Genomic DNA, 56,066 nt, shown 5'->3' with positions numbered 1-56,066 from the left:
TCTTGTCCTGGCCACTCTCGCTTTCGGCCATGGCTTAGCGCGCCTGAGCCATATCGCGCAGCAACTGCAAAGCCTCGGTGGCCAACGGTTGATACTGATTGAGAATGTCACCCAGGCTGATCCAGAAGATCACCAGGCCCAGCACCAGGGTCAGCGGAAAGCCGATGGAGAAAATGTTCAGTTGCGGCGCCGCGCGGGTCATGATGCCGAAGGCAATGTTGACCACCAGCAGTGCGGTGATCGCCGGCAGCACCAGCAGCATGGCCGCACCCAGCACCCAGCCGAGCTTGTTGGCGATATCCCAGAAGTGATTGACCAACATGGCGCTGCCCACCGGCAAGGTGGTGAAGCTCTCGGTGAGCACTTCGAACACCACCAGGTGGCCGTTCATCCCGAGAAACAACAGGGTTACCAGCATGGTCAGGAACTGCCCGATCACCGCCGCCGACACACCATTGGTGGGGTCGACCATGGAGGCGAAACCCATGCCCATCTGGATCGAGACAATCTGCCCGGCAATCACAAAGGCCTGGAAAAACAGCTGCAGGGAGAAACCCAACAACCCGCCAATCAGGATCTGCTCGGCAATCAGCAGCAGGCCGCTCAAGTCCAGCGCGTTGACCGTGGGCATCGGCGGCAGGCTGGGGGTGATCACCACGGTGATCGCCAGGGCGAAGTACAGGCGAATGCGCTTGGACACCAGGGTGGTGCCGATGATCGGCATGGTCATCAGCAGTGCCGTCACCCGGAACAGCGGCAGCATGAAGCTGGCCACCCAGGTACTGATCTGCGCGTCGGTCAGCGCCAGCAGCGACATGGCCTAGCCGATCAACTGCGGAATACTGCCGTACAGGCGCAGGATGTATTCCATGAAGGTCTGCACCAGCCACGGGCCGGCAACGATCAGCGTGACCAGCATCACCAAAAGGCGCGGCAGGAAGCTGAGGGTCTGTTCGTTGATCTGGGTCGCCGCCTGGAACATCGCCACCAACAGGCCGACCAACAGGCTCGGCACCACCAGCACCGCGACCATCACGGTGGTCAGCCAGAGCGCTTCACGGAACAGGTCTACCGCTACTTCAGGCGTCATATCGGGCCACTCGCTCGCACCAGGCTAAACACCGCCGAAACTGCCGGCCAGGGTGCCGATGATCAGCGCCCAGCCGTCCACCAGCACAAACAGCATGATCTTGAACGGCAGCGAAATGATCAGCGGCGAGAGCATCATCATGCCCATCGCCATCAGCACACTCGCCACCACCAGGTCGATGATCAGGAACGGGATGAAGATCATGAAACCAATCTGGAACGCAGTCTTGAGCTCCGAGGTGACGAAGGCCGGCACCAGGATGGTCAAAGGGGCCTGATCCGGCGACGCGATGTCAGTGCGCTTGGACAGGCGCATGAACAGCTCCAGATCACTGCTGCGAGTCTGGGCCAGCATGAAGTCCTTGATCGGCACCTGGGCCTTGGCCACCGCATCCTGGGCGGTCATTTTTTCCGCGAGATACGGCTGCAAGGCGTCCTGGTTCACCCGGTCGAACACCGGCGCCATGATGAACAGGGTCAGGAACAGCGCCATGCCGGTGAGGATCTGGTTCGACGGCGTCTGCTGCAGGCCCAGGGCCTGGCGCAGAATCGAGAAGACAATGATGATCCGGGTGAAGCTGGTCATCAGCATGACGAACGCCGGGATGAAACTCAGCGCGGTCATGATCAGCAGGATCTGCAGGCTGACCGAATATTCCTGGGCGCCATCGGCATTGGTGCCCAAGGTGATCGCCGGGATCGACAGCGGGTCGGCGGCCAGCGCCAGGGGCGCCGCCAGCAGCAGGAGCAGCGTCAGGAGGAAACGCAACGGCATTACTTCTTATCCTTGTCTTTACCCAGCAACTCCATCAGGCGCTGGGCAAACTCGGGGGTAGCCTGCTCGGTGCCGGGCACCTGCACCGGCTCTTTGAGGACATGCAGCGCGCTGATGGTGCCCGGCGTCAGGCCCAGCAGAATCTGCTCGTTGCCGACCTGCACCAGGACCAGCCGGTCCCGCGGGCCGAGGGCACGCGAGCCGATCAACTCGATCACCTGGCCTTTGCCCGCAGGCCCTGCCTGCTGCACCCGGCGCAACAGCCAGGCGAGGAAAAAGATCAGGCCCAGCACCAGCAGCAGGCCCAGCACCAGTTGCGTCAACTGCCCGGCCACCCCGCTACCGACCGCCGGCGCAGCGACTGCTGCCACCGGCTCGGCTGCCATCACGCTGCCAGGCAAGGCCAGCAACCCACCGAGGAACCTGTTCACTTAGCGCAGCTTCTTGATGCGTTCGCTTGGGCTGATCACGTCCGTCAGGCGGATGCCGAACTTCTCGTTGACCACAACCACTTCGCCATGGGCGATCAGCGTGCCGTTGACCAGCACGTCGAGGGGCTCACCCGCCAGGCGATCGAGCTCGATCACCGACCCCTGATTGAGCTGCAACAGGTTGCGGATGTTGATGTCGGTACTGCCGACTTCCATCGAGATCGATACCGGGATGTCGAGGATCACGTCCAGGTTCGGACCGTCCAGTGTCACCGGGCCGTTGTTTTTCGGCACGCTGCCGAACTCTTCCATCGGCAGACGGTTGGACGGCGAGCTGGCCGCATCGGCCGCCAGCAGGGCATCGATATCGTCCTGTCCGACATCACCGGATTCTTCCAGCGCGGCAGCCCATTCATCAGCCAGGGCCTGGTCGTCCTGGGCATTCATATCGTTAACCATCATTTGTCCTCGGCGGGCAGCAAGCATTTAAAAACGGGGGGAGAGCAACGCCGCTCAGCGGCGCTCGATGGGTTCGATCACTTGCAACGCCAGGTTGCCCTTGTGGGACCCCATCTTGACCTTGAAAGCCGGCACGCCGTTGGCGCGCATGATCATGTCTTCAGGCATGTCCACCGGGATCACGTCGCCCGGCTGCATGTGCAGGATGTCGCGCAGGCGAAGTTGGCGGCGGGCGACTGTGGCACTCAAGGGCACATCGACGTCCATCACGTCCTGGCGCAGGGCGTTGACCCAACGCTCGTCCTGGTCGTCGAGGTCGGACTGGAAACCGGCATCGAGCATTTCCCGCACCGGCTCGATCATCGAGTACGGCATGGTCACGTGCAGGTCGCCGCCGCCACCGTCGAGTTCGATGTGGAAAGTGGACACCACCACCGCCTCACTGGGGCCAACGATGTTGGCCATGGCCGGGTTCACTTCCGAGTTGATGTACTCGAAATTGACTTCCATGATCGCCTGCCAGGCTTCCTTCAAGTCAGTGAAGGCCTGCTCCAGCACCATGCGCACCACGCGCAATTCGGTAGGGGTGAATTCACGCCCTTCGATCTTGGCGTGACGTCCGTCGCCGCCGAAGAAGTTATCCACCAGCTTGAACACCAGCTTGGCGTCGAGAATGAACAGGGCGGTGCCGCGCAGGGGTTTGATCTTGACCAGATTGAGGCTGGTAGGCACGTACAGCGAATGCACGTACTCGCCGAACTTCATCACCTGCACCCCGCCCACGGCCACATCGGCCGAACGCCTAAGCATGTTGAACATGCTGATGCGGGTGTAGCGGGCGAAACGCTCGTTGATCATTTCCAGGGTCGGCATGCGCCCCCGGACAATCCGGTCCTGACTGGTCAGGTCATAGCTTTTGACGCTGCCCGGTTCGGCAGCGGTGTCGGTCTGTACCAGACCATCGTCGACGCCATGCAGCAGCGCATCGATCTCATCCTGGGACAGCAGGTCCTGCACGGCCATGTCGTGTTCCTACTGCAGTACGAAATTAGTAAAGAGCAACTGCTCGACTACAACTTTGCCGACTTCTTTCTGCGCTACTTCCTGCACGCTGGCAGTGGCTTTCTGGCGCAGCATTTCCTGGCCGACCGGGGTGGCCAGGTTGTCGAAAGTCTGCCCGGAGAACAGCATCACCAAGTTGTTGCGGATCACCGGCATGTGCACTTTCAAAGCGTCCAGATCGGCCTGGTTGCGGGCCTGCAGGGTAATGCTCACCTGCATGTAGCGCTGGCGGCCGTTCTGGTTGTAATTGGCGATAAAGGCCGGGGCCATGGCTTCGTAGATGGCCGCAGGTTTGGCATTGCCAGCCGCATCGGCCGCAGGCTCAGGCTTGCTCTGGGCACTGTGCATGAAGTACCAGGTCGCCCCCACGGACAAGCCGATCGCCAGCAACAAGGCCGCGGCAATCACCAGGATCAGCTTGAGTTTGCCTTTGCCGGCGGGATCTTTTACTGCTGCGTCGCTCTTCGCCATGCCAATAATCCGTCACTATTCGGGTTTTCACAGTCGCACGGCAAGGCAAGAGCAAGTGTTATGCCAGAAGTGTCGGGGCACCCCGGTTTGCATAGATCCCGTGGGAGCGAGCGCCCGCTTGCGGCTTGCTCGCGATGACAGCGCTCCCACAGGGGAAATTCATACACCAGGAAAAAACAGGCAAAGCGTTAGCTCGCCTGCAGTTCGTGATCTTGAGGTGGCGCAGACCGCCATCGCGTTCAATCAGGCGTAATAGTCGACCACGCTCGAACCAATCACGCGGGTAGCGCTGGCGGCAACTTCGGCGATCCCGGCCGGCGATTCATCCGCCATCGGCTCCAGGCGGCTGCCAGTGGCCGAGGTGCGGGCGCCCTGCCCCTGCTGCGCCTGCTCCTGGGAGCCACGGGACTGGTCGGAGACATTGACGTCGACCTGACCCATACCCTGCTGCGCGAACATCTCGCGCAGGCGGTGCATCTGCCCGTCCAGCGCTTCGCGCACACCAACGTGGGCGCTCATGAAGGTGACCTGGGTCTGCTGGTCGGGAATCATGTTGACGCGGATATCCAGGCGCCCCAGCTCAGCCGGCTGCAACTGAATGTCCGCCGCCTTGAGGTTGGCGCTCGACAGGTACATGACCCGGTTGACCACCTCTTCGGTCCAGCCACTCTGGTGCATGGCGATCGGCTGATTGACCGGCAGTGCATTGGCGGTTTTTGCCGTGGCAGCCTGGGTCAGCGCGGCCAGGCGGTCGGCAAAACCTTCAACGCGGGTGTCGCTGCCGGCAGCCTTGAGGTCCTTGAGGCCTTCGTCGATCAAGCCACTGAAGGCCTTCTCGCCGCCCTCACCGGCACCGTCCTGCTCCGCTTGCAGGCCGAGCATGCTGGCCATGCCCGCGGCGAAGGTCTGCGTCGTGTTCGGTTCACCGTCGACCTGGGCGGCCGCTGGCGGGGTCTTGGCTTGAGCCTGACTGGAGGCGGACAGATGGCCACTTTGCTCCATCGCCAGGCGCACCGCCGGCAAGCCATCCAGTGGATCGGCCTCAGGATCGAACGCCGGATCGCTGATCGCCTGCGTGGTGGCCAGCAGCGCCGCCTCAATGGCCGGATCCACGCTAGCGGGCGTCTCGACCACGGTAACCGGCGCCGGCTGGGTCGCTGCCTGAGCCTGCGCCGGATCTACCGTGGCGTCTTCAGCCACTGCGCCAGGCTCGGTGTCGGTTACCTCTTCAGGCGCCACTTTTTCGGCGGGCAAGGTTTTGCCGCTAGCGGCAACCGCTGGAGCCTGGGCGGCAGGTTTGTCCGCACGGACCGGGTGGTCCGGGGTTTTGTCACGCAACGGCTTGGCCCCCATATCGGCCGCTGCCAAGGACTTGCCTGCACCCTGGCCAGCAAACACCCGAGCGAAGCCGGACGCCTTGTCCACAGGCGCCGCCGGGGCATTTGCCGACGCGGACTGAGTCTTGGCCTGCGCGCCAGCCTGAAGCAGGATGTTGGGGGAAAGGGGCATAGCGGTCTCCGCTGCACTGGAATCGTCGATACAGTTGAGCAAGAGACTGCAAGGGTCGAGCCAGATTGCCCGAGAGAATGCTAACAGCTGCGATTGGAAGATTCAGACGCCAGCGAACGCTGCCGTTCGGCTTCGTACAGGGGGCGCACCAAGGCAAATTCGCCATCGATTTCACCCACCAGCTTGGCCAGGCCCTTGGGGGCTTTTTCCTTGGCGCGCTGTTCCAGCTCGTGGCACAGCCTGGCCAGGCGAAACGCACCCATGTTGCTGCTGCTGCCCTTGAAACTATGGGCCGCGCTGATCAGCTGCGCCGCATCGTGCGCCTCGCGCAGGATTTGCAGACGCTCTTCGGAATCCGCCAGGAAGGTGTCCAGCAACACCGGGTAATCCCCTTCCATGACTTCCTGCAACGCACTCAGTACGTCGCGATCCAGATGTGTATCGGTCACTTGTTCGCTCCTTGATCAAGAATGCACGGGATTATGCCAGAGCCTCCCAGGAAAACTCCACGCGCGCCCGTCGGCCATCGTCGGACCAACTGGCATTACGGCTCAATTGACGGATCAGGCTGACACCGCGACCCGATAAACGCCCGATGTCCAGCGGCCGATCCATCACACGCTGCACATCAAAGCCATGCCCACTGTCTTCCACTTCAATCACCAGGCAACCGCCCAAGCCTTGCGGCGCAACCTGCACGTGCACCCGCAGGTAGCCCTCCTCCAATTGCTCCAGGCGGGCGTTGCGCAACTGATAGTAGCGCGCAAATCCGCGGACATCGCGCTTGAGGCTCGAATCCAGGCCCAGCACGCCATGCTCCAGGGCATTGGAGTACAACTCGGCCAGCACACTGTGCAGCGCCGCGCTTTGCGCCCGCAGGCCATGCACCTCCAGCAACAACTGCAGCAGATAGGGCAGCGGGTCGAAGCGCTTGAGCGACTCGGCGCGAAATTCGAAGCTCAACGACCAGTCCAGCGGGCTCGACTGGCCACTGTCGGAATAGACCAGGGCTGGCGGTGTGAGCTGGGCCGGCTCCACCAGACTGATTTCCAGCAGGCTCACGTCATCCCGGGCCTGACCGCCAAAATCGCGCAGCGCTTGTTCAATCTCCTCGAACAACTGCTCGGGCTCAAGGTTATCGGCAAACACCTGCAACAAACGCTCGACTCCAAACAACTGCTCGGCACTGTCGCAGGTATCGATCACCCCATCCGTCAACAGCATTACCCGGTCGCCCAGGGCCATCGGAAACACTTCCGTGCGGTCGTCGAACGCCTGGGCACTCAACACGCCCAACGGTAAATGTCGTGACTTCAGCGGCCGGCGCTCGCCACTGGCGATGTCATGCAGGTAGCCGTCGGGCATCCCGCCGTTCCAGACCTCGGCCGAACGGCGCTGGAAACTCAGGGACAGCAGGGTCGCGCAGCAAAACATGTCCACCGGCAGGATGCGCTTGAGCTTGGCATTCATCTCTCGCAGGATCTGCGCCAGGCCAAACCCCTTGGCCGTCATCCCGTAGAACACCTCGGCCAGGGGCATGGCGCCCACGGCCGCCGGCAAGCCGTGACCGGTGAAGTCACCGAGCAGCACATGCATGTCGCCAGCCGGAGTGAACGCCGCCAGCAGCAGATCGCCGTTGAACAGCGCATAGGGCGATTGCCGGTAGCGGATGTTCGGCGCGCTCAGGCAGCCCGAGTGGGCGACCTTGTCGAACACCGCCTTGGCCACACGCTGCTCGTTAAGCAAGTACTGATGGTGGCGGACGATCTGGTCGCGCTGCTCCAGCACCGTTGCCTGCAAACGCCGCAGGCGATCCATGGCCTTGATCTTGGCCGCCAGCACCACCTGGTTATACGGCTTGGCCAGAAAGTCATCACCGCCCGCCTCCAGGCAGCGGGCCAGGCCTTCGTCCTCGCTCAGGGACGTGAGGAAGATGATCGGTACCAGGGTTTCCCCGGCCAACTGCTTGATCTGTCGCGCCGCGTCAAAGCCGTCCATCACCGGCATCAGAGCGTCCATCAACACCAGGTGCGGGCATGCCTGACGGTACAGCTCCACCGCTTCGGCGCCGTTCGCCGCCAGCAGCACCGCGTGGCCCTGGCGCCGGACGATCCCCGAGAGCAGCAGGCGATCAGCCGCACTGTCTTCGGCGATCAGCACCGTCAGGGGCTCGAACGACGGGATCAGGTCGCTCAACTGATGTCGAACAGCTTGTCGAAATTGGAGATGGCGAGGATTTTTCGCACGTCGGAACTGCTGTTGACCAGCCGCACATCGGACTCGTCGCCGCCGGCATGATCGCGCAGCAACAGCAGCATGCCCAACGCCGAACTGTCGAGGTAGGTGGCCTCCTTGAGATCGACCACCACCGAGTTGGGCCGCTGATTGTCGATCTGCTCGAAGGAATCGCGAAATGCCTGGTGCTTGGCAAAGTCGAAGCGACCCTTGATCGAGATCGTCAGCTTTTGCCCATCCGCTGAGACTTGCGTATTGACTGACATGCTAGAGCTTCCTTGTCTTTGGCAATCGTGTACAAGGTTTAGCACCTGTACAGGGCATCAGCAAGGCAGCCCATCGGCCTAATGCCAGCCGGCTCAGAACGCCAATCCTTGCGAGCTTGCGATGAACGTGAACGATCACGCGTGAATCCGATGAACACGCGGTGCCGTCAAGTTCATCGCGAGCAGTCCGCAAGCGGGCGCTCGCTCCCACAGGGGAGAGAAGAACATCAAAAAAACAGGCCGGCCGGTAGGCCGCCTCGCCCGCTTTTACCACTCAGGCCGACTGTCAGGTCGCCGTGCTCTTGCTCTTGATCTTGATCCACCTGCCCCTTCGGCAGGCTGAGCGAAGGTGTCCATCAGGGGGAAGGCGCGTAGCGCCGTGCGGCGAAGCCGCATGCATCGAGAGGAGGTGCAGCGAAGCAAACCGTAGGCGATGCCCCCTGATGGATACCGTAGCGAAGGGACCCCGAGCCTAAGCGAGGGGCCGAACGCAGGGGCAAAGCGTTTTGCTTCCTTTTGGGCGTCTGCAAAAGGGAGTCGCCGTAAGGGCGAAACCATAAGCCGCCGCTACCGCAGCAACGGATATGCCCACAAAGCCAAGATCAAAAGATCACAGCCTGCGGCAGCTCCCATTCGCCCATCGGCCCGCATCAATCAACGATACGGACTCTCCCGGGGCAGGCGCTGGGACAACTCATCGAGCAGCTTCTGCTCACGCTTGTCTTCCAGTTGCCGGGCCTCGTCAATGTAGCGCTGCACCAGCTTGCGCAAGCCTTCGACCCGGGCGTAGGCCTGTTGCCAGCCGTCGCGCGCCTGGTTGAGGTTGTTCTGATGCCAGGCCAGGCTTTGCCGCTGCTGGTCGATAGCCGTGCCCAGTTGCGCGAGGAAGCCCTGGTAACCCAGCAGCCATTGCCCAGACACCCCTTCGCGGCCGCGCTCGACCCAGCGCTCCAGGTACTCGAGGCGAAATCCGTCGAGGTCAGCCAGCTTGTTTTCGGCGAGCCGCACCTGGCCCTGGAAGTAGCCCAGGCGCTGGGCGGCGGTCTTCTCGGCCTTTTCCGCCATATCGACCACCGGCGCCAGGCGCGCTGCTCGGCTCTGGGCCATGGCCGCTTAGCCTCCGGCTGCCGGAGCGAAGATGGTTTCCAGGTGGGCGTGGCTTTCGCCCAGGCTGATGTTGTCGTTGAGGCCCTGGCGCAGGTAGCTGACCATGGTCGGCTGCAGGGCAATGGCCGTGTCGGTCTCGCGATCGCCCCCGGCCACATAGGCGCCGACGCTGATCAGGTCGCGACTCTGTTGATAACGCGACCAGAGCTGCTTGAAGTATTGGGCGCGGCGCATGTGCTCCGGCGAGACCACCGAGGGCATGACCCGGCTGATGGACGCTTCGATGTCGATGGCCGGGTAGTGCCCCTCCTCGGCCAGGCGCCGGGACAACACGATGTGGCCGTCGAGCACACCCCGCGCCGAATCGGCGATCGGGTCCTGCTGGTCGTCGCCTTCCGACAGTACGGTATAGAACGCAGTGATCGAACCGCCGCCGGCCTCGGCATTGCCCGCGCGCTCCACCAGCTTCGGCAACTTGGCGAATACCGAGGGTGGATAACCCTTGGTCGCTGGCGGCTCGCCGATGGCCAGGGCGATTTCCCGCTGGGCCTGGGCAAAACGGGTCAGCGAGTCCATCAGCAACAGGACATTCTTGCCCTTGTCGCGAAAATATTCGGCGATGCGCGTGCAGTACATTGCCGCACGCATACGCATCAGCGGCGCATCGTCGGCCGGCGACGCCACCACCACCGAGCGCTTGAGGCCCTCTTCTCCGAGGATGTGCTCGATGAACTCCTTGACCTCCCGACCCCGCTCCCCGATCAACCCGACCACGATGATGTCGGCTTCGGTAAAGCGGGTCATCATGCCCAGCAGCACACTCTTGCCCACCCCGGTCCCGGCGAACAGGCCCAGGCGCTGACCGCGGCCGACCGTGAGCAAGCCGTTGATCGAACGAATGCCGACGTCCAGCGGCACGCTGATGGGGTCGCGATTGAGCGGATTGATGGTCGGGCCGTCCATCGGCACCCAGTCTTCGGCCTTCATCCCGCCCTTGCCGTCCAGCGCCCGACCGGCACCGTCGAGCACCCGCCCGAGCATGCTCATGCCCATCGGCAGGCGGCCATTGTCCGCCAGCGGCACGACCCGCGCGCCCGGAGCGATCCCGGCGACGCTGCCCACCGGCATCAGGAATACTTTGTTGCCGGAAAACCCCATGACCTCGGCTTCGACTTCGACCGGATGGTAGCTGTCGTCGTTGATCACCCGACAGCGGCTGCCCATGGCTGCGCGCAAGCCTTCGGCCTCGAGCGTCAGGCCGACCATGCGCAACAGGCGCCCTTCGAGGACCGGCTGGCCCGGCAACTCCACCGCAGCGGCGTAGCTGCCCAGACGCTTGGCAAAGCTAGTGCGATCAAGGCGCATCAGGGCTGACCGGCGGCGCAACGACTGACAGGTCCAACTGCAAATCCGCTGGCGCCGGGTGCAGCGCCTGCTCGTGCAACTGGTCGAGCAACTGGGCCGTGGCCTGGGCGATGCGGGTTTCCACCGTCGCGTCGATCCGGCTGTGTTCGGTCTCGACCCGGCAACCACCGGGCAACAGCGCCTCGTCCTCGACGATGCGCCAGGTTTCCTCGTGGCGTTCGCGCAGGGCTTTGACCTGGGCAAAATCCTGGGGATTGACGTACAGGCGCACGTTTTCGACCCCCAGCGGCAGCAGCTTGATGGCTTCGCGCATGACGTGTTCCAGCTGGCTCGAGTCGATGGCCAGCTCGCGCTGGATCACCTGCCGGGTCACGTGCTGAACCAGCGCCACCAGGCTCTTTTCAATCTGTGTGTCCTGCTCGGCGATGGGCTCGAACAGGTTGACCATCAGCCGTTCCAGGCTGGCCAACTTGCCATTGAGGGCTACTTCGGCTTCCTGGCGAACCTTTAGCGTGGTGCTGTGAAAGCCTTCTTTTTCGCCGGTGGCAAACCCTTCGTTCCAGGCTTCCTGGCGAATGCTCTCGAGTTCTTCCAGGGTCAGTGGCTGGACTTCATCCAGCGGCACTTCTTCCATTTCCGGCGGTTCTGGCTCGGGCTCAGGCTCGGGTTCCGGGACGTACGGGTCAAAACTGGGCAGCGCCCAGATGTCGAGCCCGCTGACATCACGCGCACGAATCAGGTCGCTGGGCGACTCATCACTCTTGGCAGCCATAGGGTCAGATCATTTCTTCGCCGCCCTTCCCGCCGAGAACGATTTCTCCGGCTTCGGCCATACGGCGGGCAATGGTGAGGATTTCCTTTTGTGCCGTCTCGACATCGCTGACGCGCACCGGGCCCTTGGCCTCGAGGTCGTCGCGCAGCAGTTCGGCAGCGCGCTTGGACATGTTCTTGAAGATCTTCTCCTTGACCCCTTCGTCCGAGCCCTTGAGGGCCAGCACCAGCACGTCGGAGGAGACTTCGCGCAGCAACGCCTGGATCCCGCGGTCGTCGACATCGGCCAGGTTGTTGAACACGAACATCAGGTCTTCGATCTGGCCGGACAGGTCTTCGTCGACTTCGCGGATCGAGTCCATGAGCTGGCCTTCGATCGAACTGTCGAGGAAGTTCATGATGTCGGCGGCACGCTTGATCCCACCCAGGGTGGTGCGCGAGGCGTTGGAATTGCCGGAGAACTGTTTCTCGAGAATCTGGTTGAGTTCCTTGAGCGCCGCCGGTTGCACGGTGTTCAACGACGACACGCGCAGGATGATGTCCAGGCGCACCTTGTGGTCGAAGTTGCCCAGCACTTCACCGGCCTGGTCGGGGTCCAGGTACGCCACCACAATGGCCTGGATCTGCGGGTGCTCATAGCGGATCACATCCGCCACCGCGCGCGGCTCCATCCACTTGAGGCTGTCCAGGCCGCTGGTGTTGCCGCCCAGCAGGATCCGGTCGATCAGGCCATTGGCCTTGTCTTCGCCCAGGGCCTGGGTGAGCATTTTGCGGATGTAGCCATCGGAGCCCACGCCCAGGCTGGTCTGGTCGCCGACAATGTCGACGAACTCGCTCATCACCTGCTCGACCTGCTCACGATGCACGTTGCCCATCTGCGCCATGGCCACGCCGACGCGCTGGACCTCTTTGGGCCCCATGTGGCGCAGCACTTGCGCGGCGTCGGTTTCGCCCAGGGACAGCAGCAGGATCGCGGCTTTGTCGACCCGGCTGAGTTTGGCGATCGAGGCTCGGTTATCACTCATCTGCGTTAATCCACTCTTTCACGACCTGAGCCACACGGCCCGGATCTTCGGCCACCAGGCTCTTGATTGCGTTCAACTGGGCGTCATAGCCTTCGCTCGGGCTTGGCAGCAGGATGCTTTGCGGGCCGCCGAGGCTGACCCGGTCATTGCCCAGCTCACCATCCAGCCCACCCATGCCGCCGAGCTCGGCATCGCTGCCGATCCCCGCCAGTTGCCGGCCTTTGCCGCCACCGGTGATGTTGTTGAGTACCGGACGCAGCACGCCGAATACCAGTACGAGGATGAACAGCACGCCGACCACTTGTTTCACCACATCCCAGAACCAGGGCTGGGAATAGAACGGGATCTCGGCAATCACTTCGCCGCGTTCGGCCGAGAACGGCACGTTGATTACGCTGACGCTGTCGCCACGACTGGCGTCGAAGCCGACGGCGTCCTGCACCAGGCGGGTGAAGCGTGCCAATTCATCGGCGGTCCACGGCGCGCGGGAGGTTTCGCCATTGGCGGGATTGACCTTGACCTGGTCATCGACCACCACCGCCACCGACAACCGGTTCAAGCGGCCTTGCTGCTGCTTGGTGTGGCTGATGGAGCGGTCGAGTTCGAAGTTCTTGGTCGATTGCTGGCGCTTGTCCGCCGGGTACGGGGCGAGCATCGGCTGGCCGGTGGCCGGGTCCATGATCTGCTGGCCGTTGGCATCCAGCAGAGGCTGGCCGGGCTGCACCATGCCGCCTGCAGCGGCAGCGCCACCGGTGGCTTGCGGCGCGGAAGCCGGTGCCGGCGGCTGGTTGCTCAGGGCCCCCGGTACGCCTTGCGGGCCATTGCTGGCGGTCCGCTGTTCGGAGGTCGATTGCTCGCTGCGCAGGGCCGGTTGATCGGGGTTGAACTGCTCGGAGGTCGACTCGACCGCACTGAAGTCGACGTCGGCGGACACTTCGGCCTTGTAGCGGTCATTGCCCAGCACCGGCTGCAGGATGTTGTGCACGCGCTGGGTGAGCATGCTTTCCATGCGGCGGCTGTAGTCGAACTGCTTGCCGGCCATGGTCAGTGCGGAGTTCTCCGCCTGATCGGACAACAGGGTGCCCTTCTGGTCGACCACGGTAATCTGCGACTTGCTCAGTTCCGGGACGCTAGTCGCCACCAGGTTGACGATGGCCACCACCTGGCTCGGCTCCAGCGAACGGCCGGAGTACAGTTCCACCAGCACCGAGGCGCTAGGCTTGCGTTCGTCACGCACGAACACCGAGCTTTTCGGAATCGCCAGGTGCACGCGGGCACCCTTGACGTTGTTCAGGCTGGCAATGGTTCGCGCCAGCTCGCCTTCCAGGCCACGACGGTAACGAGTCGCTTCCATGAACTGACTGGTGCCCAGGCCCTGGTCCTTGTCGAGAATTTCAAAACCGATGTTGCCGTCGGTCGGGGTCACCCCGGCGGCGGCCAGCTTGAGCCGCGCACGCGACAGGTCATCGGCCTTGACCAACAAGGCGCCGGAATTGGGCTCGACGGTGTAGGGAATGTCGGCGGTGGCCAGGGTTTCCATCACCTGCTTGGCATCCATCCCGGCCAGGCTGCCGTACAACGGCCGGTAGTCCGGTTGCTGCGACCAGAGAACCACGGCAAAACCAATCGCCACACTCGCAGCCAGGCCAACCAGCAGGCCCACCTGCCGCAGCATGGTCATCTCGGAGAGGTTTTCCAGGAAGGACAGGCCGAACAGCGGCGGCTTGCCATCTGCAGCGGCGGCCTTGGCCGGAACGTTATTGGCGACTGCTTCTGCCATGACTCAATGTGTCCTTAAACCGGCATCTGCATGATGTCTTGGTAAGCCTGAACCAGCTTGTTGCGCACCTGGGTCAGTGCCTGGAAAGAGACGCCGGCTTTTTCCTTGGCGATCATCACGTCGGTCAGGTCGACTCCGCTTTTGCCGATTTCGAACGCGGTGGACAGCTGGGTCGACGCCTGCTGGGTGTCGTTGACCTTGTTCACGGCCTGGCCCAGCATGTCGGCAAAGCTGCTGCCGGCTTCCTGCGGCGCGGCAACGGCCTTGGGTGCGGCCATGGCGTCCATTTGCATGGCGCGCATGTCCAGCATCAACCGGTTAAATTCAATTCCTTGGCTCATGACTGCTCTCTCTGACGACCCGCAATTTTTTGACGCTCATTCGGCGGATAGACTGGTGTTAGCAACAAGGGTGCCAGCTCCGCCCGGGCCCACTGATAAAAGCCCCCCGCAACAATTGCCGAGCAAGCATTGCTCAGGTGGCGAACAGGTGTCCTTCCACGTCCATCCCGGCATCGCGCATTTGCGCCAGTTTGTAACGCAGGGTGCGGGGGCTGATGCCCAGGCGTTCGGCGGCTTCCTTGCGGCGACCGCGTTCGGCGCGCAGGGTGTCGATGATCATCTGGAATTCCCGGCGACGCAGGTCGTCACCCAGGGCGCCGGCCGACTCGCCGGGCGCAGTCTCGACCTCCACCGCGCGTGGCGTCGGGGCCTTTGGCGCCAGGCTCGGCAGCGGTGCGCAGGCCACTGGTCCCGACAAGCAGAAGTCCTGCGGCTCGATGACCCCACCTTGCTGCAGGATCAGCGCACGCTGGATCGCGTTGTCCAGCTCGCGCACGTTGCCCGGCCACGGATACCCCACCAGACAGGCCTGGGCCTGAGGCGATAACCGCGCAGCCGCGTGGTGCATTTTATTGACGTGCTTGGCCAGCAGGCGCTCGGCCAGCGGCAGAATATCGGCAGTGCGTTCGCGCAGCGGACGCCAGGCCAGGGGGAATACCGACAGCCGATAGTACAAGTCTTCGCGAAACCGCCCCGCTGCCACTTCTGCGGCCAGGTCGCGGTTGGTGGTGGCTACCACCCGGATATCCAGCACGATCGGCTTGCGTGCGCCGACCCGCTCGACTTCACGCTCCTGCAGCACCCGCAGCAGCTTGGCCTGCAGTCCCAGGGGCATTTCGGAAATCTCGTCGAGCAGGATGGTGCCGCCATCCGCTTGCTCGAACTTGCCCGCCTGGGCGGCGATCGCTCCAGTGAAGGCGCCCTTCTCATGACCGAACAGCGTGGCCTCGAGCATGTTGTCCGGGATCGCCGCGCAGTTGATCGCAATGAACGGCTGGCTGGCACGCCGCGAGTGCTGATGGATGTAGCGCGCCAGCACCTCCTTACCGGTGCCCGACTCACCGGAAATCAATACCGTCGAATCACTGCGCGCCACCCGTGCCGCCAGTTCCAGCAACTGGGCACTGGCCGGTTCGAACGCCACCGGTCCTTCACCTTCGCCACCGCCCAGGCACCCCTGGGCATGGCGTGCCACCAGATCCAGCAGCGCCTTGGGTTCGAACGGCTTGACCAGATAGTCCGCCGCCCCCTGGCGCATCGCATCCACCGCGCGCTCCACCGCCCCATGGGCCGTCATCAGCAACACCGGCAACTGGGGATGGCGCACCCGCAACAGACTCAACAACTGATGACCGTCCATGCCGGGCATGTTGACGTCGCTGACCACCAGGTTGAACGGCTCGCGCGCCGCCGCCTCCAGCGCCTCTTCGGCGCTACCGACGGCACGGTAGTCGTGACCGGCCAGCAGCAGCGTATCGGCCAACGCTTCGCGCAACGCACGATCGTCTTCAACCAGCAGTACCTTGATTAACATTGACCTCACTCCGTTTCCTGCGCGCTGCCAAACAACGGCAGCTCAAGCACCGCGCAGGTGCCACGGCCCGGGCGCGAGCGCAGTTGCAAGTGTCCCTGATGGGCCCGTGCCACCGCCTTGACCACGGTCAGGCCCAGGCCAGTGCCGTTGGTCTTGGTGGTGAAAAAAGGTTCGCCCAGGCGCTCCAGCACCGCGGCCTCGATCCCGGCACCGCTGTCACTGACGCACAGGCGCAAGGTGTTCTGCCGGGCATACAGGTGCACTTTCAGGCGCACCGCGCCGGCACTGGCCTGGATCGCGTTTTCAATCAGGTTCAGCAGCGCCCCCACCAGGGTGTCGCGGTTGCACAGCAACTCACCGGCATGGGCATCGCACTGCCAACGGATCGGCACGTCCTGGACATGGGTCTGCGCCGCCGCTTGCAGCGATTGCAGCAGCAGCCTGGGGCTGACCCGATCGGTCAGCGGCAACTCACCACGGGCGAACACCAGCATGTCGCGTACCTGATGCTCAAGTTCGTGCAGGCGCTCCTTCAGGCGTCCGGCAAATCGCTGCTGGGTCGCCACCGGCAACGCCTGCTCAGTCAGGTGACTGGCGTAGAGCAAGGCCGCGGACAAGGGCGTGCGGATCTGATGGGCCAGGGACGCGACCATCCGCCCCAGGGACGACAGGCGCTCGTGGCGCGCCAGTTGATCCTGCAGGTGGCGGGTTTCGGTGAGGTCGTTGAGCAGCACCAGTTGCCCCGGCTCGGCATCCAGCGAACGGGTGGCAATCGACAGGCGCCGACCATCCTTCAGGGAAATTTCATGACCGTCGTCTTCACGGGGAGCAAAGCAGCGACCGATGACCTGGCGCCACAGCTCACCTTGCAGCGGCAGCCCCAGCAGCTCGCACGCCGCCGGGTTGGCTTCGCTGACGATGCCCTGGGCGTCGATGACGATGACACCGCCGGGCAACAGGTCGAGCAGGTTCTGCAGGCGATTGGCCAAGCGTTCTTTTTCCGCCAGCTCTTGCAGGCGCTGGGCACTGACCACTTCCAGCTCACCCTTGAGTTCACAGACCCGGGCTTCGAGACGGCTGTAGGAGTCAGTAAGTTGGCTCGACATCTGATTGAACAGGGCGAACGCCTGCTCAAGACCAGGCCGGTTTGCCGGCTCTACGCCGGGCGCATCGGGGGCTGGAGACATCTGGGCGGCGTGGGGCATCGTGCACTCTCGCTTGGCTGACCGTCAGTTAAACGGAACGTTGCGAGGGATGTAGCAATACCCGTGCCTAAAAAAAACCGCCCATTATTCAAGGGCTTGAAAAACAGGCGTCAATCGTCCGCCTGTTCGTCGCCTTCGCGCCGGCTCATGCCGTACTTGCGCATCTTCTCCACCAGGGTGGTACGGCGAATGCGCAGGCGCTCGGCCGCACGGGCGACGATGCCGTTGGCATCATCCAGGGCCTGCTGGATCAAGCCCTGCTCCAGGCCACCGAGGTAGTCCTTGAGGTCCAGGCCTTCAGGCGGCAGCAAGGCATTGGCGGTGAAGTCCGGGGTATGGCCGTTGATGGCCACCCGCTCTTCGAGGTCACTGCGCAGGCTGTCGACCAGTTGTTCGTCTTCGTCGTCGACGTAGCGGAATTTCTTCGGCAGCTCGACCACGCCGATCACCCCGTACGGGTGCATGATCGCCATGCGCTCCACCAGGTTGGCCAGCTCGCGGACGTTGCCCGGCCAGCCGTGGCGACACAGCGACATGATCGCCGCCGAGTTGAAGCGGATCGAGCCGCGTTTTTCGTGCTCCATGCGCGAGATCAACTCGTTCATCAGCAACGGGATATCTTCGACACGCTCACGCAGCGGTGCCATTTCGATCGGGAAAACGTTCAGGCGGTAGTACAGGTCTTCGCGGAAGCTGCCGACCTCGATCATGCTTTCGAGATTCTTGTGGGTCGCGGCAATGATCCGCACATCAACGCTCTGGGTCTTGTTACTGCCCACGCGTTCGAAGGTGCGCTCCTGCAATACCCGCAGCAGCTTGACCTGCATCGGCAGCGGCATGTCGCCGATCTCGTCGAGGAACAGGGTGCCGCCGTTGGCCAGCTCAAAACGCCCGGCACGGCTGGTGATCGCGCCAGTAAAGGCGCCCTTCTCGTGGCCGAACAATTCGCTTTCCAGCAACTCGGCCGGGATCGCGCCACAGTTGACCGGCACGAACGGCGCGTCACGGCGCTTGGAGTGATAGTGCAGGTTGCGCGCAACCACTTCCTTGCCGGTGCCCGACTCGCCGAGGATCAGTACGCTGGCGTCGGTGTCGGCCACTTGCTGCATCATCTGGCGCACGTGCTGGATCGCCCGGCTGGTGCCGACGAGGCTGCGGAACAGATTGGGTTCACGATGGCGACCGCGCTCGCGGGCCTGGTCGTACATCTCGCGATAGACCTGGGCACGGTGCAGCGAATCGAGCAATTTGCTGTAGCTGGGGGGCATTTCCAGGGTCGACAACACCCGGCGACGCTGGTCGTCGGGCAGATCCTGGGCACAATTATCGCCCATCAGCAAAACGGGAAGGAACTCATCCCAGGTTGCGAGTGTCTTTAACAGAGCCGACAACGAACCAGGTGCATTGACCGTCCCGATCAGGACACAGATGACTTCACGACTAGACGATAAAGAGCCGACAGCCTGCTGCCAGTCATAGCTTGCGCAGGGTAAGTTTTCTTCACCGAGAAAATTTAAAATCACCGCCAGGTCGCGGCGGCGGACGCTATCGTCATCAATCAGCAGAATTTTGGTTTCACGCCACATGCAATAGCAACTTCCCTAGTCAACTCAGTGCCCGAAAGAAAAAGGCAAGCTAGACGCCTGCAGGCACGTTAAGCCTGATAGACGTCTGAAATCTGCAAACAGCCACTAGTTAAGTCAAAAAACCGTGCATAGTCAAATTTATGGCGCATATACCCGGACAAGCTGATTAACCAAAGCGTCAACCGAACAGATGGTAAACCTTTGCCGCGCCCTTCGCTTGCCTGATCTGAGCCATCTCGTTGACTATCGCCTGACGCTCGTCCATCGCCACGTCCAGCAGCCGCTTGTAGACCACCAGCAGGCTCTGCAGGTTCTCGCGCAGCGCCTGCTCATCCACCGGCACCTCACTGAGCACATCGTCGACACAGGTGCGGCAGGCGACGTCGAGCTCGCCGATGGCCTCCCAGTTGCGCTCAGCCAGCGCCTCGACCAGGGCCTCGCGGGTTTGCTCGATGCGTTGCAGGGCTTGGCTCATGACATCATCCTCAGGCCCACGGGCCTATTGCGCTAGCTCTTGTGCCGCGATCGCGTCCCAGCCGCTTTTCAGGGTGATCAGCAGGCGGGCGACTTCGTCGATGATTTCTGGATCATTGCTGATGTTGGCCTGCAACAGCTGGGTATTCATGTAGTCGTAGAGGCTGGCCAGTTGCTGGATCGCCGCCGGGTCCTCGGCCTTCTCTTCATCCAAGCCCTGGCGCAGGCCAGTAATGATGTCGATGGCCTTGGTGAGCATCAGGCACTTCTGCGGGATATCACCACGCGCCAGTGCGCCCTTGGCCTGGGCCAGGCGATCGAGGCCACCCTCGTACAACATCTGGATCAAGCGATGCGGGCTGGCTTCGGAGATCTGCGCGTGGGAATTGACCTTCTGGTACGCACGCAGGGCTTTCATAGGGTTCATGTTGCTACCTCGGTACAGGCCACAGGCGAATAGGTTTATCTAACCAGTTTCTCGACTGCCGCCAGGAAAACTTTAATTGCCGCCACCGTCACGGGGCGCTTGCGCGCCCCTGGCTATCAGTCCGACTTCGGATTGTTCAGCGAGTTGAGGGTGGTCATGATGCTGGCGCTGCTGGCGTTGATCTGGGCGATCATGGTGTCCATGGCCGTGTACTTGGCGCTCAGGGTTTTCTGCAGGCTCTCCATGCGCCGATCCAGGTCCGCCTGCTGGGTGGTGAGGTCGGTCAACTTGGTGTTGAGATCGGTCACCCGGCTCGCCAGCGTCCCGGTGCTGCCCACGTAGGACTCGGTGGCCTTGGTCATGCGCGCCACCAGGCCGGTATCGCCGGTAAACATCTTGGCGATGTCCCCCGCACCCTTGACCACCGCCTTGTCCCAGGTCTTGTCATCCAGGCTCAGCAAACCGGTTTTCTGGTCAGTGGTGATACCCATCTGCGCCAGGCTGCTCATGGAGCCCGAGCCGGAACTGTTGACCAGTTCGTTGCGCAGGTTGTTGACCAGTTGACGCATCGAAGCGTCGCCGGTCAGCGCGCCTGCGGTGGTGGTTGCCGAATCGCCAGTGGCGGTGACCTTGGTCTGGGTGTTGATGCTGGTCATCAGCGCGTTGTAGGCGGTGACGAAGGATTGCACCGAGGTCTTCAGGGTGTCGGTGTTGCTCGCCACATTGACGGTGATCGGCTTGTCCTTGTCCTTGGCCAGCAGCTCCAGGGTCACGCCACTGATGGCAGCAGTCACCTTGTTGCTGGTGGACTCCATCGCAATGCCATCGATGCTGTACTTGGCATTCTGCGCTGGCTGCCCCTTGTCATACCCCTGGACCAGGTCCGAGTCGCCGCTGAGGGTGATATCGGTGTCGACACCGGTGGTGTTCGAGCCGATCACCAGGCGCCCACCATTGGCATCGGTCAAGACGTTGGCACTGATGCCCTGGGCCGAGAGCTGGGTGTTGATCGACTCACGCACCTGTTGCAGGGTCGCGCCGCCCGGCACCAAGACGTCGTAACTCTTCTCTCCCTGGTTGATGGTCAGGGTCTGGACTTCGTCGGTGGCATTGGCCTTGCCCGACGCCCCACCCTCGAACACCTTGCTGGTGACTTTCGAGGCGGTTGCCAATTGGTCGACCACCACCACGTACTTGCCGCTGGAGGCGCCATCACCGAGGGTGACCTTGATGTTCTTGTCTTCGGACGAGGTAGCAGCGAGGCCGTTGAACGCGGCCACGTTGTTCAACTTGGCGATTGCCGCCCGATAGGACTCCAGCGAGCTCTTCACCGTGCCGACGGCCGACAACTTGATGGTCGTGTCTTTTTGCTGATCGGTGATCTGGGCTTGCTTGGGCGCCTTTTCGGCCCCCACCAGCGCCTTGACGATGGCCTGGGTGTCGTAGCCCGAACCCGGGCCGGAAATCGTTGAACTCGCCATTGCTATTCTCCTTGTCCTGTGGCTGCCGCTTTATTGGCGCAAATACCCCTGAGCAGCAGTCAGAAACACATTTCGTGCCAGCTCAAACCTGGGTCTGGAACAGCAGGCTGCCGGCATCGCTCAAATTCTGCGCCAGCTTCAGCGCGGTCTCCGATGGGATCTGTCGAATCACTTCACCACTGTCGGTGGCGATCACCTTGACCACTACCTGACCGGTAGAGTCGTCGATGGAAAAATTCAGGTTGCGCTGGGTTGCCTGTACAAACTCGCGGATATCCGTGACGGCCTTTTCCAGCGCCACGCGCTGTGGCTCCTCGCTGGACTCCGGGGTAGCCGCTACCGCAGGTGCGGCCTGATGGGCAGGCCCACCGCTGGCCTGGGCGAGACCATTGGGATAAGACGCGCTCAGCTTGATGCTCATGTCCATGTCGTCACCTCTAAACTGAAAAAACGGAAGGGCACGAATACGCGCCCTTCCGTTGATCAACCGCTAGCCGAGATTACTGAAGCAGCTTCAGTACAGCGGATGGCAGTTGGTTGGCCTGGGACAGGATCGCAGTGGAAGCCTGTTGCAGGGTTTGTTGCTTGGTCAGTTCAGCGGCTTCGGAAGCGAAGTCCGCGTCTTCTACGCGGCCTTTGGCAGCCGAGGAGTTCTGCGAAATGCTCTGCAGGTTGGCCACGGTGCTGGCGAAACGGTTTTGCACCGCACCCAGTTGCGAACGCTGGCTGTCGATCTGCTGCAGGGCGCCGTCCAGAGCCTGAACTGCTTGCTGCGAATCTTTAGCGCTGAGGATGCTCAGGTTGGAAACGGTGGTTTCCAGGGTCACGGAAGTCGTGGTGCCTTTGGTCAGCCCCAACGCGATCAGACCACCACCAGCGCTGCCGTCAACGATCTCGATGTTTTTGTCAGAGAACAGGCTCAAGGTACCGTCAGTGTTTTTGCTGGCGTTTACACCGGTGCTGGCGCTGTTGATCGAAGCCACGATGGCGTCAGAGGTGTCACCCTTCTTGAACTTGACTTCAACGCCGTTCAAATTGATCGACGTGTCGGAGTTCAGTTTGGCCTGGGAAGTGGCAGCCGGCAGACCCAACTGAGACAGCGAACCGCTAACGGTGTTGGCCAGCTTGACGTCATTACCATCTTCAGAAGTGACTTTGATACGACCGTCAGTGCCGATGCCAGCTGTGGCAATGCCATTTACAGCGCTAATTTTGTCCAGAACATCTTTGATGGTGTCAGTCGCGGCCCAATCCACGGAGTTACCGTTGACAGCGATCTCACCTGCCGCACCCATCAAAGCGGTTTCAGTTTTAGGCACTACTGCACCGGAAACTGGAGTAGTCGCAGGAGTCAGACCGATCTTACCTGCATCAGCACCAGCAATAGTGATTGGGCCTGCCGAAGTCAGGGTCAACTCACCAGTGGTATCGTCAAAGGTCGCAGTAACAGTGGCGTCTGCCGCTTCGATTGCAAGAGCAACAGCCGCACCATCATCGCCATCCGCAAGGGTAAGGGCGTTGCCGTTGACGGAAATAGTGTCAGCAGCCAGAACAGCAGAAGGACCGCCAGCTGTTGTCAGAGTCGCAACACCAGTGCCTTTAAGCGTTGCAGTGCCAGCAGCCAGTACCGAACCGGTAGCGGTTGCGCTCAGGCCTGCCATTGCATTACCACTTACTGTGGCTTCGCTGAAGTCGCCTTTCAGGCCAGTGGCGCTGATATCGGTCATACCGAACGAGATGGTTTCGTTGGCGTTGGCGCCGATCTGGAAGCCGATGTTGTTGAACGAACCGTCCAGCAGGTTACGACCACCGAAAGTGGTGGTGTTGGAAATACGGGTCAGCTCGCCGACTTTCGCGGTGAATTCCTGCTGCAGGGATACACGGTCAGCGTCGCTTTTATCACCGTTCGCAGACTGCAGGGCCAGCTCACGCAGACGTTGCAGCAGGTTGGTGGATTCTTGCATCGCGCCTTCAGCGGTCTGCGCGATCGATACGCCGTTGTTGGCGTTGGCGATGGCTACGTTCAAGCCTTTGACCTGGTTGCCCAGACGGTTGGCGATCTGCATGCCAGCGGCGTCGTCTTTGGCGCTGTTGATTTTCAGGCCGGAAGACAGACGGTTCATCGAGGTGCTCAGAGCGTCGGAAGCCCGGTTCAGGTTTTTCTGAACGCCCAGGGAGGTGATGTTGGTGTTTACAGATAAAGCCATGACGAATTCCTCGTTGGTTGGGTGCTGCGGCTTCCGGCCCTGGCAACCGCCGGGTGTGGCCTAGAGAACCTTCGTAATAGTTATCGTCGTCAATGCAGGTTGCTTGAGGGCTTTTTTCAAATTTTTTACTAGCAACGTGCCACCCCCCAATGTTTCAAGGCCTTAGGCCGCCTGGCGCCCGTCATGACTGGCACTGATCTCGGCCTCGACAGCGGCAAATCCCAGGCAACAAAAAACGCCCATGACCTCTCGGCCATGGGCGTTTTTTATTAGCGGGCGCTATCGAGTCACGGGCGGTGGATAATCGCCGAGCCCCACGACAGGCCTACGCCAAAACCACTGATCGCCACACGCTTCCAGGTGGAGTCGAGCATGTGTTTTTCCAGCAGCAGCGGGATGCTCGAAGACACGGTGTTGCCGGTCTCGACCATGTCCTTGATGAACTTCTCCGGCTCGCCTTCGAAACGCCGCGCCACGGCATCGACAATCGCCGCGCTGCCCTGGTGGATGCAGAAGGCGTCGATGTCTTCGGACTTGAGGCCCGAATCATCCAGCAGCTCGTGCAAGTGCGCCGGGACCTTGAGCAAGGCGAAGTTGAACACCTGGCGCCCGTTCATGTAGAACACGCCGTCGCTGACCTTCAGGTGCGGCGCGCCGGAACCGTCGGTGCCGAACTTGGCCTTGCCCAGTTGCCAGGCAGCGTCTTCACCCATCCAGGTCGCGGTGGCCGCGTCGCCGAACAGCATGGTGGTGTTGCGGTCTTCGGGGTCGACGATCTTCGAGTAGGGATCAGCGGTGATCAGCAGGCCGTTCTTCAAGCCCGCCGCCTCCATGAAGCCCTTGATCGCGTACAGGCCATACACGTAGCCGGAGCAGCCCAGGGAGACGTCGAACGCGGCAACCCGGGTCGACAGGCCCAGCTTGTCCTGGACGATGGCAGAGGTGTGGGGCAAACCTTCTTCGTCGCCGTTCTGCGTGACCACAATCAGCACGTCGATGGCTTGACGGTCCAGTTGCGGGTTGTTGGCGAACAACGCATTGGCAGCCTCCACGCACAGATCGGAGGTTTCCTGGCCGGCATCCATGCGCGGCAGAAAGGCCGAGCCAATCTTGCCCAAAATGAACTCTTCATCCTTGGCGAATTTCGCGCCCTGAGCGTAGTTATCAAGCCCGCTCACTGGCACGTAACTGGCGATGCTTTTTATGCCAATCATTGTGGCTTCCCAAAACAGAATAACTGGAGATCACCGCTCGCAGGATCGAGAGGCACTGATAACAAAGGGGTTTGGCCGACAAAACTGCGCCAGACGCGGGTGCCAAAATCATCAAAATAAACCCAGCGAACAGCGGGCACCCATCCCACCCTTTTCACACGATACAGTGAAGATGCGCTTTATGACTCATAGGTCACTCTATTTTGTGTGCATTGACCAAAACAATCCGCCACGCAAAAAACTGCACGTAGAGCGTTAGCCAGGCGAACGCCGGCAAACAGGTGGGGATGAGGCGGGAAAAAGCGCGGAATTCAAGCAGCACCGGCCCACTCCCGGAATCAGGGTGGGCCGGCATTCAGGCGGGGATCAAAGCTTGTTGAACAGGCTCAACTGGGAGATTTTCACAAAGGCCAGCTGGGAAGCTTCGAGCATGGCTTTCTGGAAGCTCAGCTCAATCGAGGCGCTGGCCATGTCGGTGTTGCCAATGGCGGCCATGGTCGAGTCGTTGGCCAGGCCCATGCTGACGTTTTCGCCGGCCTGGATGTCGATCGCCTTCAGGCGTGCACCGATGGAACCGCGGGCGTTGTCGATCCCGGCACTGGCGTTCTGCAGGTTGCCAATGGCCGAGTTGATCGCATTCTTCTGCTTCTGCTGGGCAACCAGGTCGCCATCGCTCGGGGTTGCCAGGGCCTGGCGCAACTGGCTGATGGTGTCCAGCGCGCTCTGGGTCTGATGGTTGTTGGCGCCGACCACGAACTGATCGCCGGACTTCACCGCACCACTGAGATCGAACTTGACCCCTACCGCCGTCAGGGAGTCGCCAGCGGCGTTCAGGCTGCCCTTGCCGATGGACTTGCTGTTGGCACTCAACGGCTGGGCATAGACCTCGTACTCGGTATCGCTGGTGAACTTGATCACCGCACCATTGCCCGGAAAGCTGTCGCCATAGGCCTTGGCATCGGTCACGGTGGCGCCAGTGACCTGGGCCGTCGACGGGTTGCCGGGGCTGCGGGAGGCATTGAAGCTGTCCGGCTTGGCTTGCAGGGTGAACACGTGCCCCTTGACCGCCGCATCCAGGTCGGCCGCAGGTACGTCCGCCAGATTCAGGTTGATGTCGAACTTCACCCCGCGCAGGTTGACGCTGTGGGCGCCCTCCTTCGTCGAGTCGAATTGGCCATTGCCCGGCACTTCTGCAGTCACATCCTTGCCGGTCGCGTCCTTGAGGATGTACTGGGTGCTGCTGGTGAACTCCAGCGTGTACGGCTGGCCTTCGGCGAAACTCTTGTTGTAGGTCTGGTTGGAGCTGATCAGGCCATCGGAGACCGCGACCTTACCATCGTTGACCGACGGCGGCTGCAGGACCGCCTGGGTGCGACCGGTATTCACCGACCCTTCCATGATGCTCTTGGCGGTGTTGCTGGCCGCCAGGCTCAGGGTGTCCGAGACCTGCAGGTTGAGCTGGGTATCGTCACCCTGGTAGGTGTAGGTGCCGTCGTTGTTGCGCACATAAGGCGGGACGTCGGTCTTGGAGCCGGAAAACATGTAATTGCCCGACTCGTCCTTGCTGTTGAGCAGGCTGAACACCTGCTCTTCGATATTGCCCAGCTCGTCGGCGATCGACTTGCGGTCCGCGTCGCTGATAACCCCGCCACCCGACTGCAAGGCCAGCTCGCTGACTTTCTGCAAGGCCGTGTTGATGCTGTCGAGCACGCTTTCCTGGTTGGTCAGCGACGACTTGATGCTGTTCATGTTGCCGGCGTACTGCAGCAGCATGTCTTTCTGCTGCTGCAATTGCAGCAAGCGGCCAGCCCCGACAGGATCATCCGCGGCGGTCTGGATGCGCACACCGGAGTCGATCTGCTCCTGGGTCTTGACCACTGAGGTGAAGTTGTTCTGGTACTTGGCCGTGCTGGTCTCAAAGAACTGAGCGGTAGAAATACGCATCGTCAAGGACTCCCTTAAAGACTGTTGATCAGTGTCGAGAACGTGTCCTGCGCGACCTTGATGATCTGCGACGACGCGGTGTAGTACTGCTGGAACTTGATCAGATCACTGGCCTCTTCATCCAGGTTGACCTGCGAAACCGAACTGCGGCTGGACTTGGCGTAGGCCAGCGCGGCGTTGTTGGCCGTGCCGTCGACGCTGGCCTGGCTGGCCTTGCCCCCAACGGTGGAAACCAACTGGCTGTAGGCCTGCCCCATGCTGACGCCGGCATTGCCGCCCCCGACGCCAACGGTGGCCTTGGTCTGCAGGGCGAGCATTTCATTGGCGTTGCGGTTGTCCGCCTTGCCGTCCTGGTTGAACTTGATATCGAAGCTGTCGCCCTTGCCCGGCGAGCCGCTGACCGTGGTATTGAAACCAACGGTCTTGGCCGTGCCATCGGCGTTCTTCACAGGATTGCCGGCCGCATCGAGTACCGGCACGTTGATCGTCAGCTTGTTGTCCTGGCCCGGCACAATACTGCCCTTGCCGATTTCGGCGCCCGCCTCGTTCAGCACGCGATAGGTCTGGGTCCCGTCCTTGGCTTCGTCGAAGGCGATGCGCACCGGCATCGCGCCTTCGATCTGGCTCTGCAACTGGCCCAGTTCGGCGCCGCCGTAGATATCCAGCATCGATGACAGGTTCGGGCTGCTCAAGGCGCCCGTGCCGGAGTTGGAGCTGCCTTTGTCCGCGAGCAACGGCCCGGCGAACGCCAGTTTGTTGGGATCTTTCAACTGCACGCTGAGGTCGCTGGCGCCGGAGCGGGTCGGGCTGACCTTGAAGCTGTCGCCGGCACTCAGCCCACCACCGTTGAGCTTGAGGGTGAAGCCATCAATCATGTCCGGTGGAGTCTTGGTGACGTCGAACGGTCCCAGGGTGGTGCCGTCGGAACGCTTGACGCTGTAGTTCTTGTCGCTGGTGAACGTCACTTGATAGTCATACGCGGTCAACGCGCTGCTGTCGCCGATGGTCACGTCGAGGTTGCCGGAACCGGCGCTGTTACCGGTGGTGGCCAAGCTGCGCTGGCTGATGGCCTGCGGGCTGTTGATATTGTTGAACAACGACGAACCGAACTCGCCATTGGCATCCAGGCCCTGGCCCAGTTGCTTGTTGAACGCATCGGAGACCACCAGCGCGGTGCGCCCCAGGTCGTTGATGGCCGGCGCCAGCACGTCGTTGCGATAGCGGATCAGGCCGCCCATCTTGCCGCCCGTGACGACCGAGGTCACCTCGATGCTCGATTGCGGGTAGTCGATCTGCAGGCTGTACTGGCTTTTGTCGGTCTTGCCCGGGACTGCCGACAAAGTGTTGGAGGTGTTGCCCGTGACCAGCGTCTGGCCGGTGCCCAGCGAGATGTCGTAGACCCCGTCGTGCTCCTGCACCTTGACCCCCACCAGCTCGTTCAACGAGCGAACCGCTTCGTTGCGCGCATCCAGCAGGTTGTTCGGGGTGCTGCCGGAAGTGCTTGCCTGGGTAATTTGCTGGTTGAGCGAGGCGATGGTTGCGGTGTGCTGGTTGACCATCGAGGCCAGGGTGGTCAATTGGCTGTTGATGCCGTCATTCTGCTGCGTAAGCTGGCTGGAGATCGCATTGAAGCGGTTGCTCAGGGTCTGTGCATTGGTCAGCAGCAGTTGCCGCGCCGACATGTCGCCGGGGGCACCGGCCGCGGTCTGCAGCGAGGCGAAGAAGCTGCCGAGGGCGGCCGAAACCCCGGTGTTTTTGTCCGACAGCAACTTGTCGACCGCACCGATCTGATCGAGATAGGCCTGGGCATCGCCATTGAGCGAGGTGGTGGTCTGCAACTGCGCATCGATGTAGGCGTTGTACACCCGGCGCACATCGGCCAGGGTGGTGCCGGACCCGATGAACACGCCACCGACCTGCTGCGAGCCTGCACTAGTCTGGATGAGTTGTTGACGCGAGTAGCCCGCAGCGTTGGCGTTGGCAATGTTATTGCCGACCGTGGCCAACGCCGCCTGGCTCGCATTCAGACCCGACATCCCGATATTGATCAAGCTCATGGTTCAGACCTTATAAATTCGTGGAAGAGCCAGCCGAGGCGTAGTTCTCATAGCTCTTCATTTGTTTGGCAATCTGCGAAATCTTGCTGGCGTAGTTGGGGTCGGTGGCGTACCCGGCCTTTTGCAGCTCACGCACAAACTGTTCGGGGTTATCGGCCGACTTCAGCACTTCTTGATAACGATTGTTGCTCTGCAGCAGGGTCACCAGGTCATGGAAACTGTCCTGGTAGGACGCGTACGAACGGAACTCGGCCGTCTCCTTGACCATCTCGCCATTGCGGAATTCGCTGGTGATGGCGCGGGCCTGCGCGCCCTTCCAGGTGCTGCCGGTCTTGATCCCGAACAGGTTGTGGCTGCTGCTGCCATCGGCGGCGCGCATCACCGACTTGCCGTAGCCAGTTTCCAGGGCGGCCTGGGCCACCAGGTAACGCGGATCGACGCCGATACGGTCGGCCGCCTGCTGCGCCATCGGCAGCATGGTGGTGATGAACTGGTCTGGCGAGTTGAAGGCTTTTGGCGCCGGCGCCAGGGGCGGCTGCGCCATCGCACGACCATAGACCTGCAGGCGCCCGCGCTCGGCGGAATAGCTCTGCGCCGGCTGCCAGTCGCCCTTGACCAGCGCGTTGCCGTCACGGGTCGCACGGTTGGGCAAGGTGCTGGTAGCGGTGGTGGCCGCCGTCCCGCTGGCCGAAGGCACCAGGCCTGCCAACAAGCGGTCCGCCAGTTTCGGCGGTAGCGCCAGGCGCCGCTGGTTGATCAGCGCCATGTCATTGCCGTGCACGCCCTGCTCCGCTGCCTGCGGTGGATTGATCGAGCGCGAGGCCCACAACGGACGCTGGCCATTGAGGCGCGACAACGGCCCATCAGTGGCCACCGTGCCAGCGGCAATCGGTGTCTGCACCGCTGCTTTCGCGGCCTCCTGCTTAGCCGCCGACAACGCGGCCGCCTCGCCGGGGGCCAGTGGTTTGTTCTTCGACATCTGGCGCATCAGCACATCGGCCAGGCCAATGCCGCCGCCCTCGCGGGACATGGAAACCGCCAGTTGCTGATCGTACATTTCCTGGTACTGCTTGGCCGCCGCGGTGTTCAGCGGATTGTCCTGGCCCAGCGCGTCGGTGGCCGAGCGCATTGACTTGAGCATTTCATTGAGGAACAGCGATTCGAACTCCTGCGCCACCTTGCGCATGTTGCCGTCGCTGTTCTTGTCGCCGACCTTGAGCTGGTTCAGCCGGTTGAGGTCGGAGTAGGCCGCCGAATCGCTGCTGCTGACCAGGCCGCTCTTGCGCATGTCCATGTTCGTCACCTTAGATCACGATCAGGTCGGCTTGCAGGGCGCCGGCCTGTTTCAAGGCTTCGAGGATCGCCATCAGGTCACCCGGTGCCGCGCCGACCTGGTTCACCGCACGCACGATTTCGTCGAGGGTGGTGCCCGGGCCGAACTTGAACATCGGCTTGGCTTCCTGCTGCGCGTTGACATTGGAGCGTGGCACCACCGCCGTCTGGCCGTTGGAGAACGCCCCTGGCTGGCTGACGATCGGGTCTTCGGTAATGGTCACGGTCAGGCTGCCGTGGGTCACCGCCGCCGGCGACACCTTGACGTTCTGGCCGATCACGATGGTGCCGGTGCGCGAGTTGATAATGACCTTGGCCACCGCCTGGCCGGGGTCGACTTCGAGGTTTTCGAGGATCGACAGGTAGTCGACCCGCTGGCTCGGATCCAGTGGCGCGCTGACCCGAACCGAACCGCCATCGATGGCCTGGGCGACACCCGGGCCGAGCAGGCTGTTGATCTTGTCGACGATGCGCTTGGCCGTGGTGAAGTCCGAACGGTTGAGGTTGAGGGTCAGGCTGTTGCCCTGGTTGAACCCGCTCGGGACCGCGCGCTCCACCGAGGCACCGCCAGGGATACGACCGGCCGACGGCACGTTGACGGTGATCTTCGAACCGTCACGACCTTCGGCGTCAAAACCACCCACCACCAGGTTGCCCTGGGCCACCGCATAGACGTTGCCATCGATGCCCTTGAGCGGGGTCAGCAGCAAGGTGCCGCCACGCAGGCTCTTGGAGTTGCCGATAGAAGACACGGTGATGTCGACCTGCTGCCCCGGCTTGGCAAACGCCGGCAAATCGGCACTGATCGACACGGCAGCGACGTTCTTCAACTGCACGTTGCCCGAGCCCGGCGGCACCTTGATGCCGAACTGCGAGAGCATGTTGTTGAAGGTCTGCAGGGTGAACGGGGTCTGGGTCGTCTGGTCACCCGTGCCATTGAGGCCGACGACCAGGCCATAGCCGATCAACTGGTTGGAACGCACGCCGGAGATACTGGCGATGTCCTTCAACCGCTCGGCCTGCACGCCCAGGGAGGTGCCCAGCAACAACGCGGCCGCCAGCAGGTGCTTGAAGTTCAGCATGGAGAGAGTCATCACCTAGAAAGGGAACAGCGGGCTTAGGAAAAAACGGTCGAACCAGCCTGGCTGACTCGCATCGGCAAACGAGCCGGTGCCCGAGTAGGTAATGCGCGCGTCGGCGACCCGGGTCGAAGACACGGTGTTGTCGGTGGATATGTCGTCGGCGCGCACCAGGCCGGCAATGCGCACCAATTCGTCACCCGTGTTGAGGGTCATCCACTTCTCGCCGCGCACGGCGATGATGCCGTTGGGCAACACGTCGGCCACGGTCACCGTGATCGAGCCGGTCAGGCTGTTGCCCTGCCCGGCCTTGCTGTCGCCCTTGGTCGCGCGGTCACCGCTGTAGCCGGCATCCAGGCTCAGGTCGCCACTGCCGAACGGGTTATTGGTGTTGGGCACCGCGCCGAACAACGAGGTCAGGCCGATGTTGGCCTTGCTGGTCTTGCCCACTTGCGAGTTGGCGTTTTTGCTGGCCTGGGTTTTTTCGTTGAGGGTGATGGTGATGATGTCACCGACCCGGAACGCCTTGCGGTCGCTGTACAGGTTCTGCTCGAAACCGGCCTGGTAGATCGAACCGTTGTTGGCTGCCGCCGGCAAGGGCGTGCGTGGCAACACCGGGGCGTAGTAAGGGTCATTGGGTTTTGGCGTCGGCCCGACGCAGCCCGCGAGCACGGCGATCCCACTCAATGCGAGAACAGATACAAAGCGATTCATGACCCTAACCTCACGGTGTTGCAGGCGGCCTCAGGCCGCCCCATAGACTTGATTACAGATTCTGCGTGACGAACGAGAGCATCTGGTCGGCGGTGGAGATGACTTTCGAGTTCATCTCGTAGGCACGTTGCGTGGTGATCATGTTGACCATTTCTTCCACGGTGCTGACGTTGGAGGTTTCCAGGGTGCTTTGCAGGGTGGTACCAAAACCGTTCAGGCCTGGGGTGCCGATCTGTGGCGCACCGCTGGCGGCAGTTTCCAGGAACAGGTTGTTGCCGGTGGCTTGCAGGCCGGCCGGGTTGATGAAGTCGGCGGTTTGCAGGTTACCGATCACCTGGGCGGCCGGGTTGCCGGCAATGGTGATCGACACGGTGCCATCGCGGCCCACGGTGAAGGTCTGGGCTTCGGCGGGGATGACAATGGCCGGCTCCAGGGCATAACCACTGGCGGTCACGATCTGGCCGTTGGAGTCCAGGTGAAAGGTCCCGTCACGGGTGTAGGACGTAGTCCCGTCCGGCTGCAGGACCTGGAAAAAGCCACGACCGTCGATGGCCATGTCCAGCGGCTGCTCGGTGGTTTGCAGGCTGCCGGCGGTGAAGTTTTTCTGGGTGCCGACGATGCGCACACCGGTACCCAGTTGCAGGCCCGACGGCAGTTCGCTGTCCTGGGTCGACTGGGCACCCGGCTGGCGCTTGATCTGGTAGAGCAGGTCCTGGAACTCGGCACGGTCACGCTTGAAACCCGTGGTCGAGACGTTGGCCAGGTTGTTGGAAATGGTCGTCAGGTTGGTGTCCTGGGCGGACAGGCCTGTTTTGGCAACCCATAGAGCCGGAAGCATTCGATTCTCCTCGTGCGCCTGTTTTACGGCGCGACGTTCTGATAATTAGCTGATCTGCAAGACCCGAGCCATGGCCTGGTCGTCTTCTTTGGCGGTGTTCATCATCTTGACGTGCAGCTCGAACTGCTTGGCCAGGGCCAGCACCGAGGTCATTTCTTCCACCGCGTTGACGTTGCTCGACTCGAGGAAACCCGACACCAGTTGCACGTTGGCATCGGCCGGTGCGGGCTGGCCGTCCTTGGTGTGGATCGAGCCGTCGAGGCCCTTGGTCATGTTCTTCAGGTCCGGGTTGACCAGCTTGATGCGGTCGACTTCCGCCATCACACGCGGGCCTTCACCCATGGCGCGGATACTGATGGTGCCGTCCTGGCCGACTTCGATCTTCTGCTCGGGCGGCACGGCAATCGGCCCGCCATTGCCCATCACCGGCATGCCATTGCCGGCACGCAGCACACCCAGGGCGTCGACATTCAGGCTGCCGGTGCGCACGTAACTTTCCTTGCCGTCGGGGTTCTGCACGGCAATCCAGCCGTTGCCGCTGACCGCCACGTCGAGGTCACGCCCGGTTTCCACCAGCGAGCCCGGACTGAAGTCGGTGGCCGGACGTTCGGACAGGGCAAAGGCCCGCGCCGGAAAGCTGTCGCCAAACACCGGCATCGACCGCGCCTGCTCCAGGTCTTTCTGGAAACCGTTGGTGGAGATGTTGGCCAGGTTGTTGGCATGGGCCTTTTGCGCCAGCGCGTTCTGGCTGGCGCCGGTCATGGCCACATAAAGGTACTTGTCCACAGTCTTTCCTCTGCATGCCGGACGTTTGCCGCCCACTGCTGTACTGGCAAGGCTTTAGCAATTTGCAGACCAACTTGCGCGCAATGGCCCCAGGTCCTTTAAACACAGGACTTGGGACAATTCAGAGGAGAGGGATGGCGAACGGCAGAGACGAAAAACCGGCGCGCTTATGCCGCTTTACGGCAATGCGCCGGACAGGAGGGCTACCAACCCTTGACGCCGCTCATGTCGGGCAGCTTGTGGGCGATGCCTTTGTGGCAGTCGATGCAGGTCGCCTCGCCGTTGGCCAGGGAAGTCGAGTGCATGTTGGCGGCGCGCTTGCCCTGTCGGGTGAAATCCATGAACTCGAAGTTGTGACAATTACGGCACTCGCGAGAGTCGTTGGCCTTGAGCCGGGCCCACTCGTGCTCCGCCAGTTCACGGCGCATACCGAGAAACTTCTCGCGGGTATTGATGGTGCCGAACACCTTGCCCCAGACCTCTTTGGACGCCTGCATCTTGCGCGCGATCTTGTGGGTCCACTCATGCGGTACGTGGCAATCGGGACAGGTTGCGCGCACCCCCGAGCGGTTGGTGTAGTGGATGGTTTCCTGCAGCTCGACAAACACGTTGTCGCGCATTTCGTGGCAGGAGATGCAGAACTTCTCGGTATTGGTCGCTTCCAGCGCGGTGTTGAATCCACCCCAGAAAATCACCCCGGCAATAAACCCGCCGAGCGTCAGGAAACCCAGGCTGTAGTGGACACTGGGGCGACGCAAGATCTGCCAGTAGTCTTTGAACACTACCCACAATGACTTCATGACCACTCCTCAGGGTTTCTGCTTGCGGTTGATTTCGTCTTGCAGCACCTGGTCAATATTCTTGAAGTCGTTGTTGACCAACGGCTTCACGTCTCGCTGCGGTACGTGGCACTGATTGCAGAAGTAGCGCCGCGGTGAAACGGCAGCCAGTGCCTGGCCGTCTCGGTCCATGTAGTGGGTGATGCTGATCATCGGTGCCTGGGTCAGTGCGCTGTTGGCCCGACTGTGGCAGGACAGGCATTTGTTGCTGTTCTTGTCGATGTGATAACCGCGGATGCTGTGGGGAATGGTTGGCGGCTGCTCGGGATAATTGCGCTCGCGCTTGAGGTCCTTGTTCTCCTCCTCGGCGATTGGCGGCGCCGGCAGTTCCTGGGTCAGGGTACCGCCGGCGCGCCTGCCATCGGGGGCGGGCGCATCCAGCGGATACCCAGGCTCCGCGGCAAAGACCGCGGGCACGCCAAGCAGCAATGCAAGCAGCAAGGACAGCGTACGAGCATTCATCAAAGCTCTCCTCAGGCAGTCGTGATCAGCTCGATCCTGACCGCGCACTTTTTATAGTCTGTCTGCTTCGAGATCGGGTCCGTCGCATCGAGGGTGACCTTGTTGATCAACCGGTTGGCGTCGAAGAACGGCACGAACACCAGCCCCTGGGGCGGTTTGTTGCGCCCACGGGTTTCGATACGCGCGCGCATTTCCCCGCGCCGGCTGATCACCTTGACCTCACTGCCGCGCCTGGCATTGAGCGCCTTGGCATCGGCCGGGTGCATGTACACCAGGGCATCGGGTACCGCCTTGTAGAGTTCTTCAACGCGCTGGGTCATGGTCCCGGTGTGCCAGTGCTCAAGCACCCGCCCGGTGCTCAGCCAGAACGGGAACTCCTGGTCAGGGGATTCCGCCGGCGGCTCGTAGGGCAGCGCGAAGATGATCGCTTTCTTGTCGGGGTAGCCATAGAACTGCACGCCACTGCCCTTCTCCACGTAGGGATCATGGCCTTCGCGGAAACGCCAGCGGGTTTCCTTGCCGTCCACCACCGGCCAGCGCAGGCCGCGTTCGGTGTGATACCGATCGAACGGCGCCAGGTCATGACCGTGGCCCCGGCCGAACTGGGCGTACTCTTCGAACAGGCCTTTTTGCAGGTAGAACCCAAAGTCCTTGGCTTCGTCATTTTCAAAGCCCGGCTCCATCTGCTCGATCGGGAACTGATCGACGTTGCCATTTTTGAACAGCACCTCGTACAGGGTCTTGCCTTTGTACTGCGGGGCACTGTCCAGCAACTGCGCGGACCAGACTTCATCGGTGGTGAAACGCTTGGAGAATTCCACCAACTGCCAGAGATCGGACTTGGCATCCCCCGGGGCGGATACCAGTTGATGCCAGAACTGGGTACGCCGCTCGGCATTGCCATAGGCCCCCTCCTTTTCCACCCACATGGCCGTAGGCAGGATCAGGTCGGCGGCTTGCGCGGACACCGTGGGGTACACGTCGGAAACGATCACGAAATTCTGCGGGTTACGCCAGCCCGGCAAGACTTCCTGCATGATGTTGGGCCCGGCCTGCATGTTGTTGCTGGCCATGGTCCAGTACACGTTGACCACGCTGTCCTTGAGCATGCGGCTCTGCTGCACCGCATGGAAACCGACCTTGGGATTGATGGTGCCGGCCGGCAGTTTCCAGATCTTCTCGGCGGTGGCGCGGTGTGCCGGATTGGTGACCAGCATGTCTGCCGGCAGGCGGTGGGAAAAGGTCCCCACTTCCCGCGCGGTGCCACAGGCCGAAGGCTGGCCGGTCAGGGAGAACGGACTATTGCCCGGCTCGCTGATCTTGCCGGTCAGCAAATGGATGTTGTAGATCAGGTTGTTGGCCCACACCCCGCGTGTGTGTTGGTTGAAACCCATGGTCCAGAAGGACACCACCTTGCGTTTCGGGTCGGCATACAACTGCGCCAGCGCCTTGAGCCGTTCGGCCGGAACCCCGGTCTCCTTGGCAGTGCGTTCCAGGGTGTAGGGTTTGACAAAGGCGGCAAACTGCTCGAAGTCGATGTCGGTCCAGGTGTTCGCCTTGTCGGCATTCTTGGCCTGTTGTTCCAGCGGATGATCGCTGCGCAAGCCGTAGCCGATGTCGTCGACCCCCTTGGCAAACCGCGTGTGCCGGCTGACAAACTCCTGGTTCACCGAGCCACTTTCAATGATGTAGTTGGCGATGTAGTTGAGGATCAACAAGTCCGTCTGCGGTTTGAACACCATGGGGATATCGGCCAATTCAAAACTGCGATGCTCGAAGGTCGACAGCACCACAACTTTGACATCGGGTTGGCTCAAGCGACGATCCGTGACCCGACTCCAGAGAATCGGGTGCATCTCCGCCATGTTCGAGCCCCACAACACAAACGCGTCGGTGACTTCGATGTCGTCATAGCAACCCATGGGCTCATCGATACCGAAGGTGCGCATGAACCCCATGACCGCCGAGGCCATGCAATGCCGGGCATTGGGGTCGAGGTTGTTACTGCGAAACCCGGCCTTCATCAACTTGTTGGCGGCGTAGCCTTCCCACACCGTCCATTGTCCGGAGCCGAACATGGCGATCGAGTCTGCGCCTTTGTTTTTCAGCGCTTCCTTGAACTTCAACTCCATCACATCAAACGCCTGTTTCCAGGACACCGGCTGGAACTCACCCTGCTTGTCGTATTGCCCGTTGGTCATACGCAACAGCGGTTGGGTCAGGCGGTCCACGCCATACATGATCTTGGACAGGAAGTAGCCCTTGACGCAGTTCAGGCCGCGATTGACCTCGGCTTTGACATCGCCGTGGGTCGCTACCACCCGGTTGTCCTTGGTCGCCACCATCACGCTGCAACCGGTGCCGCAAAACCGGCACGGCGCCTTGTTCCAGGTCAGGGCGACCATGTCCTGCTCGGTGATCAGGTTGCTGGCCGAGGTGAACACCGGCAGCCCGGCAGCCGCCGCAGCAATCCCGGCCGCCTGGGCCTTGACGAACTCACGACGGGTCATGGGCATGGGTGTTCTCCGCTCGGATCGAGGATCTCGTGGTAAACCAGGGAGGCGTTGAGCACGCCGGGCAGGCGGCCAATCTGTTCGATGCGCTGGAGGATCTGCGGTTCGCCGTGCATTTCCAGGACCACCACCAGTTTGCCCTCGGGGCTTTCCTGGTGCAGTTCAACACCCTGGAGCAGGCGCAGATTGGCTTTCACCGCGGCAAACATCTCGACACGGGCCTGCACGATCAAACTGGCGATATGTAGTTTTTGTTCCATGGCCAACACTCCCTGCCTGTTAACTCACCTGGACTGGCAATCAGTGTGGAGCCCCGGGAGGGCCGAGGAGCATTTGCAGGAACCAGACGAAAAAGCCGTAGCCGCCGACTATCACCACCGATAGCAGGGGAAAAAGAAACACGATCAGGAACAGCAACAGCCGCCTTTCCTTGCGCGCACGTAGAGCGGACTCATCAACCGTCGTCATGGCCAGGGCTCCTGCCAGAAAGTGCACTGAGCCTAGATGGCCGCCCTGTAATTTTCCATGATTCAGATCAGCGAAAGGCCAAACAGGATTAATCCTCATTCAATAATGATTAGTATTAACCAAGCAGCAATTCGCCAACTAAGGCCCACGCATTCAAGGGCGACTTAGTTAGCGCTCAAGTTTGCCGATTTCATACTCGCGCAACTTGTTGGCAATGGTGGTGTGGGAAACACCCAGGCGTTTACCGAGCAATCGACTGCTGCTGTGTTCTGAATACAAGCGTTCCAGCACGGCCTTTTCAAACCGTCCGACAATTTCATCCAGCCCGCCGTCCAGGGAAAAATCCCCCAGCGGCTGGCGCACGCCGTAGTCCGGCAGGCGAATGTGTTCGGCCTTGACCGTGCCGCCTTCGCACAGTGACACCGCCTGGAACAGCACGTTCTCCAACTGCCGGACGTTGCCCGGCCAGTGGTAGTGACTGAGCCGATCCATGGCCGCCGGCGCCAGTTTCGGCAAGGGGCAGCCGATCTGCCGGCTGGCCTGGTCGAGGAAGTGTTCGACCAGCGGCGTCAGGCCGTCGAGGCACTCGCGCAACGGCGGGATGTGCAGCGACAGCACATTCAAGCGGTGGTACAGGTCCTGGCGGAACTCACCGCTGGCACACAACTCGGAGAGGTCGACCTGGGTCGCACAGATGACCCGCACATCGAGGTAGACCTCTTCATCGCTGCCGACACGGCGGAAGCAACCGTCTTGCAGGAACCGCAGCAATTTCACCTGCAAGCGCGGGCTCATTTCGCCGACGCCATCGAGGAACAGCGTGCCGCCTGCCGTCAATTCCAGCAGCCCGAGCTTACCTTCGGCCCGCGCACCTTCGAACGCGCCGGGGCCGTAGCCGAACAACTCGGTCTCGGCCATCGACTCCGGCAACCCGGCGCAGTTCAGCGCCATCAACGGCGACTGGCCGCGCGGGCTGGCCAGGTGGCAGGCGCGCGCCAGCAGTTCCTTGCCGGTGCCGGTCTCGCCCTCGATCAACAGCGGCGCATCCAGGGGCGCCATGCGTCGTGCCTCCCGGACCACCGCCGCCATCACCTTGGAGCTTTGGAAAATACTGTCAAAGCCGCGCAACTCCTGCTTGCGCACGTTGTAGATGCGCTCGCCAACCCGGTCGGCCCGGTGCAGGGTCAGCACTGCGCCGGCCATGGCCTCGCTGTCGTCGTGTTCCGACTGCAGGGGGGCGATGTCGGCCAGGAACACGTCGCCCTTGACCTTGACCCGCAGGCCGTTGATCCGCGACTTGTTGGCGCGCACCAGCTCCGGCAGGTCGAAATCCTCGGCGTAGCGTGACAGCGGGATCCCCGGCACTTCGTCGACCCGCACCCCGAGCAATTGCGCCGCTGCACGGTTGGCCGCGACGATCGAGCCGCCCATGTCGATCGACAACACCGGGAACTCCAGCGCCCCGAGCAAGGCATTGAGTTCCATGTGCCGGCGCTCGCTGGGCATCAACCCTACCCGCTTGACCCCGAATACCCCGGCAATCGCCTCGAATTTCGCCCGCAGCGCCTGGAACTGGATGTTGATCAGGTTCGGGCAATGCAGGTAGATCGCGTTGCCGTGCTCACCGCCGACCTCCCCGCGAGCGACGTTGATCCCGTACTCCACCAGCAGGTTGAGGATGTCGCGCAGGATGCCGATGCGGTTCTGGCAATGGACTTTGATACGCATAAAAAGGCCCGGACTAGGAGATGGACAGCGGGTGGCGAGGATTTTTCTGCCGACACCCAAAGTTAGTCGTCAAGATTATGTGACAGCTTCAGGGCTTTTCAAACCGGGAAATCGCAATAGGTACGCCACAGGCCGCTTTGCGTAACGAAAACTTTACGAAAATTGGCGATTTTTCCTAGCCGTTCGTCCAGCACCCTGCTGCGCGGTCGCACGCTTCGGGGTATCTCTAGGTCCATAGCAAGACATAACAAGAACGTATCCCTTTGCAGGAGAGCAGCATGAAGCAGACGCAATACGTGGCCCGCGAGCCCGATGCGCAAGGGTTTATCCACTACACCGCTGAAGAACACGCGGTGTGGAACACGCTGATCACTCGCCAGTTGAAAGTGCTCGAGGGTCGTGCGTGCCCGGAATACATGGAAGGCATCGACAAGCTCGGCCTGCCCCATGACCGCATTCCCCAGCTCGACGAAATCAACAAGGTCCTGGGTGAAACCACCGGCTGGCAAGTTGCCCGGGTTCCGGCGCTGATTCCGTTCCAGACCTTTTTCGAATTACTGGCCAGCAAGCAGTTTCCTGTCGCGACCTTTATTCGTACCCGCGAAGAACTGGATTACCTGCAAGAGCCGGACATTTTCCACGAGATTTTCGGCCACTGCCCACTGCTGACCAACCCGTGGTTCGCCGAATTCACCCACACCTACGGCAAGCTTGGCTTGCAGGCGACCAAGGAAGAGCGGGTGTACCTGGCGCGCCTGTACTGGATGACCATCGAGTTCGGCCTGGTCGACACCCCTGAAGGCCAGCGCATCTACGGCGGCGGCATTCTCTCCTCGCCGAAGGAAACCGTGTACAGCCTGTCCGGCGAGCCCGAGCACCAGGCCTTCGATCCGCTGGAAGCGATGCGCACGCCGTACCGCATCGACATCCTGCAGCCCCTGTACTTTGTCCTGCCCAACCTCAAGCGCCTGTTCGACCTGGCCCACGAGGACATCATGGGCATGGTCCAGCAGGGCATGCAGCTGGGTCTGCACGCGCCGAAATTTCCGCCAAAACCCAAGGCGGCCTGAGGACGCCGCAGTCGCGGCGCCCCACAAAAAATAGTAACGTCTAACAAGAATCGAAATCAGGAAACCACCATGACCGCTCTCAACCAAGCCCATTGCGAAGCCTGCCGCGCCGATGCCCCACAAGTCAGCGACGAAGAACTGCCGGTATTGATCAAGCAGATCCCTGACTGGAACATCGAAGTTCGCGACGGCGTCATGCAGCTGGAAAAAGTTTTCCTGTTCAAGAACTTCAAGTTCGCCCTGGCGTTCACCAACACCATGGGTGAAATCTCCGAGGCCGAAGGTCACCATCCAGGCCTGCTCACCGAGTGGGGCAAAGTCACCGTGACCTGGTGGAGCCACTCGATCAAGGGCCTGCACCGCAATGACTTCATCATGGCCGCGCGCACTGACGAAGTGGCCAAGGACGCCGAGGGCCGCAAGTAATGTTTTTCGACGCCATCGGCCGGGTGCCCGGCGACCCGATCCTCGGCCTGATGGAGGCCTATGCGCAGGACCCCAATGCGCGCAAATTCGACCTCGGCGTGGGTGTCTATAAAGACGCCCAGGGCCTGACGCCGATCCCGCAGTCAGTGAAACTCGCTGAACAGCGCCTGGTGGATGGCCAGGGCACCAAGACCTACATCGGTGGTCACGGTGACCCGGCGTTCGGCAAGGTGATCAACGAGCTGGTACTGGGCGTTGACTCGGCGCTGATCGCCGAACAGCGGGCCGGTGCCACCCAGACTCCGGGTGGCACCGGGGCCTTGCGCCTGAGTGCCGACTTCATCGCGCACTGCCTGCCTGGCCGTGGCATCTGGCTGAGCAACCCGACCTGGCCGATCCACGAAACCATCTACGCGACCGCCGGCCTCAAGGTCAGCCACTACCCTTACGTGGGCAGTGACAACCGCCTGGATGTCGAGGCCATGCTGGCCACCCTGAACCTGATCCCCAAGGGTGATGTGGTGCTGTTGCACGCCTGCTGCCATAACCCGACCGGTTTCGACCTGTCCCAGGATGACTGGCGCCGGGTGCTGGACGTGGTGCGCAGCCGCGAACTGTTGCCGCTGATCGACTTCGCCTACCAGGGCTTTGGCGATGGCCTGGAGCAGGATGCCTGGGCCGTGCGCTTGTTCGCCGAGGAGCTGCCTGAGCTGTTGATCACCAGTTCCTGCTCGAAGAACTTCGGCCTGTACCGCGATCGCACCGGGGCGCTGATTGTCTGTGCCAAGGATGCCGAGAAGTTGACCGATGTACGCAGCCAACTGGCCCACATCGCCCGTAACCTGTGGTCGACGCCACCGGATCACGGCGCGGCCGTGGTAGCGACCATCCTCGGCGACCCAGAGTTGAAACAGCGCTGGGCCGACGAAGTGGAAGCCATGCGCCAGCGTATCGCCCAACTGCGTTCGGGCCTGGTGGAAGCGCTGGAACCCCACGGTCTGCGCGAGCGTTTCGCCCATATCGGTGTACAGCGCGGGATGTTTTCCTACACAGGTTTGACGCCAGAACAGGTGAAAAAACTGCGCGAGCAACACAGCGTGTACATGGTCAGTTCGGGACGCGCCAACGTGGCCGGGATCGACGCCACGCGCCTGGACCTGCTGGCCGAGGCGATCGCTGACGTCTGCCGTGACTAAACGCTACCGCGTGTAGCAGCCCGTAGCAGCCCGTAGCAGCTGTCGAGCTTGCGAGGCTGCTGCTACGGGGGTTGTGCCGCTACAGTGCGGCCATCTGTCGCAGAAATCCGAGATAAAAGTCTATTTGTCATTTCTCCTGCTGTATCCTGCCAAGGCTTTTTGAAAGCGTGGTTCTACACAGCGATTTACAAACAGACTTTGCGAGGAGCAAGCAACATGCACGAGATTCCGAATCTCCCCTTCCCAAGCCTGCACGAAACTGAGCAGACAACCCCGCAACAAGCCGGTGCCCAACAGCCCGAGCCAAAGGAAGCCACTGGTAGCCGCAAGGCCGACAGCGAAGACTAAGCGCACTACCCAGACCGTGTGGAAAGCGCTGACTGATGCGCTTTCCACACAGCCTGAAACCCGAGCCCCCGCCATGACCGACACCTTCGACGAATCACAGGCCAGCGTGCTGATCGATGCCGCGCAACAGATGATCGACGTCTGGAACCGCCTGACGCCCGAGAAGCAAGCCCTGCTCCTGGACCGTTTCGGCAGCCAGGAAAACGCCCTCGCCGCCCTGGTCACCACCCAATTGGTCGCGCCCAGCAAAACCTGATCGAGCACCGCCGCCCAACCCGGCAAATTCTCCCCCTGCACTGCGCCAACCACCGGTATCATAAGCAGCCTATCTATCCTGCTGTCCCGTGGACTTTCCCCATGCCAGATCCCCAGCGCCCCATGGCGGTCACGCTGCAAGTCGTTTCCATCGTCCTGTTTACCTTCATCGGCTACCTGAACATCGGCATCCCCCTGGCCGTATTGCCCGGCTATGTGCACAGCGACCTGGGATTTGGCGCGGTCATCGCGGGCCTGGTGATCAGCGTGCAATACCTCGCCACCTTGCTCAGCCGCCCCTATGCCGGACGCATCATCGACAACAAGGGCAGCAAGCTGGCGGTGATGTATGGCTTGGCCGGCTGCGGCCTGAGCGGGGTATTCATGCTGCTCTCGGCGTGGACCCAGAGCCTGCCGATGGTGAGCCTGATCAGCCTGTTGATCGGCCGCCTGGTCCTCGGCAGCGCGGAAAGCCTGGTGGGATCGGGCTCGATCGGCTGGGGCATCGGTCGAGTCGGCGCGCCGAACACCGCCAAGGTAATTTCCTGGAATGGCATCGCCAGCTACGGCGCGTTGGCGGTGGGTGCACCGCTTGGCGTCCTGCTGGTGCGCCAGTACGGGCTATGGAGCATGGGCATCAGCATCATTTTACTGGCGCTGGTCGGTCTGCTGCTGGCCTGGCCAAAAACCGCTGCGCCGATCGTCGCCGGCGAGCGCCTGCCCTTCCTGCATGTTCTGGGACGGGTGCTGCCCCACGGGTGCGGGCTGGCGCTGGGGTCCATCGGATTTGGCACCATCGCCACTTTCATTACCCTGTATTACGCCACCCAGCACTGGGATAACGCCGTGCTGTGCCTGAGCCTGTTCGGCGCCAGCTTCATTGGCGCGCGCCTGCTGTTCGGCAACCTGATCAACCGCCTGGGCGGGTTTCGGGTGGCGATTGTCTGCCTGTCGGTGGAAACCCTCGGCCTGCTGCTGTTGTGGCTGGCCCCGGACGCAAACTGGGCATTGGCCGGGGCAGCGTTGAGCGGGTTCGGTTTTTCGCTGGTGTTCCCGGCCTTGGGCGTGGAAGCGGTCAACCTGGTACCCGCTTCCAGCCGTGGCGCAGCCGTGGGTGCCTATTCGCTGTTCATCGACTTGTCCCTGGGCATTACCGGCCCCTTGGCCGGCGCAATCGCCGCAGGCTTCGGCTTCGCCTCGATCTTCCTGTTCGCCGCCCTCGCGGCCCTTAGCGGCCTGGCACTGAGCGTCTATCTATACCGCCAGGCACCGAGGCTGCGGGAAAACCGCTAGAAATCCACCTTGCCACGCCCGGCCTTGATCGAGCCCCGCTTGGTCTTGGACTCCAGCCGACGTTTCTTCGAGCCGAGGGTCGGCTTGGTCGGGCGGCGCTTCTTTTCGACCTTGGTGGCGGCCAGGATCAACTCAGTCAATCGCTCCAGGGCATCCGCCCGATTCTGCTCCTGGGTGCGGTATTGCTGGGCCTTGATGATGATCACGCCATCGCTGGTGATCCGGCTGTCGCGCAGCGCGAGCAGGCGTTCCTTGTAGAACTCGGGCAAGGACGAGGCCGGAATGTCGAAGCGCAGGTGCACGGCACTGGAGACCTTGTTGACGTTCTGCCCACCGGCGCCTTGCGCCCGAATGGCAGTCAACTCGATCTCGGCATCCGGCAGATGCACGTTGTTGGAAATCACCAGCATGGAAAGCGGTCCGTAATCAGGGGGGTCAGGATACGCGATCGCTGGGTTTGATTGGGGGCATATCCATTTCTGCGGTCAGGGCCGCTATGGGTTCCCGTGGGAGCGGGCTTGCCCGCGATGGGGCAGCACAGCCAACATCAATGGTGGCTGACATACCGCTATCGCTGGCAAGCCAGCTCCCACAAGTTCAGTGGGTGTATGCCGAATCTGCGAACAACCTGAATCCCCGTGGGAGCGAGCCTGCAGCTCAAAGGGATCGGCACAGCCAACATCAATGGAACCATTAGTAGGCACACCCCAAAAAACGGATATACACACAATCCCCCGCATTAAAAACAACAAACCCGGCACAAGGCCGGGTTCGCTGCAACATCAGCACCTACTTAATCAACAGCAGGCACCCCATTCAAAGCCCGTTGCGCACTGCGCTTGTTCTTGATGCCATAGCAGACCCACATGAACAGGATCCACACCGGAATCGCATACACCGAGATCTGAATGCCCGGGATCATCAACATGATGCCGAGGATAAACACCACGAACGCCAGGCACACATAGTTCCCGTACGGGTACCACAAAGCCTTGAACAGCGGCGTCTGCCGGGTGCGGTTCATGTGCTGGCGGAACTTGAAGTGCGAGAAGCTGATCATCGCCCAGTTGATCACCAGCGTGGCAACCACCAGCGACATCAGCAGTTCCAGCGCATGTTGCGGGATCAGATAGTTGAGCAGCACCGCCACCAGGGTCACCGCGGCCGAAGCGAGGATCGAACGCACCGGCACGCCGCGTTTGTCGATCTTGGCCAGGCCCTTGGGCGCATCGCCCTGCTCGGCCATGCCCAGCAACATGCGGCTGTTGCAGTAGGTACCGCTGTTGTACACCGACAAGGCCGCGGTCAGGACCACGAAGTTGAGGATGTGTGCGGCGGTGTTGCTGCCCAGCATCGAGAACACCTGGACAAACGGGCTACCGCTGTAGGAGTCGCCCGAGGCGTTCAGGGTGCTCAGCAGGCTGTCCCATGGAGTCAACGACAGCAGGATCACCAGGGCGCCGATGTAGAAAATCAGGATCCGGTAGATCACCTGGTTGATGGCCTTGGGGATCACGGTTTTTGGCTGGTCGGCTTCTGCGGCGGTGAAGCCGAGCATTTCCAGGCCGCCAAAGGAGAACATGATGATCGCCATCGCCATCACCAGGCCGCTGACTCCGTTAGGGAAGAAACCACCGTGTTCCCACAGGTTGCTCACCGAGGCTTGCGGGCCGCCGGTGCCGCTGACCAGCAGGTAGCTGCCCAGGGCAATCATGCCGACAATCGCCACCACTTTGATGATCGCGAACCAGAACTCGGCCTCGCCAAAGACTTTGACGTTGGCCAGGTTGATCGCGTTGATCATCAGGAAGAAGACGGCCGCCGAGGCCCAGGTCGGGATCTCCGGCCACCAGTAGTGCACGTATTTACCGACCGCGGTCAGCTCCGACATGCCCACCAGGATGTACAGGATCCAGCAGTTCCAGCCCGACAGGAAGCCGGCGAAGCCGCCCCAGTATTTGTGCGCGAAGTGACTGAAGGAGCCGGCCACCGGCTCTTCGACGATCATTTCGCCCAGCTGGCGCATGATCATGAAGGCGATGAAGCCGCAGATGGCGTAGCCGAGGATCATCGATGGGCCGGCCGACTTCAGTACGCCGGCAGAGCCCAGGAACAATCCGGTACCAATCGCGCCACCGAGGGCGATCAGTTGAATATGGCGATTTTTCAGGCCGCGTTTCAGCTCGCCTGAATGCGAGGTTTGTCCACTCATGAAAGGGTCTCACGCAAGGTTTGATGATATTCGTTAAGACGTTGCCGTGCGGATCAGGATCCGGCAGCGCCGATCAAACCCCAGCGCAAGCACCAGGAGTTCAGCGTATTTACAACGGTCATGCGTCACCTGTTTGTTTTTATCTGTGACGAAATCGAACCCGACACGCTCGTGACGCGGCGGAGTGAACAAGGCGGGTAGCCTTGAAATTGCGTGGTTACGCAGAGGGTCACAGGTAAAACGCGGCGCATTGTACACCGCTAACCCCCTGCTGCCAGACCTCGCTGGTTTAGCGTGTCGTTGGCCGGGATTGCCTGTGTCCGCCTCGAAGGTCGCGGGCGGCTGCAAAAATAGGTTCAGACCTTTGCGGGTCCGTGGCGGGGGTGACGGAAAAATCGCCCCACGAAGAGAGATGAAGATGACTCACGGCGTACATTGCGCCTCCTTCTTGTTATGCACCTGCACGACAGGCATGGGGCGCATGACACCGCGCTACGCCCCGTGAAACAAGCGGGCCAGAGCCTTGGAAGACAGTTGTGATGAGCGCTTGCGGAAAATTTTCCTTACAGTTTTGCGAGCGCGACGATTACAAAGGGGTAATCCGGGGTTTTCGTCAGATTTTCGTTACACACCGTAACGCCGACTTTCCAGCTGGGACCCTCCCCCCACACAGCACAGCAGTTTCAAGCGGGCAAAAAAAACGCCAACCCGAAGGTTGGCGTTTTCATGTGCGGCTTAGCGCTTGAAGCTCAGCGCTGCTTCAAGCTCACTCCGGCTTGCGACGGCCAAAGCCAGGACGCTGGCCGGAACCGGCCGGTGCGCCGCGACGCTTGCCCGATGGCGCGTCACGGTCGACCAGGACAATGCCTGGACGCTTTTTCGGCGCAGGCTTGGCCGGGCGGTTGGTGTCGGCCGGGCGGTCTGCCACTGGCGTACCACGACCTGCCGGAGCGCCACGGCCTTCGCCGCGCTCTGTGCGACCGTTGGCCGGACGTGGCGAACGCGGACCGCGCTCACCGTCCTGACGTCCTGCCGGCTTGCGGCTCGCACGCTCGCCTTCGATATGCGGCTCACGTGCTGGACGCGGAGCGGCAGCCGGGGCACCGGCGGCTGGACGCAAGGTGCGCACGCGCTCGGTCTTGCCCATCGGACGCGACGATTTACGCTGCATGCGATCGAGCTTGTCTTTGCTCTTGGCGTTCATCTGCGGCATGGCCACTGGGGTCAGGCCAACTTCAGCACTCAGAATGTCGACTTCGTACTGGCTCATTTCGCGCCAGCGGCCCATCGGCAGGTCGGAGTTGAGGAACACCGGACCAAAACGCACACGCTTCAGGCGGCTGACCACCAGGCCCTGGGATTCCCACAGGCGACGTACTTCGCGGTTGCGACCTTCCATCACCACGCAGTGGTACCAGTGGTTGAAACCTTCGCCACCTGGCGCCTGCTTGATGTCAGTGAACTTGGCCGGGCCGTCTTCGAGGACCACGCCCGCCTTCAGGCGCTCGATCATCTCGTCGTCGACTTCACCACGGACACGCACCGCGTATTCGCGGTCCATTTCGTAGGAAGGGTGCATCAGGCGGTTGGCCAGCTCACCGTCAGTGGTGAACATCAGCAGACCGGTGGTGTTGATGTCCAGGCGGCCGATGTTGATCCAGCGCCCTTCTTTGGGACGCGGCATCTTGTCGAACACGGTCGGACGGCCTTCCGGATCGACACGGGTGCAGATTTCGCCGTCGGGTTTGTTGTACATGATCACGCGGCGGACCGATTCGGCCGCTTCTTCACGCTTGATCACCTTGCCATCGATGGTGATGGCGTCGTGCATGTCGACACGCTGACCGAGCGTGGCGTCTTTGCCATTGACCTTGATTCGGCCGTGGCTGATCCAGGCTTCTACGTCACGGCGCGAGCCGACGCCGATACGGGCGAGGACTTTCTGCAGTTTTTCGCCTGCTGGGCCGATTTCCTGGTCGTCTTTCTGGTCGTTGATACTCATCTGGGCACCTCCCGGTGTGGTCTGTTCAGGCGTGGCCTGAAGTCGTAAAAGCGGGTCGTTTGGCGAAGGGATCGCCAAAGGGTCGCGAATCATACGCTCATGGCGCGGCTCGCGCATCAGAGACTAGCTGATAAACGGTCGACTATCGGTTTTTTCCGCTGATCGGTGTCAGTCGTCGAACTGACGGCGTTCGGCTTCGATGGCTTGGGCCAGCGCCAGGGCTTCGGCTTCCTCGTCGCTCAGTTCAGGCTGCGGCTGCGGCGACTCCAGGGCGGCAACCGCGGCCAGGAGTTTTTCCCGAGCCTGGGCGACACCCAGGATATCGGGTTCGGATTCCGGCTCAGGCTCTGGCTCGGCTTCAGACTCGACCTCGACCTCAGGCGCTACCTCGTCCGTCACCGACTGCTCACCGGGCTCACCATCGCGCAGCAGGTCGTCGAAGTCGGTCTTGATCCCCTCCTCCATCGAGTCCAGTTCCAGCAACAGGCTATGGAAACTGGTTTCATCCTTCGGCTCTTCCGGCTCGGCACTGGCGTCGGCCAGCGCTTGCAGGCTGGGCGGAACCGGGGCGTCGTCGAACTCGAGCATCGGCTCGGGCTCCAGCTCACGCAGCTCGGCCAGGGGCGGCAGATCGTCGAGGTTCTGCAGGTTGAAATGGTCGAGGAAGGCCTTGGTGGTGGCGAACATCGCCGGTCGCCCGGGAACTTCGCGGTAGCCGACGATCCTGATCCACTCGCGCTCCAGCAGGGTCTTGACGATGTTGCTGTTGACCGCCACGCCCCGCACATCCTCGATCTCGCCACGGGTGATCGGCTGGCGATAGGCAATCAGCGCCATGGTCTCCAGCATGGCCCGCGAGTAGCGCTGCGGGCGCTCTTCCCACAGGCGCCCGACCCAGGGCGAGAACTTTTCGCGAATTTGCAGGCGGTAGCCCGAGGCGACTTCCTTCAACTCAAAGGCGCGGCCCTCGCAGGACTTGCCCAGGATCGCCAGGGCCTTCTTGAAGACCGGCGGTTCCGGACGTTCGCCTTCTTCGAAGAGCTCGAACAGGCGCTCCATCGATTGCGGTTTTCCCGAGGCCAACAGAAAGGCTTCAAGCAGTGGCGCCAGCTCGCGGGGTTCACTCAGATTCATGGATTTTGCTCGTTATTCGGCTCGCGCCCGCACATGGATAGCCGCAAAGGGCTCATTCTGCACCAGCTCGACCAGGGATTCCTTGACCAGTTCGAGGATCGCCATAAAGGTCACGACCACACCCAGGCGTCCTTCTTCAGCGGTGAACAGCTCGACAAAGGGCACAAAACCGCCACCCTTGAGCCGCTCCAGCACATCGCTCATACGCTCGCGGGTAGACAGGGCCTCGCGGCTGACCTGATGGCTTTCAAACATGTCGCCACGGCGCAGTACTTCGGCCATGGACAGCAACAGCTCGCTGAGCCGGACCTCCGGCAACAGCTTGCGCGCCCGCGCCTCGGGGGCGTCCAGCTTGGGCACCACCACATCGCGACCGACCCGGCTCAGGCCATCGATGCCTTCGGCGGCTGCCTTGAAGCGTTCGTATTCCTGCAGGCGGCGGATCAGTTCGGCGCGCGGGTCGTCTTCTTCCGCTTCGATCTCTGCCGACCGCGGGAGCAGCATGCGCGATTTGATCTCGGCCAGCATGGCCGCCATCACCAGGTATTCGGCAGCCAGCTCCAGGCGCACCGACTGCATCAACTCGACGTAGCCCATGTACTGCCGGGTGATTTCCGCCACCGGAATGTCGAGGATGTTGATGTTCTGTTTGCGGATCAGGTACAGCAACAGGTCGAGCGGACCTTCGAAGGCCTCGAGAAAAACCTCAAGGGCGTCCGGTGGAATGTACAGGTCCTGCGGCATTTCCATGACCGCCTGGCCATAGACCATGGCAAATGGCAGTTCCTGCTGCGCGCCCGCCTGGCTGTCGACGGTTTCCACCACCGACATTCAGGCCTCGGCCATAAACGGGGCCGGGTCGCCGCAGCCGACGCGGATCACTTCTGGCTCGCCATCGGCCAGGTTGATCACCGTCGAGGCCTTGATGCCGCCAAAGCCACCGTCGATGATCAGGTCGACCTGATGCTCGAGCAACTGTCGCATTTCGTAGGGATCGCTCAAGGGATCGGTGTCGCCGGGCATGATCAGGGTCACGCTCATCAACGGCTCGCCCAGCTGTTCGAGCAGGGCCAGGGCAATCGGATGACTCGGCACCCGCAGGCCGATGGTGCGTTTTTTCGGGTGCAGCAACAGGCGCGGCACCTCGCGGGTGGCGTTGAGAATAAAGGTGTACGGGCCTGGCAGGTGCGCCTTGAGGATGCGGAAGGTGCCGGTGTCGATCTTGGCGAACACCCCCAATTGCGACAGGTCGCTGCAGATCAGCGCAAAGTTGTGCTTGTCGTCCAGCTGGCGCAGGCGCCGCACGCGTTCCACGGCGTTCTTGTCGCCGATCTGGCAGCCAATGGCGTAGGACGAGTCGGTGGGATAGATCACCACCCCGCCGGCGCGGATGATTTCGACAGCCTGTTTGATCAGGCGCGCTTGCGGGTTTTCCGGATGAATCTGGAAAAATTGACTCACATTTTCTACCTGTTCAGACGGCGGCAATAATTGGGTCATGTTTGAATCGACACCAAAGCGGTGGCAGATCCTCCGGGAGCGGGCGGTACTCGCCGATCTCGGACCAGCCTCCGGGGCCATGGAAATCACTGCCGGCACTGACCAGCAGACCGAACTCACGCGCCAGAATGGCCAGGCTGCCGACCTGCTCGGCCGGTTGGTGCCCGTTGACCACTTCGATAGCGTGACCACCCGCTTGAATATAGTCGCCAATCAGGCGCCGGCGTTTACTGCGGGTGAAATCGTAGTGCCATGGATGGGCCAGACTGACCCAGGCACCCGCGGCGCGCAGGGTAGCGACGGTTTCCTCGAGGGTCGGCCAGTGTTGCTTGACATCCCCCAGCTTGCCCGCGCCCAGCCATTTGCGGAACGCTTCGGCGCGGTCCTTGACGTAGCCGGCGCGCACCAGATAGTCGGCGAAGTGCGGGCGGGCCGGGGCATTGCCACTGTCGCCGAGTTCCTGCTGGATCGCCCGCGCACCTTCCAGCGCCCCGGGCATGCCCTTGAGCTCCAGCTTGCGGCTGATTTCTTCCGAGCGCAGCCAGCGCCCGTCATGCAGCCGGGCGATGGCCTCGACCAGCGCCGGTGCATTGACGTCGAAGCCATAGCCCAGCACGTGGATGGTGGCGCCCCCCCAGGTGCAGGACAACTCGACACCGTTGACCAACTGCATGCCCAGCGCCTGTGCGGCAGCGCGGGCCTCGTCGAGGCCTTCGAGGGTATCGTGGTCGGTCAGGGCCAGGACTCGCACGCCTTTCTCGAACGCCCGCGCCACCAGTACCGCAGGCGCCAGGGCGCCATCGGAGGCCGTGCTATGGCAGTGCAAATCAACATTCACAGGATGTGTAACCTCAAATCAGCTGGCGCTATCGCGACCCAATATGTTTGTTATTATGCCGCCACATCCTGCTTCTGGCTGCCACTGTGAAACAATTCATCGACTTCATCCCGCTCCTGCTGTTTTTCATCGTCTTCAAAATCGACCCCCGGGTCGTCGACATTGCCGGCTATCCATTGACTGTAGGCGGTATTTACAGCGCCACCGCGATGCTCATCGTCAGTTCCCTGGTGGTCTATGGCACCTTGTTCATCACCCAGCGCAAACTGGAAAAAAGCCAGTGGCTGACCCTCGTCGCCTGCCTGGTGTTCGGTAGCCTGACCCTGGCCTTCCACAGCGAAACCTTCCTCAAGTGGAAGGCACCGGTGGTCAACTGGTTGTTTGCCCTGGGGTTTATCGGCAGTCACTTCATCGGCGAGCAATTGCTGATCAAGCGCATCATGGGCCACGCACTGACCCTGCCGGATGCGGTGTGGACCCGCCTGAACATCGCCTGGATCGGCTTTTTCCTGTTCTGCGGGGCCGCCAACCTGTTCGTCGCGTTTACCTTCCAGAGCATCTGGGTCGACTTCAAGGTCTTCGGCAGCCTGGGCATGACCCTGCTGTTCCTGGTGGCGCAAGGTATCTACCTGTCCCGTCACCTGCACGACGCCGATCCCACTACGCCAAAAACCGAGGACTGACATGCTTTACGCAATTATTGCCACAGACGTCGCCAACTCCCTGGAAGCTCGCCTGGCCGCCCGCCCTGCGCACATTGAGCGTCTGCAACAACTCAAGGCCGAAGGCCGCGTGGTCCTGGCCGGTCCGCACCCGGCAGTGGACAGCAATGACCCAGGCGCCGCAGGTTTCACCGGCAGCCTGATCGTCGCCGAATTCGCCTCCCTCGAAGCCGCCCAGGCCTGGGCCGATGCCGACCCGTACATCGACGCCGGTATCTACGCCAACGTCCTGGTCAAGCCGTTCAAGCAAGTCCTGCCTTAAGAAGCCTGGCGGCGCGGTGAACCTTGTGTTCATCGCGCACTCCATAGTGCTCGCAATGTTTGTTTCAACCCACCCGCCTCAGGTTTTTCACCCCGCCCTGTCCAGCTGACCACTCAGCCGCACGGGTTCGTCGTGGCATGCCAGTCGCGCGCGCCGCCCTGCATTGCGATATCGTTGCCAGGAATGGCCCCCCCCCACATCGACAATGGCTAAATTGAGTAAGTCATGAGCGAGCTGTTACTGATTGATGATGACCAGGAGCTGTGCGAGCTCCTCGGTAGCTGGCTGAGCCAGGAAGGCTTTGTCGTGCGCGCCTGCCACGACGGACTGAGCGCCCGCCGCGCCCTGGCCGAGTCCGCGCCGGCGGCCGTGGTGCTGGACGTGATGCTACCCGACGGCAGCGGCCTGGAACTGCTCAAGCAATTGCGCAACGACCACCCCGAGCTGCCAGTGCTGATGCTTTCGGCCCGTGGCGAACCGCTGGACCGGATCCTCGGCCTGGAGCTGGGGGCCGACGATTACCTGGCCAAGCCCTGCGATCCCCGGGAATTGACCGCCCGCCTGCGCGCCGTACTGCGCCGCAGTCACCCGACGGCCGTGTCCAGCCAGGTGGAACTCGGCGACCTGTGCTTCAGCCCAGCGCGGGGCGTGGTCAGCATCGACCAGCAGGAATACACCCTGACCGTCTCCGAAAGCCGCCTGCTCGAAGCCCTCCTCAAGCAGCCTGGCGAGCCGCTGGACAAGCAGGAACTGGCGCAGATCGCCCTCGGCCGCAAGCTGACCCTCTACGACCGCAGCCTGGACATGCACGTCAGCAACCTGCGCAAGAAGATCGGCCCGCACCCCGATGGCCGCCCGCGCATCGTGGCCCTGCGCAGCCGCGGTTATTACTACAGCCTCTGAGTTCAGTAGGCCGGGGCCAATGTCAGGAGCCCCTGCGACCGTCTTTACCCAAGCTTTACGCTTCGCTGACCGCCGCTGACCTTGATCTGCGTAATCTGCACTCATCCGGAACACACCGGGAACGAGACAAGGAGATACACCATGCGCAAGACCCTTATCGCTGTGCTGTTCGCTGCCGCCCTGCCCACCGTTGCCATGGCCATGCCAGAAGGCCAGGGGCCGATGGGCCCGATGGACAGCCCACGTCACGGCGCTCAGATGCACGATCACGGCAAGGGCCCTTACAGCCAGCTGGACCTGAGCCGCGAACAACGCGAGCAGATCCGCAAGATCATGGGCGAGCAGATGCACGAGCGTAAGCAGCTGGTCGACAAATACCTGGAAAAACTGTCGCCAGCCGACCAGAAAGCCATGAAGGACGAAATCGCCGCCCGTCACCAGAAAGCCGAAACCGAGGTCCGGGCGCTGCTCAAGCCTGACCAGCAGCAGAAGTTCGACGCCATCCAGAAAAAGCGCGCCGAACGCAAGGCCGAATGGGCACAGTTCCAGGCGTGGAAAGCGCAACAACCGCAAAAAGCGCAATAATGCTCTAGCGTTACTCCCCCAGCCCAATGGTCCCCGCCATTGGGCTTTCCTTGTTTGAGGGTTTCCCGTGCGTTCATTGTTCTGGCGCATTCTCGCCAGTTTCTGGCTGGCCATCGCCCTGGTAGCAGGGCTATCGATACTGCTTGGGCACATGCTGAACCAGGACGCCTGGATTCTCAGTCGACATCCCGGTCTCAATACCCTGGCGCAGCAGTGGACCCAGCTGTACGAGGAAAACGGCGAGGACGCCGCACAAACACTGCTGGAAAAACGTAAACGGCGTTATCACATCGACGTCCAGGTGCTCAACGAAAGCGGTGACCCGGTGGTGCGCGGTACCTTTCCGCGTCGTGCGGCGGCCTTCGAGGCCCGGCAGAACGACAATAACGACCGGCACCTGCCGTGGCGGCGCCTGACCGCCGAGTACACCAGCCCAAAAACCGGTGAAACCTACCTGCTGATCTACCGCATCCCCCACCCGGAGCTCGATAGCTGGCATCGCGAAAGCCTGCTTTGGCCCTTGAGCGCGCTGGGTATTGCGCTGGTAGTGCTGACCCTCTTCAGCCTGCTGGTGACGCTGTCCATCACCCGCCCCCTGAGCCGCTTGCGCGGCGCGGTGCATGACCTGGGCCAGACCACGTACCAGCAGAACAGCCTGGCGCGCCTGGCCAACCGGCGCGACGAGTTCGGCGTATTGGCCAATGACTTCAACCGCATGGGCGCACGCTTGCAGAGCCTGATCGGCAGCCAGCGGCAATTGCTGCGCGACGTGTCCCACGAACTGCGCTCGCCCCTGGCGCGCTTGCGCATTGCCCTGGCCCTGGCCGAACGGGCCGGCCCTGAAGAGCGGGAAAAACTCTGGCCGCGCCTGACGCGCGAATGCGACCGCCTGGAGGCCTTGATCAGTGAAATCCTGGTTTTGGCACGGGTCGATGCCGATAACGCCAGCGCCGAGGCGGTGGACCTCAACCTGCTGCTGGGCAGCGTGCAGCGCGATGCCAAGCTCGCTGCGCCGGATCAGCAGATCCGGGTCGAAGCCGAACCAAGCCTGCAGCTCAAGGGCTGGCCGACCATGATTGAGCGGGCTCTGGACAATCTGTTGCGTAACGCCCAGCGCTTCAACCCGAGCGGACGGCCGATCGAAGTCCTGGCCCGGCACCAGGGTGAACGTATCGTGCTCAGCGTGCGCGACCACGGTCCCGGGGTCGACGCCGAGCATCTGGCGCAGTTGGGTGAACCCTTCTACCGCGCGCCCGGCCAGACTGCCCCCGGCCATGGCCTGGGCCTGGCCATCGCCCGCCGCGCCGCCGAGCGTCACGGTGGCAGCCTGACCCTGGCCAATCACCCAGAAGGCGGATTCATCGCCAGCCTGGAGTTGCCACTGGAACCGGGAGCCAGCACCTGAGCCCGGCTCCGCCTTTTTGGGGAGCTGACGCCCGCATTTGGCTCGCCAGCGATGGGCATAGGTATCTACACAACTGTGGTGCGACGTTGCACCTGTGGAGAGAGAACCTGCTTGGGTCGTGACCTCTGGGCCTCTGGGGTGTTGGATTAGACCGAGTACATATCCATTTCTTCGGTAACGGCCTCCTATGGTTCCGCCTGACGGCGGCTCACTTTTGAACAGCGCAAAAGTAAGCAAAACGCTACATACCCCACCACTCGGTGCCTCGCTTAGGCTCGGCATGCCCGTACTCCGACATTGATTTGGGGGGCCGCCGCAATGGGCCCTCCCTGGCCCAGTGC

At 61.9% G+C, this 56,066-nt stretch carries 58 protein-coding genes (1 of these 58 running past the window's edge); 11 read left to right on the top strand and 47 right to left on the bottom strand.

Going from position 1 to position 56,066, the window contains the following annotated elements; translation table 11 throughout:
* The 40 genes from flhB to ACIOVD_RS16440 form a co-directional block, all read right to left on the bottom strand.
* On the bottom strand, window positions 1–31 hold the 5' end (the start) of the coding sequence (gene flhB, locus ACIOVD_RS16635) for a flagellar biosynthesis protein FlhB (protein ID WP_401129123.1). Its footprint begins 1,109 nt before the window's first position; 31 of the gene's 1,140 nt are visible here — the first part of the coding sequence; it begins with the start codon at window positions 29–31; its stop codon lies beyond the left edge, outside the window.
* Between the two features lie 3 nt (window positions 32–34).
* The gene (fliR, locus tag ACIOVD_RS16630) at window positions 35–817 is read right to left on the bottom strand and encodes a flagellar biosynthetic protein FliR (protein WP_095169974.1); all 783 of its coding nucleotides are present in this window, start codon (window positions 815–817) and stop codon (window positions 35–37) included.
* Window positions 818–820: 3 nt separating this feature from the next.
* Window positions 821–1,090: a flagellar biosynthesis protein FliQ gene (gene fliQ, locus ACIOVD_RS16625; RefSeq protein WP_027621022.1), complete on the bottom strand. Its 270-nt coding sequence runs from the start codon at window positions 1,088–1,090 to the stop codon at window positions 821–823.
* Window positions 1,091–1,114: 24 nt separating this feature from the next.
* Window positions 1,115–1,864 carry a flagellar type III secretion system pore protein FliP gene (gene fliP / locus ACIOVD_RS16620; RefSeq protein ID WP_159994396.1) on the bottom strand — a complete coding sequence of 250 codons (750 nt, stop codon included), beginning with the start codon at window positions 1,862–1,864 and terminating at the stop codon, window positions 1,115–1,117.
* A complete protein-coding gene (gene fliO, locus ACIOVD_RS16615) occupies window positions 1,864–2,250 on the bottom strand; it encodes a flagellar biosynthetic protein FliO (protein WP_095170025.1) in 387 nt (128 codons plus the stop codon). The genes fliP and fliO overlap by 1 nt, the downstream gene beginning before the upstream one ends.
* Window positions 2,251–2,295: 45 nt before the next feature.
* Window positions 2,296–2,754: a flagellar motor switch protein FliN gene (gene fliN / locus ACIOVD_RS16610; protein WP_095169976.1), complete on the bottom strand. Its 459-nt coding sequence runs from the start codon at window positions 2,752–2,754 to the stop codon at window positions 2,296–2,298.
* Window positions 2,755–2,808: 54 nt separating this feature from the next.
* Entirely contained in the window at window positions 2,809–3,777 is a 969-nt protein-coding gene (fliM, locus tag ACIOVD_RS16605; RefSeq protein ID WP_095169977.1) for a flagellar motor switch protein FliM, read from the bottom strand.
* Window positions 3,778–3,786: 9 nt separating this feature from the next.
* On the bottom strand, window positions 3,787–4,287 hold the full coding sequence (gene fliL / locus ACIOVD_RS16600; RefSeq protein ID WP_095169978.1) for a flagellar basal body-associated protein FliL: 501 nt from the start codon (window positions 4,285–4,287) through the stop codon (window positions 3,787–3,789).
* Window positions 4,288–4,530: 243 nt separating this feature from the next.
* Window positions 4,531–5,796 carry a flagellar hook-length control protein FliK gene (locus ACIOVD_RS16595; RefSeq protein ID WP_401129119.1) on the bottom strand — a complete coding sequence of 422 codons (1,266 nt, stop codon included), beginning with the start codon at window positions 5,794–5,796 and terminating at the stop codon, window positions 4,531–4,533.
* An 80-nt stretch (window positions 5,797–5,876) separates the two neighbouring features.
* Entirely contained in the window at window positions 5,877–6,245 is a 369-nt protein-coding gene (locus tag ACIOVD_RS16590; RefSeq protein WP_159994392.1) for an Hpt domain-containing protein, read from the bottom strand.
* 31 nt (window positions 6,246–6,276) lie between these two features.
* Window positions 6,277–7,980: a SpoIIE family protein phosphatase gene (locus ACIOVD_RS16585; protein ID WP_401129175.1), complete on the bottom strand. Its 1,704-nt coding sequence runs from the start codon at window positions 7,978–7,980 to the stop codon at window positions 6,277–6,279.
* Window positions 7,981–7,988: 8 nt separating this feature from the next.
* Window positions 7,989–8,297 carry an STAS domain-containing protein gene (locus ACIOVD_RS16580; protein WP_095169981.1) on the bottom strand — a complete coding sequence of 103 codons (309 nt, stop codon included), beginning with the start codon at window positions 8,295–8,297 and terminating at the stop codon, window positions 7,989–7,991.
* A 654-nt stretch (window positions 8,298–8,951) separates the two neighbouring features.
* Window positions 8,952–9,404: a flagellar export protein FliJ gene (gene fliJ / locus ACIOVD_RS16575; RefSeq protein ID WP_095169982.1), complete on the bottom strand. Its 453-nt coding sequence runs from the start codon at window positions 9,402–9,404 to the stop codon at window positions 8,952–8,954.
* 6 nt (window positions 9,405–9,410) lie between these two features.
* Window positions 9,411–10,769, bottom strand: coding sequence for a flagellar protein export ATPase FliI (gene fliI, locus ACIOVD_RS16570; protein WP_095169983.1), 1,359 nt, complete (start codon window positions 10,767–10,769; stop codon window positions 9,411–9,413).
* Complete coding sequence (fliH, locus tag ACIOVD_RS16565) at window positions 10,759–11,541, bottom strand: flagellar assembly protein FliH (protein WP_401129116.1); 783 nt, start codon at window positions 11,539–11,541, stop codon at window positions 10,759–10,761. The genes fliI and fliH overlap by 11 nt, the downstream gene beginning before the upstream one ends.
* A gap of 4 nt (window positions 11,542–11,545) precedes the next feature.
* Window positions 11,546–12,565 carry a flagellar motor switch protein FliG gene (gene fliG / locus ACIOVD_RS16560; protein ID WP_095169985.1) on the bottom strand — a complete coding sequence of 340 codons (1,020 nt, stop codon included), beginning with the start codon at window positions 12,563–12,565 and terminating at the stop codon, window positions 11,546–11,548.
* Window positions 12,558–14,345 carry a flagellar basal-body MS-ring/collar protein FliF gene (fliF, locus tag ACIOVD_RS16555; protein WP_401129114.1) on the bottom strand — a complete coding sequence of 596 codons (1,788 nt, stop codon included), beginning with the start codon at window positions 14,343–14,345 and terminating at the stop codon, window positions 12,558–12,560. The genes fliG and fliF overlap by 8 nt, the downstream gene beginning before the upstream one ends.
* 14 nt (window positions 14,346–14,359) lie before the next feature.
* Window positions 14,360–14,686, bottom strand: a complete 327-nt coding sequence (fliE, locus tag ACIOVD_RS16550; protein WP_095169987.1) for a flagellar hook-basal body complex protein FliE — start codon at window positions 14,684–14,686, stop codon at window positions 14,360–14,362.
* Between the two features lie 133 nt (window positions 14,687–14,819).
* Complete coding sequence (locus ACIOVD_RS16545) at window positions 14,820–16,220, bottom strand: sigma-54-dependent transcriptional regulator (protein ID WP_401129111.1); 1,401 nt, start codon at window positions 16,218–16,220, stop codon at window positions 14,820–14,822.
* 5 nt (window positions 16,221–16,225) lie between these two features.
* Window positions 16,226–17,407 carry a sensor histidine kinase gene (locus ACIOVD_RS16540; protein ID WP_401129173.1) on the bottom strand — a complete coding sequence of 394 codons (1,182 nt, stop codon included), beginning with the start codon at window positions 17,405–17,407 and terminating at the stop codon, window positions 16,226–16,228.
* A 128-nt stretch (window positions 17,408–17,535) separates the two neighbouring features.
* On the bottom strand, window positions 17,536–19,011 hold the full coding sequence (locus ACIOVD_RS16535) for a sigma-54 dependent transcriptional regulator (RefSeq protein WP_095169990.1): 1,476 nt from the start codon (window positions 19,009–19,011) through the stop codon (window positions 17,536–17,538).
* Between the two features lie 178 nt (window positions 19,012–19,189).
* Window positions 19,190–19,486 carry a flagellar protein FliT gene (fliT, locus tag ACIOVD_RS16530; RefSeq protein WP_159994382.1) on the bottom strand — a complete coding sequence of 99 codons (297 nt, stop codon included), beginning with the start codon at window positions 19,484–19,486 and terminating at the stop codon, window positions 19,190–19,192.
* Between the two features lie 24 nt (window positions 19,487–19,510).
* Window positions 19,511–19,912 carry a flagellar export chaperone FliS gene (gene fliS, locus ACIOVD_RS16525; protein WP_401129109.1) on the bottom strand — a complete coding sequence of 134 codons (402 nt, stop codon included), beginning with the start codon at window positions 19,910–19,912 and terminating at the stop codon, window positions 19,511–19,513.
* A 116-nt stretch (window positions 19,913–20,028) separates the two neighbouring features.
* Window positions 20,029–21,393: a flagellar filament capping protein FliD gene (gene fliD / locus ACIOVD_RS16520; RefSeq protein ID WP_401129107.1), complete on the bottom strand. Its 1,365-nt coding sequence runs from the start codon at window positions 21,391–21,393 to the stop codon at window positions 20,029–20,031.
* Window positions 21,394–21,475: 82 nt separating this feature from the next.
* A complete protein-coding gene (locus ACIOVD_RS16515; RefSeq protein WP_401129105.1) occupies window positions 21,476–21,820 on the bottom strand; it encodes a flagellar protein FlaG in 345 nt (114 codons plus the stop codon).
* Window positions 21,821–21,893: 73 nt separating this feature from the next.
* Complete coding sequence (locus ACIOVD_RS16510) at window positions 21,894–23,600, bottom strand: flagellin (RefSeq protein ID WP_401129103.1); 1,707 nt, start codon at window positions 23,598–23,600, stop codon at window positions 21,894–21,896.
* Between the two features lie 287 nt (window positions 23,601–23,887).
* On the bottom strand, window positions 23,888–24,814 hold the full coding sequence (locus ACIOVD_RS16505) for a ketoacyl-ACP synthase III (protein WP_095169996.1): 927 nt from the start codon (window positions 24,812–24,814) through the stop codon (window positions 23,888–23,890).
* Between the two features lie 366 nt (window positions 24,815–25,180).
* Entirely contained in the window at window positions 25,181–26,758 is a 1,578-nt protein-coding gene (locus ACIOVD_RS16500; RefSeq protein WP_095169997.1) for a flagellar hook-associated protein 3, read from the bottom strand.
* Between the two features lie 14 nt (window positions 26,759–26,772).
* Entirely contained in the window at window positions 26,773–28,815 is a 2,043-nt protein-coding gene (gene flgK / locus ACIOVD_RS16495) for a flagellar hook-associated protein FlgK (protein WP_401129100.1), read from the bottom strand.
* 10 nt (window positions 28,816–28,825) lie between these two features.
* Window positions 28,826–30,109: a flagellar assembly peptidoglycan hydrolase FlgJ gene (gene flgJ, locus ACIOVD_RS16490; protein ID WP_320333897.1), complete on the bottom strand. Its 1,284-nt coding sequence runs from the start codon at window positions 30,107–30,109 to the stop codon at window positions 28,826–28,828.
* Between the two features lie 10 nt (window positions 30,110–30,119).
* Entirely contained in the window at window positions 30,120–31,229 is a 1,110-nt protein-coding gene (locus ACIOVD_RS16485; protein WP_095170000.1) for a flagellar basal body P-ring protein FlgI, read from the bottom strand.
* A gap of 15 nt (window positions 31,230–31,244) precedes the next feature.
* On the bottom strand, window positions 31,245–31,940 hold the full coding sequence (gene flgH, locus ACIOVD_RS16480; protein ID WP_095170001.1) for a flagellar basal body L-ring protein FlgH: 696 nt from the start codon (window positions 31,938–31,940) through the stop codon (window positions 31,245–31,247).
* A gap of 52 nt (window positions 31,941–31,992) precedes the next feature.
* Window positions 31,993–32,778, bottom strand: coding sequence for a flagellar basal-body rod protein FlgG (gene flgG / locus ACIOVD_RS16475; RefSeq protein WP_027620992.1), 786 nt, complete (start codon window positions 32,776–32,778; stop codon window positions 31,993–31,995).
* A 45-nt stretch (window positions 32,779–32,823) separates the two neighbouring features.
* The gene (locus tag ACIOVD_RS16470) at window positions 32,824–33,564 is read right to left on the bottom strand and encodes a flagellar basal body rod protein FlgF (RefSeq protein ID WP_095170002.1); all 741 of its coding nucleotides are present in this window, start codon (window positions 33,562–33,564) and stop codon (window positions 32,824–32,826) included.
* A 203-nt stretch (window positions 33,565–33,767) separates the two neighbouring features.
* A complete protein-coding gene (locus tag ACIOVD_RS16465) occupies window positions 33,768–34,364 on the bottom strand; it encodes a cytochrome c3 family protein (RefSeq protein ID WP_095170003.1) in 597 nt (198 codons plus the stop codon).
* A 9-nt stretch (window positions 34,365–34,373) separates the two neighbouring features.
* Complete coding sequence (locus ACIOVD_RS16460; protein WP_401129096.1) at window positions 34,374–34,865, bottom strand: nitrate reductase cytochrome c-type subunit; 492 nt, start codon at window positions 34,863–34,865, stop codon at window positions 34,374–34,376.
* Between the two features lie 11 nt (window positions 34,866–34,876).
* Window positions 34,877–37,381: a nitrate reductase catalytic subunit NapA gene (gene napA, locus ACIOVD_RS16455; RefSeq protein WP_401129094.1), complete on the bottom strand. Its 2,505-nt coding sequence runs from the start codon at window positions 37,379–37,381 to the stop codon at window positions 34,877–34,879.
* Window positions 37,372–37,638, bottom strand: coding sequence for a chaperone NapD (locus ACIOVD_RS16450; RefSeq protein ID WP_159994364.1), 267 nt, complete (start codon window positions 37,636–37,638; stop codon window positions 37,372–37,374). The genes napA and ACIOVD_RS16450 overlap by 10 nt, the downstream gene beginning before the upstream one ends.
* A 40-nt stretch (window positions 37,639–37,678) precedes the next feature.
* Complete coding sequence (locus tag ACIOVD_RS16445; RefSeq protein WP_095170007.1) at window positions 37,679–37,846, bottom strand: periplasmic nitrate reductase, NapE protein; 168 nt, start codon at window positions 37,844–37,846, stop codon at window positions 37,679–37,681.
* A gap of 168 nt (window positions 37,847–38,014) precedes the next feature.
* The gene (locus tag ACIOVD_RS16440) at window positions 38,015–39,574 is read right to left on the bottom strand and encodes a sigma-54-dependent transcriptional regulator (protein WP_095170008.1); all 1,560 of its coding nucleotides are present in this window, start codon (window positions 39,572–39,574) and stop codon (window positions 38,015–38,017) included.
* A 278-nt stretch (window positions 39,575–39,852) separates the two neighbouring features.
* Here ACIOVD_RS16440 and phhA point away from each other — a divergent pair, with 278 nt between their 5' ends.
* The 6 genes from phhA (at window position 39,853) to ACIOVD_RS16410 (ending at window position 44,162) form a co-directional block, all read left to right on the top strand.
* Window positions 39,853–40,644, top strand: coding sequence for a phenylalanine 4-monooxygenase (phhA, locus tag ACIOVD_RS16435; protein WP_095170009.1), 792 nt, complete (start codon window positions 39,853–39,855; stop codon window positions 40,642–40,644).
* 69 nt (window positions 40,645–40,713) lie between these two features.
* Window positions 40,714–41,070 (top strand): 4a-hydroxytetrahydrobiopterin dehydratase, encoded by a 357-nt coding sequence (locus ACIOVD_RS16430; protein ID WP_095080175.1) that lies wholly within the window; start codon window positions 40,714–40,716, stop codon window positions 41,068–41,070.
* A complete protein-coding gene (locus tag ACIOVD_RS16425; protein WP_401129091.1) occupies window positions 41,070–42,266 on the top strand; it encodes an amino acid aminotransferase in 1,197 nt (398 codons plus the stop codon). The genes ACIOVD_RS16430 and ACIOVD_RS16425 overlap by 1 nt, the downstream gene beginning before the upstream one ends.
* Before the next feature lie 216 nt (window positions 42,267–42,482).
* Complete coding sequence (locus ACIOVD_RS16420; RefSeq protein ID WP_256585517.1) at window positions 42,483–42,614, top strand: hypothetical protein; 132 nt, start codon at window positions 42,483–42,485, stop codon at window positions 42,612–42,614.
* Window positions 42,615–42,687: 73 nt separating this feature from the next.
* On the top strand, window positions 42,688–42,870 hold the full coding sequence (locus ACIOVD_RS16415) for a hypothetical protein (RefSeq protein ID WP_095170011.1): 183 nt from the start codon (window positions 42,688–42,690) through the stop codon (window positions 42,868–42,870).
* Window positions 42,871–42,971: 101 nt separating this feature from the next.
* Window positions 42,972–44,162 (top strand): MFS transporter, encoded by a 1,191-nt coding sequence (locus tag ACIOVD_RS16410; RefSeq protein ID WP_401129088.1) that lies wholly within the window; start codon window positions 42,972–42,974, stop codon window positions 44,160–44,162.
* Here the strand turns inward: ACIOVD_RS16410 and arfB are convergent.
* The 7 genes from arfB to ACIOVD_RS16375 form a co-directional block, all read right to left on the bottom strand.
* Entirely contained in the window at window positions 44,159–44,572 is a 414-nt protein-coding gene (arfB, locus tag ACIOVD_RS16405) for an alternative ribosome rescue aminoacyl-tRNA hydrolase ArfB (RefSeq protein WP_095170013.1), read from the bottom strand. The genes ACIOVD_RS16410 and arfB overlap by 4 nt on opposite strands.
* Window positions 44,573–44,955: 383 nt before the next feature.
* Window positions 44,956–46,374 carry an amino acid permease gene (locus ACIOVD_RS16400; protein WP_095170014.1) on the bottom strand — a complete coding sequence of 473 codons (1,419 nt, stop codon included), beginning with the start codon at window positions 46,372–46,374 and terminating at the stop codon, window positions 44,956–44,958.
* A gap of 766 nt (window positions 46,375–47,140) precedes the next feature.
* Window positions 47,141–48,376 carry a 23S rRNA pseudouridine(2605) synthase RluB gene (gene rluB / locus ACIOVD_RS16395; protein ID WP_095170015.1) on the bottom strand — a complete coding sequence of 412 codons (1,236 nt, stop codon included), beginning with the start codon at window positions 48,374–48,376 and terminating at the stop codon, window positions 47,141–47,143.
* Between the two features lie 168 nt (window positions 48,377–48,544).
* Window positions 48,545–49,510 (bottom strand): SMC-Scp complex subunit ScpB, encoded by a 966-nt coding sequence (scpB, locus tag ACIOVD_RS16390; RefSeq protein ID WP_320333892.1) that lies wholly within the window; start codon window positions 49,508–49,510, stop codon window positions 48,545–48,547.
* Between the two features lie 12 nt (window positions 49,511–49,522).
* On the bottom strand, window positions 49,523–50,281 hold the full coding sequence (locus tag ACIOVD_RS16385) for a ScpA family protein (protein WP_174244613.1): 759 nt from the start codon (window positions 50,279–50,281) through the stop codon (window positions 49,523–49,525).
* Window positions 50,282–50,341: 60 nt separating this feature from the next.
* Window positions 50,342–50,971 carry an L-threonylcarbamoyladenylate synthase gene (locus ACIOVD_RS16380; RefSeq protein ID WP_159994348.1) on the bottom strand — a complete coding sequence of 210 codons (630 nt, stop codon included), beginning with the start codon at window positions 50,969–50,971 and terminating at the stop codon, window positions 50,342–50,344.
* Window positions 50,972–50,984: 13 nt separating this feature from the next.
* Complete coding sequence (locus ACIOVD_RS16375; RefSeq protein ID WP_095170018.1) at window positions 50,985–51,848, bottom strand: PHP domain-containing protein; 864 nt, start codon at window positions 51,846–51,848, stop codon at window positions 50,985–50,987.
* An 86-nt stretch (window positions 51,849–51,934) separates the two neighbouring features.
* Between ACIOVD_RS16375 and ACIOVD_RS16370 the strand changes: the two genes are divergently transcribed.
* The 5 genes from ACIOVD_RS16370 (at window position 51,935) to ACIOVD_RS16350 (ending at window position 55,725) form a co-directional block, all read left to right on the top strand.
* Window positions 51,935–52,531 carry a septation protein A gene (locus ACIOVD_RS16370; RefSeq protein ID WP_095170019.1) on the top strand — a complete coding sequence of 199 codons (597 nt, stop codon included), beginning with the start codon at window positions 51,935–51,937 and terminating at the stop codon, window positions 52,529–52,531.
* A 1-nt stretch (window position 52,532) separates the two neighbouring features.
* The gene (locus tag ACIOVD_RS16365) at window positions 52,533–52,832 is read left to right on the top strand and encodes a YciI family protein (RefSeq protein WP_095170020.1); all 300 of its coding nucleotides are present in this window, start codon (window positions 52,533–52,535) and stop codon (window positions 52,830–52,832) included.
* Window positions 52,833–53,057: 225 nt separating this feature from the next.
* Entirely contained in the window at window positions 53,058–53,735 is a 678-nt protein-coding gene (locus ACIOVD_RS16360) for a response regulator transcription factor (protein ID WP_095170021.1), read from the top strand.
* A 141-nt stretch (window positions 53,736–53,876) separates the two neighbouring features.
* The gene (locus tag ACIOVD_RS16355; protein ID WP_159994342.1) at window positions 53,877–54,320 is read left to right on the top strand and encodes an LTXXQ domain protein; all 444 of its coding nucleotides are present in this window, start codon (window positions 53,877–53,879) and stop codon (window positions 54,318–54,320) included.
* A gap of 67 nt (window positions 54,321–54,387) precedes the next feature.
* The gene (locus ACIOVD_RS16350) at window positions 54,388–55,725 is read left to right on the top strand and encodes a HAMP domain-containing sensor histidine kinase (protein WP_095170023.1); all 1,338 of its coding nucleotides are present in this window, start codon (window positions 54,388–54,390) and stop codon (window positions 55,723–55,725) included.
* Window positions 55,726–56,066 lie beyond the last annotated feature (341 nt).

It is taken from the genome of Pseudomonas sp. NPDC087626, from assembly GCF_044743405.1.
In the GTDB taxonomy this organism is placed as follows: domain Bacteria; phylum Pseudomonadota; class Gammaproteobacteria; order Pseudomonadales; family Pseudomonadaceae; genus Aquipseudomonas.
The sequence above is the reverse complement of the archived record's forward strand: the minus strand, read 5'-3'. Positions and strand labels throughout refer to the sequence as shown.

Excerpts from the sequence above, each read along its gene's own strand:
- ACIOVD_RS16465 (WP_095170003.1), bottom strand. The coding sequence starts at position 34,364 with ATGAAGTCATTGTGGGTAGTGTTCAAAGACTACTGGCAGATCTTGCGT.
- napA (WP_401129094.1), bottom strand. The coding sequence starts at position 37,381 with ATGCCCATGACCCGTCGTGAGTTCGTCAAGGCCCAGGCGGCCGGGATT.
- arfB (WP_095170013.1), bottom strand. The coding sequence starts at position 44,572 with ATGCTGGTGATTTCCAACAACGTGCATCTGCCGGATGCCGAGATCGAG.
- fliT (WP_159994382.1), bottom strand. The coding sequence starts at position 19,486 with ATGAGCCAAGCCCTGCAACGCATCGAGCAAACCCGCGAGGCCCTGGTC.
- fliM (WP_095169977.1), bottom strand. The coding sequence starts at position 3,777 with ATGGCCGTGCAGGACCTGCTGTCCCAGGATGAGATCGATGCGCTGCTG.
- ACIOVD_RS16595 (WP_401129119.1), bottom strand. The coding sequence starts at position 5,796 with ATGCCCCTTTCCCCCAACATCCTGCTTCAGGCTGGCGCGCAGGCCAAG.
- flgJ (WP_320333897.1), bottom strand. The coding sequence starts at position 30,109 with ATGGACATGCGCAAGAGCGGCCTGGTCAGCAGCAGCGATTCGGCGGCC.
- fliH (WP_401129116.1), bottom strand. The coding sequence starts at position 11,541 with ATGGCTGCCAAGAGTGATGAGTCGCCCAGCGACCTGATTCGTGCGCGT.
- ACIOVD_RS16535 (WP_095169990.1), bottom strand. The coding sequence starts at position 19,011 with ATGTGGCGTGAAACCAAAATTCTGCTGATTGATGACGATAGCGTCCGC.
- ACIOVD_RS16580 (WP_095169981.1), bottom strand. The coding sequence starts at position 8,297 with ATGTCAGTCAATACGCAAGTCTCAGCGGATGGGCAAAAGCTGACGATC.
- ACIOVD_RS16430 (WP_095080175.1), top strand. The coding sequence starts at position 40,714 with ATGACCGCTCTCAACCAAGCCCATTGCGAAGCCTGCCGCGCCGATGCC.
- fliJ (WP_095169982.1), bottom strand. The coding sequence starts at position 9,404 with ATGGCCCAGAGCCGAGCAGCGCGCCTGGCGCCGGTGGTCGATATGGCG.
- rluB (WP_095170015.1), bottom strand. The coding sequence starts at position 48,376 with ATGAGTATCAACGACCAGAAAGACGACCAGGAAATCGGCCCAGCAGGC.
- flgK (WP_401129100.1), bottom strand. The coding sequence starts at position 28,815 with ATGAGCTTGATCAATATCGGGATGTCGGGTCTGAATGCGAGCCAGGCG.
- fliO (WP_095170025.1), bottom strand. The coding sequence starts at position 2,250 with ATGGCAGCCGAGCCGGTGGCAGCAGTCGCTGCGCCGGCGGTCGGTAGC.
- fliS (WP_401129109.1), bottom strand. The coding sequence starts at position 19,912 with ATGAACCCTATGAAAGCCCTGCGTGCGTACCAGAAGGTCAATTCCCAC.
- ACIOVD_RS16415 (WP_095170011.1), top strand. The coding sequence starts at position 42,688 with ATGACCGACACCTTCGACGAATCACAGGCCAGCGTGCTGATCGATGCC.
- fliP (WP_159994396.1), bottom strand. The coding sequence starts at position 1,864 with ATGCCGTTGCGTTTCCTCCTGACGCTGCTCCTGCTGCTGGCGGCGCCC.
- ACIOVD_RS16505 (WP_095169996.1), bottom strand. The coding sequence starts at position 24,814 with ATGATTGGCATAAAAAGCATCGCCAGTTACGTGCCAGTGAGCGGGCTT.
- fliR (WP_095169974.1), bottom strand. The coding sequence starts at position 817 with ATGTCGCTGCTGGCGCTGACCGACGCGCAGATCAGTACCTGGGTGGCC.
- flgH (WP_095170001.1), bottom strand. The coding sequence starts at position 31,940 with ATGAATCGCTTTGTATCTGTTCTCGCATTGAGTGGGATCGCCGTGCTC.
- ACIOVD_RS16385 (WP_174244613.1), bottom strand. The coding sequence starts at position 50,281 with ATGGTCTATGGCCAGGCGGTCATGGAAATGCCGCAGGACCTGTACATT.
- ACIOVD_RS16400 (WP_095170014.1), bottom strand. The coding sequence starts at position 46,374 with ATGAGTGGACAAACCTCGCATTCAGGCGAGCTGAAACGCGGCCTGAAA.
- ACIOVD_RS16365 (WP_095170020.1), top strand. The coding sequence starts at position 52,533 with ATGCTTTACGCAATTATTGCCACAGACGTCGCCAACTCCCTGGAAGCT.
- ACIOVD_RS16450 (WP_159994364.1), bottom strand. The coding sequence starts at position 37,638 with ATGGAACAAAAACTACATATCGCCAGTTTGATCGTGCAGGCCCGTGTC.
- scpB (WP_320333892.1), bottom strand. The coding sequence starts at position 49,510 with ATGAATCTGAGTGAACCCCGCGAGCTGGCGCCACTGCTTGAAGCCTTT.
- ACIOVD_RS16360 (WP_095170021.1), top strand. The coding sequence starts at position 53,058 with ATGAGCGAGCTGTTACTGATTGATGATGACCAGGAGCTGTGCGAGCTC.
- fliF (WP_401129114.1), bottom strand. The coding sequence starts at position 14,345 with ATGGCAGAAGCAGTCGCCAATAACGTTCCGGCCAAGGCCGCCGCTGCA.
- fliE (WP_095169987.1), bottom strand. The coding sequence starts at position 14,686 with ATGAGCCAAGGAATTGAATTTAACCGGTTGATGCTGGACATGCGCGCC.
- ACIOVD_RS16425 (WP_401129091.1), top strand. The coding sequence starts at position 41,070 with ATGTTTTTCGACGCCATCGGCCGGGTGCCCGGCGACCCGATCCTCGGC.
- ACIOVD_RS16545 (WP_401129111.1), bottom strand. The coding sequence starts at position 16,220 with ATGTTAATCAAGGTACTGCTGGTTGAAGACGATCGTGCGTTGCGCGAA.
- ACIOVD_RS16355 (WP_159994342.1), top strand. The coding sequence starts at position 53,877 with ATGCGCAAGACCCTTATCGCTGTGCTGTTCGCTGCCGCCCTGCCCACC.
- fliD (WP_401129107.1), bottom strand. The coding sequence starts at position 21,393 with ATGGCGAGTTCAACGATTTCCGGCCCGGGTTCGGGCTACGACACCCAG.
- fliL (WP_095169978.1), bottom strand. The coding sequence starts at position 4,287 with ATGGCGAAGAGCGACGCAGCAGTAAAAGATCCCGCCGGCAAAGGCAAA.
- ACIOVD_RS16420 (WP_256585517.1), top strand. The coding sequence starts at position 42,483 with ATGCACGAGATTCCGAATCTCCCCTTCCCAAGCCTGCACGAAACTGAG.
- ACIOVD_RS16410 (WP_401129088.1), top strand. The coding sequence starts at position 42,972 with ATGCCAGATCCCCAGCGCCCCATGGCGGTCACGCTGCAAGTCGTTTCC.
- ACIOVD_RS16540 (WP_401129173.1), bottom strand. The coding sequence starts at position 17,407 with ATGTCTCCAGCCCCCGATGCGCCCGGCGTAGAGCCGGCAAACCGGCCT.
- fliG (WP_095169985.1), bottom strand. The coding sequence starts at position 12,565 with ATGAGTGATAACCGAGCCTCGATCGCCAAACTCAGCCGGGTCGACAAA.
- ACIOVD_RS16500 (WP_095169997.1), bottom strand. The coding sequence starts at position 26,758 with ATGCGTATTTCTACCGCTCAGTTCTTTGAGACCAGCACGGCCAAGTAC.
- fliQ (WP_027621022.1), bottom strand. The coding sequence starts at position 1,090 with ATGACGCCTGAAGTAGCGGTAGACCTGTTCCGTGAAGCGCTCTGGCTG.
- fliI (WP_095169983.1), bottom strand. The coding sequence starts at position 10,769 with ATGCGCCTTGATCGCACTAGCTTTGCCAAGCGTCTGGGCAGCTACGCC.
- ACIOVD_RS16510 (WP_401129103.1), bottom strand. The coding sequence starts at position 23,600 with ATGGCTTTATCTGTAAACACCAACATCACCTCCCTGGGCGTTCAGAAA.
- ACIOVD_RS16515 (WP_401129105.1), bottom strand. The coding sequence starts at position 21,820 with ATGGACATGAGCATCAAGCTGAGCGCGTCTTATCCCAATGGTCTCGCC.
- ACIOVD_RS16445 (WP_095170007.1), bottom strand. The coding sequence starts at position 37,846 with ATGACGACGGTTGATGAGTCCGCTCTACGTGCGCGCAAGGAAAGGCGG.
- phhA (WP_095170009.1), top strand. The coding sequence starts at position 39,853 with ATGAAGCAGACGCAATACGTGGCCCGCGAGCCCGATGCGCAAGGGTTT.
- fliN (WP_095169976.1), bottom strand. The coding sequence starts at position 2,754 with ATGGTTAACGATATGAATGCCCAGGACGACCAGGCCCTGGCTGATGAA.
- ACIOVD_RS16485 (WP_095170000.1), bottom strand. The coding sequence starts at position 31,229 with ATGCTGAACTTCAAGCACCTGCTGGCGGCCGCGTTGTTGCTGGGCACC.
- ACIOVD_RS16460 (WP_401129096.1), bottom strand. The coding sequence starts at position 34,865 with ATGAATGCTCGTACGCTGTCCTTGCTGCTTGCATTGCTGCTTGGCGTG.
- flgG (WP_027620992.1), bottom strand. The coding sequence starts at position 32,778 with ATGCTTCCGGCTCTATGGGTTGCCAAAACAGGCCTGTCCGCCCAGGAC.
- ACIOVD_RS16440 (WP_095170008.1), bottom strand. The coding sequence starts at position 39,574 with ATGCGTATCAAAGTCCATTGCCAGAACCGCATCGGCATCCTGCGCGAC.